The following is a 57,671-nucleotide window of genomic DNA, read 5'->3' on the forward strand; positions in this document are numbered from 1 at the left end:
TGGGTCGTGGTGCGCGGCACCGCCGAGGTGACGCGCAACGAGGAGATCCTGCTGCTGCAGGAGAACGAGTCGGTCTACCTGCCGCTCGGCTGCGTCCACCGCCTCGCCAACCCGGGCAAGATCCCGCTCGAGATCATCGAGGTGCAGGTCGGCAGCTACACCGGCGAGGACGACATCGTGCGCATCACGGACGTGTACGGGCGGTAGGCCGGCCCCCACACGATCATCGGATCTGAATCGAAACGCGCCCGCGCATGTTGCGGGCGCGTTTTCGTCCGCCGCGGCGATGGCCGGCTTCACGGGCGGCGCCAGCTTCTCGGATCCGGCGGGCCTCGAACCACCGCCGCGCTGGGTTCCGCTGCGCAGTTCGCCCATTTTTGGGGTCCCCTCATCCCGTTGGGTAAGGCGGCGCGGGCCGGGCGTGGGCCCACAATGGTCCCCAGCGCCGCACCGAGGACAACACCGTGAACCCTGCCCCCCTTTCGGCCTCCAAGCGCAACTGGGGCATCCAGGCGCTCCGCGGAGTCGCGGCCACCATGGTGCTGGCCCACCATGCCATGGAGGAGTCGCTGGCGATCCCCTCCTTCGCGGGGGCGCCGGACTGGGCCGTGCGCTGGGGGGCGGCCGGGGTCGACGTGTTCTTCGTGATCAGCGGGCTCGTGGTCTTCCTCGCCGCCTTCGAAGGCGGGGCCGGCCGGGAGCGCGGGCGGACGCCCTCGGCCTTCATGCGCGACCGGATCCAGCGCATCTACCCGCTGTATTGGGCCTGCCTCGCGCTCGTCCTGGCGCTCTGGGCGAGCGGCCTGGGCTTTTCCAGCCTGACGGTGGATCCCGGCAAGTTGCTCGCAGCGGTTTTCCTGCTTCCTCACCATGAGCAGGTGGTCGGCGTCGCCTGGACCCTGGTGTACGAGATGTACTTCTACGTCCTGATCGCGTTCGCGCTGTGCATCCGCCTCAACCAGGAGCAAACCGCCCTGTTTACGGCGGGCATGATCCTGGCCAACTGGGGAGCGGCCCGTCTGGCCGGCGGCCACGGCGCCGTGGCCTCCTTCCTGGGCGATCCGATCGTCTTCGAGTTCTGCTACGGGATCGGATTGGCCTGCCTGGTGGGCCGGGACGCCATCCGGGTTCGGCGGCCTGTCGCGCTCGCGGCGGTCGGGGGCGTCCTGCTGCTGCTGGCCTCCGCCTTCGCGCCGAGCGAGACCACGGCCGGGCTCGCGCCTTCGGCTCGTTTCGCAGCCTGGGGAATCCCCGCCGTGCTGGTCGTGGTCGGTTTCTCGCAGATGGCGATCCGCCCGGTCGGCTGGATCCGCGGCCTCGTGTTCCTGGGCGCCGCCTCCTACGCCCTCTACCTGACGCATGGGTTCGTGATGATCAGCTACGCCCGGCTGATCAAGCACGGCCACATGCCGCTGGGGGGCGTCGCGGGCGTCGTACTGGCTTGTTTGGCGGCGTTCGCGCTCGCGAGTCTGGCGCATATCTTCGTCGAGACGCCGCTCAGCCGTCTGGTGAAAGGGGCGCTGCGACGCCCCAAGCCGATGGCGGCCGGCGCCAGCGATCAACTGGCGCCTGAGCCCAGCGCCCCACTGCAGACGCTGTAGGGCTAGGAGACCCAGTCGCCCTTGCGCATCAGCGGCTCGGTGGAGCCGTCTGCCCTGACGCCGTCCACGTCCACCTCGCCGGAGCCGATCATCCAGTCGATATGGATCAGGCTCTCGTTGGCGCCGCGGGCGGCGAGCTGGTCCTTCGGCATGTCCACCCCGCCGCGAATGCACTTGCTGTAGGATTGTCCGAGCGCGATGTGGCTGGCTGCGTTCTCGTCGAACAGCGTGTTGTAGAACAGCAGGCCGCTCTGGGAGATGGGCGACGAGAACGGCACAAGGGCCACCTCGCCGAGCCGGCGCGCGCCCTCGTCCGTGTCGAGCACCTTGAGGAGGACCTCCTGGCCCGTGCGGGCCTTGGCGTCCACGATGGCGCCGCCCTGGAACCTGACCTCGATGTCCTCGATCAGGGTGCCGTTGTAGGACAGCGGCTTGGTGCTGCGCACGAACCCGTCCACGCGCGCCTTGTGGGGCGTGGTGAAGACCTCTTCCGTCGGGATGTTGGCGTTGCAGACAAGGCCGTTCTTGGCCGTCGTGGCGCCGCCGTTCCACTCATGGTCGTCGGCGAGGCCGACGGTGACGTCCGTGCCGGGGCCGGTGAAGCGCAGGGCCGCGTAGCGGGCGTCGTTGAGCAGGCGGGTGCGGCGCTGCAGGTCGGCGTTGTGGGCCTGCCAGGCGGCGACCGGGTCCGGTCCGTCGACGCGCGAGGCGGCGAAGATTGCGTGCCACAGGCGCGCGACAGCGATGTCCTCGGGATCCTCGGGGAACATCACCTTGGCCCAGGACGGGCTGGCGTAGCTGACGATCGTCCAGTTGGTGGCGAAGCCGGCGATCATCTCGAGGGCCGGCATGTAGGCCTTGGAGCGGGCTCGGTTGGCGCGCGACACCTTCTCGGGGTCCTGCCCGGCCAGCAGCGAGGGGTTCTCGCCCGCGATGGCGAGACGCGCTGCGCCGTTCCGGAAGGCGGCGGCCATGCCGTCGTAGAGCCAGCCCGTGGCCTTGTCGAAGGCTCCATCGGGGGCGAAGCGGTAGCGCGCCAGCGTGCTCTCCTCGTCCGCGAACAGCGTCGTCACGAGGGAGGCGCCGGCCTTGTAGGCGTGCTCGGTGATGCGGCGGACCAGCGGCAGCGCGTCCACGGGGGCGGTCATCACGAGTTCCTGGCCGGGGGCCAGGCCAAGGCCCACCTTCACGGCGATCTCGCCCAGGCGGTCGAGCTTGACCTCGTGCGGCAGCGCGACGGGGGGAACGGCGTGGCTTGTCATGGCGTGCTCCGGTTGGAGAATGGGGGCGTCGGCGACAGCATTGGCGATCCCGGGCGCAGGCTCAACCCCGTTCGGTCACCCATCGTCCCGGGGCTTGCGCCCCAGAACCCCCCGCTGTGGATCGTAGCCCTGCACGGCCAAGGCGAAGGCGGCGGCGCCGACCAGCAGGGTGACGGCGGCCGAGAGAGGCTGGACCTGGCCATAGAGCGCGAAGCGGATCGTCTCCACCACATGGGTGAAAGGGTTCAGCCGCGCGGCGAGCGCGATCCAGTCCGAGCCGCTCTCGCGCACCTTCCAGAGCGGGTAGAGGGCGGTGGAGAAGAAGAAGGCCGGGAAGATCACGAAGTTCATGGTGCCGGCGAAATTCTCCAGCCTCCGCACGTAGACCGAGAGCAACAGCCCCACCGCGGCCAGCGTAAAGGCGCCGAGCGCCAGAGCCGGCAGCACGGTCAGGGCGCCCCACGGCGGCAGGTCCACGCCGAACAGGAAGGCCACGAGCAGGAAGGCGTAGGCCTGGGCGACGCCGAGCAAGGCCCCGGCGACAAGCTTGCACAGGAGCACGTACCAGCGCGGCAGCGGCGCGGTGAGCAGCAGGCGGAGGGCTCCGACCTCGCGGTCGAACACGAGCGCCAGCGAGGACTGCATGCCTTGGAACAGCAGCACCATGCCGATGAGTCCCGGCGCCATGTAGACGTCGTACGTGACGTAGTTCTCGTAGGGCGGCGTGATCGAGACCCCGAGCACGTTCTGGAAGCCGGCGGAGAACACCACCAGCCAGAGCGTCGGGCGGACCACGGCCGAGATCAGCCGCCCCGTCTGACGCAGGAAGCGCGTAACCTCGCGGCCCGCGATGGCGCGCATCGCCGTCCAGGCGTGCGCCGCGGTTCCGACGGGGGCCATCAGGCAGCCCTCCCGGCCGGCTCGCGGCCGGTCAGGGCGAGAAACGCGTCCTCCAGCGCGGCGCCGCCGTGGCGCGCCACGATGTCCGCCGGGGGGCCGTCGTCCAGGACGCGGCCCTTGTGGAGGACCACGACGCGGTCGGCGCCCTCGACCTCCGATACGATGTGGGTGGCCCAGAGCACGCAAAGGCCCCGCTCGCGGGTAAGACGGGCCACGTGCTCGACGATGTCCCGCCGGCTCGCCGGGTCCAGCCCCTGGGTGGGCTCGTCCAGCAGGACCACCGCGGGCTCGGTCATGAGGGCGCGGGCCATTTCGATCTTACGGCGGTTGCCGCCCGAGAGGGTGCGGGCGCGCTGACTGCGGGCGCCCTCCTGGCCGAAAAGCGCCAGGGCCTCGGCGATCGCGTCCCGGGCGCGGCGGCCCGCCAAGCCATGGAGTCCGGCGTGGTAGGCGAGGTTCTGCTCCACCGTCAGGTCGAGGTCGAGGGAGGGCTGCTGGAAGACGATGCCCATCGCGGCGAGCGCCCGGGTCGGTTGCCGGGCGAGGTCGTGACCGAGCACCTGCACGGATCCGGAATCCGCCACGAACAACCCGGTCAGGATCTGGAACAGCGTGCTCTTGCCGGCGCCGTTGGGGCCCAGGAGGGCGGTGAACTGGCCTGGACTCAGGGCGAGGGACACGCCGTCCAGCGCCCGGACCTTGCCGTAGCTTTTGGAGAGCGCGTCGATGACGACGGCGGGAGCGGCTTGGGAAGCGGTGGGCGGCATGGCGCGCTCGGCTGGCGGCGGGCCGGCACTCTCGCGCGGTCGAGCGCGCAGGGCAACAGGACGGCGCCGGCCGTCCTTGCGAGGAGCGCAGCGACGAAGCAATCCTGGATCGCTTCGCTGCGCTCGCGACGACGGCAAGGGCTGGCCCTCCCCCGCTGCGCGCGAGAGGCTTCGCGGCGGACCCGCGGCTCAATCGCGCAAGGCGGCGCGCCAGTATTCCCGGCTTCTGGCGTTGACGGGATCACGAGCGGCGCGGCAGCGGTCTTCGACGAAGCTCAGGAATCGTTTCGCCTCGTCGTCTCCCGCCAGCAACTTCAGGCTCGTCACGATGCGGGTGATGCGCAGGTGATTGTGGTCGAAGCCGGTGAGCCAATGATCGTTCAGGCCATAGAAGCGACGCATGCGCTGGGCGCCGGCGCGGAGATTCGCCTGCGCGGCCGGGTCGTCCCGGATGGCGAGGATCTCCGACGCGTCGAGCACGGGCGACTGGGGCTGGGCCATGCTGCGGGTCGGCAGGGGAAAGAGCCACTGGATGTAATCGTGCACGGCCTCGAGCGCGCGATCGTCCATGGCGAGCACGTCCGAGACGGATCGTCCGCTGGCGTCGCGACCGGAGCCGGACAGGAATGCGTGAATGGGGTGCGGCATCGGGCGCTCCCTCGTTGTCCTCCACGTCACAACGCGCGCGCCTCGACGGGGTGGCGCCCTGGGCGCTCCGCCTCTAGTTTCCTGCGTTCACCGGAACCCAAGCATGGCCACGCGTCAACCTTCCCCCGATCACGCCCATACCGACCATGACCATGATCATGATCACGGCCACAGCCATCATGACCACGGCCTTTCGCCTGGGCACAGTCACGGGCATGGCCACCACCACGCGCCCAAGGATTTCGGCAAGGCGTTCGCAATCGGGACGGCCCTGAACGCCGGCTTCGTGGTGGTGGAAATCGGCTACGGCCTCGCCTCCCATTCCCTGGCGCTGATCGCGGACGGATTGCATAACCTTTCCGACGTGGGGGGCCTGCTGATCGCCTGGTGGGCGATGCTGCTGACCCGTCGGAAGCCGACCCGATCGCGCACCTACGGCTACCGCCGCGCCTCCATCCTGGCGGCGCTGGGCAACGCCGCCTTCCTGCTGATCGCCGTGGGGGCCATCGCGTACGAGGCGCTCATGCGTTTCTGGGTGCCAGCCCCGGTCGCGACCACGACCGTGATGGTGGTCTCGGCGATCGGCATCCTGGTCAACGGGGGGACGGCGCTCCTCTTCATGGGGGGCGCTCACGACATCAACATCCGCGGCGCCTTCCTCCACATGGCGGCGGACGCCGGCGTCTCCCTGGGCGTCGTCGTCAGCGCGTTCCTGGTGGGCGTCACCGGCTGGCTATGGATCGACCCGGCCGTGGGCCTCGCCATCTCGGCCGTGATCCTTTTCAGCAGCTGGGATCTCGGCCGGCAGGCCGTCAACATGGCGATGGACGCCATTCCCCAGGGTGTGGACCGCGGCAAGGTGGAGCGCTACCTGGGCGGCCTTCCGGGCGTTTCGGAAGTGCACGACGTGCACATCTGGGCCATGAGCACGACCGAGAACGCCATGACGGCGCACCTGGTGCGCCCTGGCGCAGGCCTGGACGATGGACTGCTGGCGACGGCGGCGTCGCAATTGCGCGAGCGCTTCGGCATCCAGCATGTCACCCTGCAGATCGAGTCCGGCGATCCGGCGCACCCCTGCCCCTTCGCCCCCGAGGACGTGATCTAGGATTTCCGAACGGGGAGAATCCTTTGCGCTCGGTTCCGCATGTGGAGGCTGAAGAGGTCCACCGGCTTCTCCCGTTCGAGACGCTGGTTCCGGGGCTGCTGGCGGCGCACCGGACGGCCCTGCCCGTGGCCGAGCGGCTGCTGATGAGCCAGCCCGGCCAACATGGGGAGACGGACCATTTCCTCCTGTGGCCGGCGTGGAAGCCCGGACGGGCGCTGGGCATCAAGCTCGTGACCGTGTTCCCGGGCAACGCCCACGCAGGAAAGCCGGCGATCGGCGGCCTTTACGTGCTGTTCGACGGCCAGGACGGCCAGCCGTTGTGCGTGATCGACGGCGCCGCCCTCACGTTCCGCAAGACCGCGGCGGATTCGGCAGCCGGCGCGTCCTTGCTCGCCCGGCCGGACGCGCGGCGCCTCGCCATGCTGGGCGCCGGCGGCCAGGCGATCTGGCAGGTGCGGGCCATGGCGGCGGTCCGGCCCATCACGCATGTCGCGGTCTGGAACAGGACCCTGTCGAAAGCGCGGGCGCTGGCCGACGCGCTCCGGCGGGAGGGATTGGATGCGACCGCGACGGAGCATGAGGAGGGCGCCGTGGCGGACGCGGACATCGTGTGCTGTGCGGCGGCGTCCCGCGTCCCGGTGCTGCGCGGGGCGTGGCTGCGGCCGGGGACGCATGTGGACCTGGTGGGGTCCTATACGCCCGAGATGCGGGAGGCGGACGACGAAGCCGTGCGCCGGGCGCGCGTTTTCGTGGACACGCGACGCTTCACCCTGGCCGAGGCCGGCGACATCGCCCAGCCGATCGCGGCGGGCGTGGTCGGGCCCGAGCATGTCCTCGGGGACCTGTTCCAGCTCGCCCATGGCGTCGTCCAGGGCCGCACCGGGCCGGACGACGTCACCCTCTACAAGAACGCAGGCGGCGGGCACCTCGACCTGATCTGCGCCGAGTTGCTCCATCGCCGCCTGCGACCGGGAGCCTGAGGCGCCTCAGGCGCGCCGGCGCTCGTGCATGCGGCGAACCGTGCCCATCCACGGATCGTCCTGGCCCTCCTGGTCGCGCCGGCGGTTATAGGCGGGGTCGCGCTCCTGCTCGGTGAGATGACGGGAGTGAACCGCCACGGTGCGGATGCCGCGGTCCTCGCGATCGTCATCCCCGTAGCCATAGCCGGAGGCCGACGCGCCGGGTTCGTCGTCCCTGAAGAACCGGGCATTGCGGCCGTAGTCCTCGCCGTAGTTGTCGTAGCCCTCCTCGCCGCCGCGCGGCTCGGGCCGCGGCCGACCTTCGCCAGGCACCGACCCCGCCGTGCCGAAGGAGGCGCGCACGTCATCCTCGTCCCGCTCGCGGAAGCGGCGGTCCCAGCGCGCGCCGCGCTCCCAGAGGTCGAGGTCGGCGCCGTTGTCCCCGCGGGTGCGGAACTCGTCGCGCTGCTCGCGGTCGCGCCGCGGGGCGTCGCGCTCCCAGCGCTGGATTCGCCGGGCGAGCTCGCGGCGCTCGCTGTCCGTGAGGGGCGTGCCGCGGTGGTCGCCGCGGGCGCGGGACCTGGACGGGACGCCGGAGCGGTCCGGGCGCGCGGGCGTGGAGATCCGGCCCAGGGCCTCCTCCGCGCCGGGCGCGCGATCCTCGACGAGGTCGCCCAAGGCCACCATGCCGATGAGCCGCCGGCTGCGATCGAGCACCGGCACGCGGCGGACCTGCAGGTCCTCCATGACGTCCACCACGTGGGAGACGTCCTCGTCCTCGAAGCAGCAGTGCGGCTCTTCGGTCATCACCTCGAAGACGGGCGTGACGTTGGGATCGCGTCCGACCGCGATGGCGCGGACCACGATGTCGCGATCGGTGAGCAGGCCAACCACCTGGCCGCCATGGAGCACCGGCAGTGAGCCGACATTGAGGTCGTCCATGAGGCGGGCGGCTTCGCGCAGGCTGCGCTCCGGCGCGATGGCGACCGGGTCGCGGGTCATCACCTCTGAAATGCGCATGGCGATCCTCCTTGGCCTGAAACACGCGGGTCAACGCGGCCGGGCCGGGGTGGTTCGCGGCTCCATGGACTCATCGCGAGCACGGCGAAGAGATCGAGGGGAGCGAGCCTGCCGCCTCTGGATCGCTTCGTCGCTGCGGTCCCCGCATAGCCGGTCGGGTCAGCCGGCGCTCGCCAGGGCCACGTATTGGGCGGCGGGCGCGCCGAGGATGATCAGGCAGGGGCCGCTGGGCGGGTCGGTCGCGATGGCGGCGGGCAGGTCGGCGATGGAGCAGGCGCGCACGGCCTGCTGCTCCGTGGTGGCGCGCTCGACGAGCAGCGCCGGGAAACTCGGGGGCAGGCCCTCGGCGAGCAGGCGCTCGACCAGGGCGGGCGCGGTTCGCACGCCCATGTAGACGACAGTGGCGGCGCGGGGGTCGGCCAGGGCCTTCCAGTCGAGGTCCTGGGGCAGGGAGCCGTCCTGGCTGTGGGCCGTGACGAACTGGAGGCGCCGGGCGGCGCTGCGCTCCGTGAGCGAGACGCCCATGGCGGCGGCGGCCCCGAAGGCCGCCGTGATGCCGGGCACGACCTCGGTGGGGACGCCGGCGGCGTGGCAGGCTTCGAGCTCCTCTGTCAGGCGGCCGAAAACGGCCGGGTCGCCGCCCTTGAGGCGGACCACCCGCTTGCCGGCGAGGCCCAGGCGCACGATCAGGTCGGTGATCTCGTCCTGCTTGCAGGAGGGGCGGTGGCCGCGCTTGCCGACGCCGATGCGCTCGGCCTCGCGCCGCGCGAGATCCAGAATACGCGGGTCGACGAGATCGTCGAACAGGACGACGTCGGCGGATTGGAGGGCCCGGACGGCCTTCAGGGTCAACAACTCGGGGTCGCCCGGGCCGGCGCCGACGAACACGGCGGAGCCCACGGGCGACTGGCCCTCCTGCTCGATGCGCTCCAAGGCGGCGAGCAGATCGTCGCGGTCGGCATCCGTGGGAACGGCGTCCGGCTTCGCCAGGGCGCGGTCGGTGAAACGCTCCCAGAAGCCGCGTCGCATGCGGAAGGGCAGTTCGCGCTCCTGCACGAAGGGGCGCCAGGCCTTCGCGGCCTCCGCCCAGGCCTTCAGGCCGTTGGGCAGCAACGCCTCGATGCGGGCGCGGATGGCCTGGCCGAACACCGGCGCGGCGCCGTCCGTGGAAATGCCGATCACCAGGGGCGAGCGGTTGACGATGGAGCCGAACTGGAAGTCGCAGAAGGCCGGCTTGTCCACGATATTGACCGGCACGCGGGCGGCCTGGGCGGCCCGGCGGAAGGCCTCCGCCTCGGCGTCACCCTCCACGTCGGCGATCGCGAGGGCGGCGCCACGCAGATCCTCGGGCGACCAGGGGCGGCCCGAGAGCTCCACCTTGCCCGGATGATCGCGGTCGGCGACGTCCTGCATGGCGTCCCCGATGACGTCGGCATGGACCTCCACGTGGGCGCCGGCGGCCGCCAGCAGCTCGGCCTTCCAGGCCGCGCCGTCGCCGCCGCCGGCCAAGACAATGCGCCGTCCCTCGAGCTTATGGAACAGCGGCAGCGCCGCCAGCGGGCCGATGCGGGCGGGGGACGTCAGGGTCGGCCGGCGCGGACGCGCGGTCATGGGCTTACTCTCCGGCAAGCGTTCGCGGCGGCTCTCCTCCGCCACGAGGCGCTTCGATCTCGTATGCAGGAGCCACAATTCGTCCAAGGCTTCAAGGCCGCCGCCCCGGGCCCGACATGCGGCTGACCGGCGGCGACATCGTCTGTCCTGGTCCTCTCGATGATCGCCTGCCCGGCCGGCTTCAGGCGGCGGCAGGCGGGCCAGAAACATTCATTTGCGATTTGACGGGGATAGCACCGCTTTTTCGCCGCGATCCCATAGTCTTGGACCACGGTCCCCGTCCAATGTCCGGGGGCGATTCCGCCCCTGCCCTTCCTGGGGCGGCCCGGCCTCTCGACCAAGGACCCGCTTGCAGTCTTCCCGCAAACGCAACCCCGCCCTCCGGCCCGCCCTCGCGGCGGGGCTGCTGGCGTGCGCGCTCGCCGGGTGCCTGCCGATCGAGAAGCCCGACGCGAAGCTGGACGTCCCGGCGCAGTACAAGGCGGAGAAAGGGCGTCCGGGCGGGGCGCCGTCCTGGGTCGCCTGGTGGCGCGCCTTCCGTTCGCCCGAACTCACGCGCCTCATGGAGGCGGTGGAGACGGACAACTTCGATATCGGCGCGGCCGTGTACCGCATTCAGCAGGCGGACGCGCAGGCGCGCATCGCGGGAGCGGCGCTGCTGCCGACCCTGGACGCCTCGGGCGCCGTGACGCGCAGCCACACGGGGGCTGGATCACCCGGCGGCTCCGGTTCGGGCGGCATCGACCGCACCGCGCTGAATGTGGGCCTGAACGCCAGCTACGAGATCGACTTCTGGGGCAAGAACCGCGCTGCGCTGATCGCGGCGGAGCACAGCGCCAACGCCAGCCGCTTCGACCGGGACACGGTCGCGCTCTCCACGCTCGCCAGCACGGCGACCACCTATTTCGCCATGCTGGGCGCCCAGGACCGGCTCCGGATCGCCCGCGACAACCTCGCCAGCGCCACGCGCGTGCTGGACCTCATCAAGCAGCGTGTGGCGGTCGGGACCGGCACGTCGCTGGACCAGGCCCAGCAGGAGACCGTGGTGGCGCAGCTGAGGGCCGCGATCCCGCCGCTCGATCAGCAGATCGACCAGGACAAGGCCACCCTCGGCGTGCTCCTCGGGCGCGCGCCGGAGCGTGTGACCATCGTGGGCGGGGGGACCGGGCGCGTGGCGCTGCCGCGGATCAATCCGGGGCTGCCTTCCGAGCTTCTGGCGCGGCGGCCGGACATCCAGTCCGCCGAGGAGCAGCTGTCGGCCGCCAGCGCGGATGTGACGGTGGCCCGGGCGCAGTTCTTCCCCTCGATCCAATTGACGGGCCAGGGCGGCTTCGAGAGCACGGCGCTGTCTCGCCTGTTCGGGCCGGGCGCGGGCTTCTTCTCGCTGGCGGCCGGGATCACTCAGCCGATCTTCCAGGGCGGCCGTCTCCAGGGCCAGCTCGAGCAGGCGAAAGGCCGCGAGGGCGAGTTGCTGGAGACCTACCGCAAGTCCGTAGTCTCCGCCTTCGCGGACGTCGAGCGGGCGCTGGTCGCCGTGCGCCAGCTGGCGCGGCAGGAGGCGCTGCAGGCGCAGGCGGTCGAAAGTTCGCGCAAGGCGTACCAGATATCGGAGCAGCGGCTGCGGGAGGGCACTGTCGACATCGTGACCGTGCTGAACACCCAAACGAGCCTGTTCCAGAGCCAGGATGCGCTGGCCCAGGTGAGGCTGGCGAGGCTGCAGGCCCTCGTGTCGCTGTTCCAGGCGCTCGGAGGCGGGTGGGACGTCGCGCCGGGACGCACGTAGGAGGGAGCGGCCCCGCGCAGCGCGGCGGCTCCCGGGAGTGAAGGGAATGAGCAGGGGGTGGCGGGTCGCGGTCCCGCTGACGATGATCGCCATTGTGGCCGCGCTGGTGGGCCCCATTGCGGTCGACCACTTCTGGCCGGGGTCGGAGAGCCAGGGCGTGCGCGAGCGCGGCCCGGGCGGGCCGGGCGGCGGCCGTCGCCGCGGCGGCGGGCCCGACGCGCCCGGCGGTCCGCCCGTGGCCGTGATGGCCGTGGAAGCCAAGCTGGCGGACGTGCCGGTCTACCTGGAGTCCGTGGGCACGGCGCGGCCGCTGAACACCGTGACGGTGCGGCCGCAGGTGGACGGGCAGCTGGTCCAGATCCTGTTCCGGGAGGGGCAGGACGTGCGCAAGGGCGACGTGCTGGCCCGCATCGACCCGACCACCTACCAGGCGCAATTCGACCAGGCGGTGGCCAAGAAGGCGCAGGACCAGGCGCAGCTGGAGAACGCCCGGCGCGACCTGGAGCGCTATGTGCGCCTCGCCGAGACCAACGCCGTCACCAAGCAGCAGGCGGACACCCAGCGCGCCACCGTGGCGCAGCTGGAGGCGCAGCTGAAGTCGGACCAGGCCGCCATCGACAGCGCGAAGGCGACGCTGGGGTACACGTCCATCACCTCCCCGATCGACGGGCGCACCGGCATCCGCAACGTGGACGAAGGCAACATCGTCAAGCAATCGGACGCGACCGGCCTCGTGACGATCTCCCAGATCCAACCCATCGCGACGCTGTTCAGCGTGCCGCAGCAGCAGCTCGCGCGCATCATCAAGGCGCACGCCGCCTCGCCGCTGCGGGTCGACGCGATGGACCCGGAGGGCAAGGGCGCGATCGACAGCGGAACGCTGCAGGTCGTCGACAACCAGGTGGACGTCACCACCGGCACCGTGCGGCTGAAGGCGGAGTTCCCCAACAAGGAGCTGCGGCTGTGGCCGGGAGCCTTCGTCAATGTCCGCCTGCTCGTCGAGACGCTGAAGCAGGTCGTCACGACGCCGACCGCAGCCATCCAGCGCGGGCCGAAGGGGACGTTCGTGTATGTGGTGAAGTCCGATGACACCGTGACGGTGCGGGACGTCTCGGTGGGCCAGCAGGACGACGTAGAGACGGTGGTCGCCTCCGGCCTGCAGCCAGGGGAGCGCGTGGTGACCACCGGCTTCGCCCGGCTTGCCGAAGGCGCGCGTGTCGCCGTGTCGGCGCCCCAGGGCCAGGGCGCAGCGCCGTCCGAGATCCACCAGGACGTGCGCGGGCGGGTTCCGCGCGGCGGCGCCGGCTCTGGCGAGGGCCGCAGGCGGCGCGAGGGCGGCGGGCCGCAGGCCGACGGGCAACCCGGGGCGGGCGGGCCTCCGGCCGGAGCGGCGCCGACAGGCGGGCGTCGGCGCGAGGCCAGCGGACAGCAGCAGCCGGCCCCATGAGCATCTCGGCGCCCTTCATCCGCCGTCCGATCGCGACATCCCTCCTCGGGATCGCGGTGCTGATCGGCGGCGTCCTGGGCTACCTGAACCTGCCGGTCTCCTCGCTGCCGCAGGTGGATTTTCCGACCATCCAGATCACCACCCAGGTCCCTGGCGCGAACCCGGAGACGGTGGCCGCGCTGGTGACGGCGCCGCTGGAGCGGCAGATGGGGCAGATCCCGTCGATGGCGAGCATGACCTCGTCATCCGCCTTCGGGATCAGCCAGGTCACGCTGCAGTTCAACCTGGACCGCGACATCGACGCGGCCGCCCAGGACGTGCAGGCCGCGATCAACGCGGCCGCCTCAACCTTGCCGAAGTCCCTGCCCTACCCGCCCACCTACGCCAAGGTGAACCCGGCGGACGCGCCGATCCTGACGCTGACCCTGAGTTCGCCCACCTATGCGATCCGCCAGCTCAGCGACATGGCGGACACGCTGCTGTCGCAGCGGCTCAGCGAGATCACGGGCGTCGGGCACGTGTCCGTGCAGGGCGGCGTGCGCCCGGCGATCCGCATTCAGGCGGACCTGCAGCGGCTCGCCGCCTACTCCATCGGGATGGAGGACCTGCGGACCGCGATCGTCAACGCGAACGTGGCGGGGCCAAAGGGCTCGCTCGACGGCGCGCACCAGTCCTACACCATCGCGGCCAATGACCAGGTGACCAGCGCGGACGCCTACCGCGACGTGGTGGTCGCCTACCGCAACGGCGCCCCCGTGCTGCTCCGCGACGTGGCCGACGTTGTGGACGGGCTGGAGAACGTGAAGGTGGCCGGCTGGGCGGACGGGCAGCCGGCGATCGTCATCGACATCCAGCGCCAGCCCGGCGCCAACGTGGTCGAGACCGTCCGGCGGGTGCAGCAGCAGCTGCCGCGCCTGCAGCGCTCCCTGCCGGCGGACGTGAAGCTCGCCGTGCTGCACGACCGCACCGGGACGATCCGCGCGTCCATCAAGGACGTTCAGTTCACCTTGGCTCTGAGCGTGGCGCTGGTGGTGCTCGTCGTCCTGCTGTTCCTGCGGACAATCCGGGCGACGGTCATCGCCGGGGTGGCGCTGCCGCTGTCGCTGGTCGCCACCTTCGGAGCCATGTGGTTCATGGGCTTCAGCCTCGACAACCTGTCCCTGATGGCCCTGACCATCGGGACGGGTTTCGTGGTCGACGACGCGATCGTAATGATCGAGAACATCGTCCGGCACATCGAGCGGGGCGAGAAGCCGTTCGCGGCGGCGCTGGAGGGCGCGCGCGAGATCGGCTTCACGGTCGTGTCGCTGACGCTGTCCCTGGTCGCGGTGTTCATTCCGCTGCTGTTCATGACCGGCATCGTCGGTCGCATGTTCCGCGAATTCGCGCTGACGCTGACGCTCGCCGTGGTGATCTCGGCCGTGGTGTCCCTGACGCTGACGCCGATGATGTGCGCCCGCCTCTTGCGGGCGGGCGACGAAGGCCTGGCCGAGCGGCGACCCGGCCTGATCGTGCGGGCGTTCGCCGGCGTCTTCGACGGAGTTGCGAGGGGCTACGGGCGCAGCCTGCACTGGGCGCTGCGGCGGTCCGGGCTGATGCTGCTGATCACGGCCGTGACGCTGGGGCTGACCGTCTGGCTCTATGTCTCAATGCCGAAGGGCTTCCTGCCGCCGCAGGACACGGGACTCATCACGGCCGTGGCCCAGGGTGAGCCGACCGCCTCCTTCGCGGCCATCCTGCGGGCCCAGACCGCCGCCGCGGAGGCAATCCGGCGCGACCCGGATGTAGCCGGGGTCGCGGCCGTCGCGGGCGTGGGGCCCACGAATCTGACGCCGAACACCGGGCGGCTCACCATCACTCTAAAGCCGCGAGACCAGCGCTCCGCCGGGGCGGAGCAGGTGATCGCCCGGCTGAAGGAGCGCGTCGCCGGCATCCCGGACGCGCGGGTGTCGTTCCAGCTGGTGCAGGACGTGCAGATCACCACCCGGACCAGCCGCGGGGCCTACCAGTACACGCTGACCGGCGCGGATGCAGGGGAGGTCACCGGCTGGGCGGCGAGGCTCGCCGAGCGGCTGCGAGGCGAGCCCGCCCTTCGGGACGTCGCCACGGAGGGTGGCGAAGGCGGCGGGCAGCTTTTCGTGGACGTCGACCGGGACGCCGCCGCGCGCCTCGGCGTCTCCATGCAGACGATCAACGACACGCTGAACAGCGCCTTCGGACAGCGGCAGATCTCGACCATCTACGCGCAGGCGAACCAGTACCGCGTGATCCTGGAGGCCCAGCCGCGCTATCAGGCGGACAGTCGCTCCATCGAGCGGCTCTATCTGTCCACGAGCGCGGGCGCGCAGGTCCCGCTCTCGGCAGTGGCGACCGTGAAGCCGCGCACGGCGCCGCTCGTGGTGCAGCACGAGGAGCAGTTCCCAGCCGAGACGATCAGCTTCGACCTGGCCCCCGGCGCCGCGCTCAGCGCCGCCGTGGCGGCGGTGGCGCGGGCGGAGGCCGACATCGGCATGCCCGCCTCGGTCACGGGGCGATACGCGGGCGAGGCGGCCGAGTTCAGCCGCTCGCTCGCCGGGCAGCCCTGGCTGATCCTGGCCGCGGTGGTGACGATCTACATCGTGCTGGGCGTGCTCTACGAGAGCGCCATCCACCCGATCACGATCCTGTCGACCCTGCCCTCCGCCGGCGTCGGCGCGCTGCTGGCGCTGATGCTGACTGGGCAGGACCTTTCCATCGTGGCGCTCATCGGCATCGTGCTCCTGATGGGCATCGTGAAGAAGAACGCGATCATGATGATCGACTTCGCGCTGGAGGCCGAGCGCACGGAGGGTCTGTCGCCGCGCGACGCCATCGTGAAGGCGTGCCTCCTGCGCTTCCGGCCCATCATGATGACCACGCTCGCCGCGCTGTTCGGCGCCCTGCCGCTGGCCGTGGAGAGCGGCGTCGGGTCGGAGCTGCGCAACCCTCTCGGGATCAGCATCGTGGGCGGCCTGCTGCTGAGCCAGTTGATCACGCTCTACACGACGCCGGTCATCTATCTCGGCCTGGAGCGCCTGCGCCTGCGCCTGGGCGGCGCGGCCATCGCCACCGGCGAGGCGAAGCCCGCGGCGGCCGGGGAGGCTCGGCCGTGAGCTCGCACCCTCAATCGTCGTTGCGAGGAGCGCAGCGACGAAGCATTCCAGGACGCATCGGCGCGCGCCGCCCCTGGATTGCTTCGCCTGCGGCTCGCAAGGACGGGGGAGAGCTTCGCGGAGCCCCTTCATGAGCGGGTTCAGCATCTCGGAGCCCTTCATTCGGCGGCCGGTGGGCACGACCCTGCTGGCCATCGGGCTGCTGCTGATGGGGCTGGCGGCGTACCAGTTCCTACCCGTGGCGAGCCTGCCGACGGTGGACCTGCCGACCATCCGCATCTCGTCAAGCCGCCCGGGGGCGGACCCGCAGACGATGGCGGCCACGGTGGCGGCGCCACTGGAGCGGCGGCTGGGCGAGATCGCGGGGGTCACGGAGATCACGTCGCGCAGCTCGCTGGGCATGGCGAACATCACCGTGCAGTTCGACGCCAGCCGCAACGTGGACGGCGCCGCGCGCGACGTCCAGGCGGCGCTGAACGCGGCGGCCACAGACCTCCCGGGCGACCTGCCGACGCTGCCGACCTTCCGCAAGATGAACCCGGCGGCCGCGCCAGTGCTCATCCTGGCGCTCACTTCCGACACCGTCGCGCCCAGCGCGATTTACGATGCGGCTGACAGCGTCATCGCCCAGCGCATCGCGCAGGTGAGCGGAGTCGGCGACGTCAGCGTGGCCGGCGCTGAGCAGCCAGCCATCCGGGTGAAGATCGATCCGAGCCGGCTCGCCGCCATGGGGGTTTCCATGGAGGCGGTGCGGACCGTGATCACGGCCGCGAACGCCCTGGCGCCGATCGGCTCCATTGACGGCGACCAGCGCCTGTTCGCCATCGCCACCAACGCCCAGCTGCGCACGGCGGAGGACGTGGGCAAGCTGCTGGTGAGGAGCAGCAACGGCGTCAGCGTCAAGCTCGCGGATGTCGCCACGGTGGAGCCTGGAACGCGCAACCGGCGCTCGGCGGCAAGCTACAACGGCAAGCCTGCCGTGCTGATCACCATCACCAAGCAGGCGGACGCGAACGTCATCGCCATCGTGGACCAGATCAAGGCGCTCCTGCCGGAGCTGGGCCGCTGGATCCCGGCGGGGATCACGGTGAACACCCTGTCCGACCGCACGGTCACCATACGGGCCAGCGTGGACGACATGCAGTGGACGCTGGCGGCCACGGTCGGGCTGGTGATGCTGGTGGTGTTCCTGTTCCTGCGGCGGCTCACGCCGACGCTGGCGGCCGGCGTGACCGTCCCCCTGGCGCTCGCAGGCGCGACCGCGGCCATGTGGGCGGCGGGCTTCTCGCTCGACAACATCTCGCTGATGGCGCTGGCGGTGTCGGTGGGCTTTGTCGTGGACGACGCCATCGTGATGATCGAGAACGTGGACCGGAACCGGGCGGCCGGAATGGGCGCCATGCAGGCGGCCATCGAGGGGGCGCGGCAGATCGGCTTCACGGTGGTCGCCATCAGCCTGTCGCTGCTGGCGGCGTTCTCGCCCATGTTCCTGATGGGCGGCGTGATGGGGAAGTTCTTCGGCGAGTTCGCGCTCACGCTGGCCTTCACCATCGTGGTGTCCACGCTGGTGTCCCTCACGGTGACGCCCATGATCTGCGCGCGGACGCCGGCGGGGGACGGCCGGCAGCGGCTGCTCGACCGTGTCGTGGAGGGAGCGCTCGCCGGGCTGGTGCGCTTCTATGACGCCAGCCTGTCGGTGGTGCTGCGCCAGAAGACGCTGGCGGTGCTGATCCTGCTCGCCACCGTGGCGGCCTCCGTGCACCTGTTCGTGAAAACGCCCAAGGGCTTCTTTCCGCAGGACGACACCGGCCTGCTGTTCGGCTTCACCGAGGCCTCAACCGATATCTCCTTCCCCGCCATGCTGGCCTTGCAGGAACGGGTGGCCGCGATTGTGGAAGAAGATCCCGCCATCGCGGGCGTGGGCTCCACCGTTGGGTCCAGCGGCTGGTCGGGCTCGGTGAACCAGGGGCAGATGTATGTCAGCATGAAGCCGCTGGACGCGCGCGGCGGGGTGGCGACCAACCTCGTCATCGACCGGCTGCGCCGGAAGCTCGCGGCCGTGCCGGGCATCCGTGTTTTCCTGTTCCAGAGCCAGGACGTGCGGGTCGGCGGGCGACAGGGCAACTCGCCCAACCAGTTCACGCTTTGGGACCCGGACTACGCCGAGCTGGTGCAATGGGCCCCCAAGGTGCTGGAAGCGATTCAAGCGATCCCCGGGCTCGTGGATGTGTCCTCCGACCGGCAGCCGAACGGGCTGCAGGCCAGCGTGGTCATCGACCGCGCGGCCGCGTCGCGGCTCGGGGTCCGCATCCAGGATATCGACGACGCGCTCAACAACGGCTTCGCGCAGCGCCAGATCTCGACCATCTACACGGCCCGGAACCAGTACCGGATCGTCATGGACGTCGACGAGCGCTTCCAGCGCGACCCCAGCGACCTGGCGAACATCTATGTGAGCGGCGCAGGCGGCGTTCAGCTGCCCCTGTCGTCCGTCGCCAAGGTGGAGCGCACGCTCGCGCCGCTGGTGGTGAACCACCAGGGCCAGTTTCCTTCGGCGACCATCACGTACGACATGGCGCCCGGCGTGCTCGCCGCCGAGGCGCAGCGGCGCATCCTCCAGGCGGTCGCGGCCATGCACCTGCCCGACGGCCTGCACGCCGAGTTCGCGGGCGACGCGAAGGCCTTCGCGCAGAGCGCCGGTTCGCAGCCCATGCTGGTGCTGATCGCCCTGGTGACGGTCTACCTGGTACTCGGCATCCTGTACGAGGACCTGGCGCACCCGCTCACGATCCTGTCCACCCTACCCTCCGCGGCGCTCGGTGCGCTGCTGGCCCTCAAGAGCACCGGGATGGAGCTGTCGATCATCGCCTTTATCGGCGTGATCCTCCTCATCGGCATCGTGAAGAAGAACGGGATCATGCTGGTTGATTTCGCGCTGGACGCGGAGCGTCGGCGCGGGATGGCGCCGCTGGAGGCCATCCACGAGGCCTGCCTCGAGCGCTTCCGGCCGATCCTGATGACCACGCTCGCCGCCCTGCTCGGGGCCGTGCCGCTGATCGTCGCGACCGGGCCCGGCTCGGAGTTGCGCAGGCCGCTCGGCGTCACCATCGCGGGCGGGCTGATCGTGTCGCAGTTGCTGACGCTCTACACGACGCCGGTGATCTACCTGCTCATGGACAAGATCCACCGGCGGCGGCGGACGCCTGCGCGCGTCCGACTGGCCGAAGAACCCACGCCGCGACCGGAGGGCGCGGCGGTGTAACGAAAAAGCGCCGGCACGAGGCCGGCGCAGGGTTCGCGCCGCTCATGGAGCGGGCGCGGTCTCGGAGGGAAGTCGAGAAGGAGATACGCATCTCCTGCGTGCATTGAACCACGATGCATCGATCGAGCGTGTGAACACGTTCACACCGGCGCCAGCTTGACCGCCGCGCGGCGCGCGCCACACACTCTGGGGTGGCGGGGGCCTGTAAGATCGATCCATTTGCGAGGGCTTCCATGCTCAAGACCATCAAGACGATCGGGTTCGCGTTGACCCTCGCGCTGGGAGCCGCCTCCGCGGCCCGGGCCGATGTCGTCGTCTCCTCCAAGCTCGACACCGAGGCGACGCTGCTCGGCAACGTCATCCGCATCGTGCTGGAGGCGAACGGCATCAAGACGCAGGACCGGCTGACGCTGGGCGGCACGCCCGTGGTGCGCAAGGCGATCACGTCCGGGGAGATCGACATCTACCCGGAGTACACCGGCAACGCGGCCTTCTTCTTCAACAAGGCCGACGACCCTGCCTGGAAGGACATGGCGAAGGGCTACGAGCTCGCCAAGAAGCTCGACTATGACGCCAACAAAATCGTGTGGCTCACGCCCGCCCCGGCCAACAACACCTGGGCGATCGCGGTGCGCAAGGACGTGGCCCAGAAGGCCAACCTGAAGACCATGAGCGACTTCGGCAAGTGGGTTGCGGGCGGCGGACAGGTGAAGCTCGCCGGCTCCGCCGAATTCGTGAACTCGGCGGCCGCCCTGCCCTCGTTCCAGAAGACCTACGGCTTCGCCATGAAGCCCGAGCAGTTGCTCGTCCTGTCGGGCGGCGACACCGCGGCGACCATCAAGGCGGCGGCGGACCAGACCAACGGCGTCAACGCCGCCATGGTGTACGGCACGGATGGCGGCATCGCGGCCTCGGGCCTCGTGGTCATGGAGGACGACAAGAACGACCAGCCGGTCTATGCGCCCGCGCCCATCATCCGCGAGGCGGTGCTGAAGGAGAACCCGAAGATCGCGGACGTGCTGAAGCCCGTCTTCGCGAGCTTCTCGCGGGAGACGCTGCAGCAGCTCAACGCGCGCATCCAGCTGGGCGGCGAGCCTGCCAAGGCCGTGGCCGAGGACTACCTGAAGTCCAAGGGCCTGCTGAAGTAAGGCGGTCCGCGTGAGCGCGGCGACGCCCCATGCGCCACGGGCCGGGCTGGGCGGGGGCTCCGTGGTCGCCATGCTGCGCGGCATCGATCGGCTCGGCGCCCTGCTCTGCCTCATCGGGGCGGGCGGGCTGCTCGCCCTGCCCTTCCTGACGTTCAAGGCGAACCGCATCGCGGCCGGCGCGCCGAAGTCCGTTGTGGAGAGCCTGGGAGCGCCCGGCGCCGGCGCTTTCCTGGGCGCGCTCGCGCTCGTGGCCGGCCTGGCGCTCTTCGACCGACGGCCCGCCGTCCGGCTCGTGGGCGCGCTGGGCGGACTCGCGGCTCTGATCCTGGCCGTCGGGTTCGGAGCCGCCGCCTTGTCCCCGCCTGGCGACAGCTTCGCGCGCGTGTCCCCGGGCGCGGCCGTCTGGCTCCTGCTGCTGGCGTTGGCCATGCTTGCGGCGGACGCCCTGGCGCGGCTGCGTCTTTCCCCGCCCACCCGCGTGCTCGCGCTGGGTACGGCGGCGCTCGGCGCGGCTCTCGTGCTCCGGTCCGGGCTCCTGGATCCCTTGTCCATCCTGCGCGAACACGCGACGCGGGCGGACGTGTTCGGGCGCGAGTTGCGGCAGCACCTCTGGCTGGCCGGCGGCTCGGTCGCGGCCGCGATAGCGGTCGGGGCCCCGCTTGGCGCGCTCTGTCACCTGAACCGGAAGCTGCGCGGGGTAGCCTTGCCCGTGCTCAACATGGTGCAGACGATCCCCAGCATCGCTCTGTTCGGGCTCCTGATGGGCCCGCTGGCGTGGCTGGGCCGCACCGTTCCGCTCGCGGGCGACCTCGGCATCCGGGGCATCGGGGCCGCGCCGGCGTTGCTGGCCCTCACCCTCTATGCGCTGCTGCCCGTGACAGCCAATACGGCCCTGGGCCTCGCCCGGGCGCCGGCGGAGGCCGTCGACGCCGCCGCCGGGATGGGCATGACCCGCGGCCAGATCCTGTGGGGGGTGGAAATCCCGCTTGCGCTGCCCGTCATCGTGGCCGGGGTCCGGGTGGTGCTCGTGCAGAACATCGGCCTCGCCACCGTGGCGGCGCTCATCGGAGGCGGCGGGCTCGGGACCTTCGTCTTCCAGGGGGTCGGCCAGACCGCCATCGACCTCGTGCTGCTCGGGGCGGCCCCGACCGTCGCGCTCGCCTTCTGCGCCGCCGTGCTGCTGGACGCCGCTGTCGACGCGCTCGGCGGGAGGCGCGCATGATCGTCATCGAGGGCGCCACGAAGCGCTATGGCGAGGCGACGGTCGTGGACGACGTGTCCATGGCCGTCGAGAGCGGGTCGATGACGGTCGTGGTCGGCCAGTCCGGCTCGGGCAAGTCGACCCTGCTGCGCATGATCAATCGACTGGTGGAGCCCTCTTCCGGGCGCGTGACGATCGACGGGGTGGACGTCTCCACGGTTCCCGGGCCGCAGTTGCGACGCGGCATTGGCTACGTCATCCAGGGGCACGGGCTGTTCCCGCATCGGACCGTGGCGCAGAACATCGCCACGGTGCCGCGGCTCCTGGGCTGGCCCAGGGACAAGACCCGCGCCCGCGTGGAAGAGTTGCTGGCCCTGCTGCAGCTCGACCCGAAGCAGTTCGCCTCCAAGTACCCACACGAGCTCTCAGGCGGCGAGCAGCAGCGGGTGGGCGTGGCGCGCGCCCTGGCGGCCGGACCCAAGATCCTGCTCATGGACGAGCCTTTCGGCGCGCTCGACCCCATTATCCGGCTGAAGGCGCAGGACGACCTCAAGGCCCTCCAGCGCCGGCTGGGCGCCACCGTCCTGCTGGTGACCCACGACATGGACGAGGCCTTCCGCCTCGGCGACCGCATCGCGGTGCTGAACGAGGGCCGGCTGCAGCAATGCGGAACGCCAGCGGAGCTCCTGCTGCGCCCGGCCACCCCCTATGTGCAGCAATTGGTGGGATCCTCGGACCGTTCTTACCGGCTGCTGGCGTTGACGACCGCCGCCGAGGCCGTCGAGGCCGGGCCGGCGGAGGGGCTGCCGGGGATCGATGGCGGCGCAACGCTGCGCGAGGCCCTGGCGGAGATCGTGTGGCGTGACGCCCCCGCCCTCGCCGTGTTAGCCGAAGACGGGAAGCCCCTGGGCCGGCTCTCGCTCCAGGCCATCCTGGCGCGGGGGCGCCCGCAATGACCGGGGCGCTCGCCTTGAGGCTCGCGGCGCTGGCCCTGCTGCTCGCCTTCCTCTTCGATCCAGCCGCTTTCGCGCCGGTTTTCGCGCCCCTTGCCCAGCACGGGGCGCCGGCCATCTACAGCCAAGCCTCCCTGCTCGACCTCACCGTGTCGCACCTGCGGATTGTGGCGCTGGCCACGGCGGCGAGCGCGGTCCTGGCGATCACGCTGGGCATCCTGGTGACCCGACGAGCCGGGGCCGAGTTCCTGCCCCTCTCCCGGGCGATCGTGAACATCGGCCAGACTTTTCCGCCCGTTGCGGTGCTGGCCGTCGCGGCGCCGCTGGTCGGATTCGGCGAGGCGCCGACCTTCATCGCGCTGTTCGTGTATGGGCTCCTGCCGATTTTCGAAAACACCCTCAGCGGCTTGCAGCAGGTTTCTCCCGCCGTCATGGAAGCCGCGCGGGGCGCCGGCATGGGGCCATGGCGGCGACTCTGGGAGGTGGAGCTGCCCCTCGCCTCGCCCCAGATCTTCGAAGGCGTCCGTCTCTCGACCGTGATCGCCATCGGCACGGCGACTATCGGCTCCACGGTGGCGGCCAAGGGCCTGGGCGAGGTCATCATCGCCGGGCTGCTGTCGGACAACACGGCCTTCGTGGCCCAGGGCGGGCTCGTGGTCGGCGTCATGGCCGTGCTGATCTACGACGCCATGGGGGCGGCGGAGCGCCTCCTGTTGCGGCGGCTCGGCGTGCTTGCCGACTGACCGTCAGGCAGTCGGGACCTCCTGGCAGACGTCCACCCAGTCGGCGCCCGTGATGGCGGCCATCCGTTCGGGCGCGATCCGCACGGCGGCGTGGATGTCGCCGGCGGCCGGGAGCACCTCGTCGAAGGCCCTGAGCGACACATCGCAGTATACGGGCAGCGGGGTCGCCAGGCCGAACGGACAGACGCCGCCCACCGGATGGCCGGTGAGCGCATGGGCCTCCTCGGCGGAGAGCATGGAGGCCTTGCCGCCGAAGACCGCCTTGACCTTCTGGTTGCTGAGCCGTGCGTCGCCCCGGGCCACGACCAGGAAGACGCGCTCGCCGACCCGCAAGGTAAGCGTCTTGGCGATGCGCCCGGGCTCCACGCCGTGGGCAGCCGCGGCGAGCGGCACCGTGGCGGTGCTCTCGTCGAGCTCGATGATGGACAGGTCTGGGGCCTTCTCGGCCAGAAAGGCGCGGACGGAAGCGAGGCTCATGGGGATTGCATCGTAGGGTCGGGCCCGGCCTGAATAGCGCGCCCCCGCCGGACCGCGCAAGGAACCCCGCCGGCGATGCAAGGGTTGACCGGAACCACGACCGCGGCGCGGATCAGGGTTCCTTCCTGCGCCTCCCACGCGAGCACGCCATGGCCGTCGACATCGCCACCCGCGTCTTCAACCACAGCTTCCGCATCGACCCGATCGTGCGCACGCTTCTCGACACCGATTTCTACAAGCTGCTGATGGCGCAGCTGATCTGGAAGAAGCACTACGAGACGCGGGCCACCTTTTCGCTCATCAATCGCTCCAGGCATGTGCGGCTGGCCGACATGATCGACCAGCGGGAGCTCACGGAGCAGCTCGACCACGTGCGAACGCTGCGCTTCGCCAAGAACGAGCTGATCTGGCTGGCTGGCAACACGTTCTACGGCGTGAAGCAGATCTTCCAGCCGGAGTTCCTGGACTGGCTGGCCGAGTTCCGGCTGCCCGACTACGAGCTCACCACCCGTGACGGGCAGTTCGAACTGCGTTTCGAGGGCCCCTGGCGCGAGACCTCGCTGTGGGAGGTCCCTGCCCTCTCCATCCTGAACGAGCTGCGCTCCCGGGCGGCCATGCGTCGGATGAATCGCTTCGAGCTCGACGTGCTCTACGCCCGGGCGAAGGCGAAGCTCTGGGACAAGGTGGAGCGCCTGCGCGTGCTGCAGCAGGAAGGTCCGCTGATCCTGGCTGATTTCGGGACACGCCGGCGCCACGGCTTCCTGTGGCAGCGCTGGTGCGTGGAAGCCCTGCAGGAGGGCATCGGCGCAAGCCTGATCGGCACCTCCAACGTGAAGCACGCCATGGACCTGGGCCTGGAAGCCATCGGCACCAACGCCCATGAATTGCCCATGGTGTACGCCGCGCTGGCGCCCGACGACGCAGCGCTGGCGGCCGCGCCTTACCGCGTCCTGGAAGACTGGGCGCAGATGTATGGCGGCAACCTGCTGGTCTTCCTGCCCGACGCCTTCGGCACCCCCGCGTTCCTGGCGAACGCCCCGGACTGGATGGCCTCGTGGAAAGGAGCCCGGCCGGACTCCATGCCGCCCATCGAAGGCTCCGAGCTGATCCTGGACTGGTGGCGCCGCCACGGCCAGGACACGCGCGAAAAGCTCATCATCCTGTCGGACGGGATGACGATCGACTCCATCGAGCGCTCGGTCCGGCGTTTGCGCGCGGAGGTCACGGTCTCGATCGGCTGGGGCACCGATCTCACAAACGACTTCGCGGGCTGCGTGCCGAAAGGCAGCGACACGGACCTGCGCGCGCTGCAGCTTGTCTGCAAGGTCACGGAGACCAACGGCCGGCCCGCCGTGAAGCTGTCCGACAACCCCGAAAAGGCGAGCGGCCCGCCCGCCGAGATCGCGCGCTACCGTCGGGTGTTCGCGGCGCCGAAAGGCGCGCCGACGCTCACGGCGCCGGCGTAAGCGCGTCGTCGATCTCGCTGGCCCGCCGAGCCGCGGGCCGATCGCTGACGCGGGCCCAGAAGCGTTCGAACGCCGGGCGCTTCTCGATCGTGCCGAACAGCATGCCCCAGCCAAGATGAGAGCCGACATAGAGGTCGGCGGCGGTGAAATGGTCGCCGGCCAGATAGTCGCCCTGCGACAACGCCCCTTCCAGCGCGTTCAGCACGACCTCGTAGCTGCCGTAGCCCAGCATGCGCTCGCGCCCCTCGGGCGCCTCCCAGCCCATGACCCTGTTGACCGCCGCCGCCTCCAGCGGCCCCGCGGCGAAGAACATCCATCGATAGTAAGGCCCGCGAAGCGGATCGCCGGGCGGCGGAGCGAGCCGCGCCTCGGGAAAGGCGTCGGCGAGATAGGCGCAAATCGCGGCCGCCTCGGTCACCACCGTCCGGCCGTGCCGGATCGCGGGCACCTTGCCCATGGGGTTCACGGCCAGGTACTCGGGCGCCTTCATCCCCTCGCCGTATTCCAGGATCTCGGTCCGGTAGGGCTGCCCCACCTCCTCCAGCATCCACCGCGCGATCCGCCCGCGCGACTGCGGGTGGGTGTAGAGCACGAGTTCTTCAGCCATGGGTGGTTCCTCCCTGAGCCCGGCGAGCCTAGAGGAGACAGCGCTCCGTTCAACCTCGAGCGGAGCGTCTTTCCATCGCGCCGCGACGCCCCGCATCCCTGTTGCGCTGGGCCCACCACCCCACTATGGTCCGCGCCGACCGAAGCGCAGGCTGCGAGTCATTGGGGCGTCGCCAAGTGGTAAGGCAGCGGATTTTGATTCCGCCATGCGGAGGTTCGAATCCTCCCGCCCCAGCCAGCACCTGAAGACCATTGTTTGCAAAGGGTTTTCTGCCCTAATACACTCGGCAGATACACCCGCCAATACACCCACCGAAAAACGCATAGATGGACCACTGAACCAATCAGCGATCCACCTACGGCGGTGTTCCTATCTGCGATGAAGCCGATGGCGGCGATGGGGAACGGACTTCCTCAGCGCGAGACCCTGGGCGGTCACTTCGATCCGAAGCCCAGCCGCCTCACCGATGTTGGTTTCTATGACCTCCCATGGTCGTTCAGCAAAAACAGCCCGGACCTTGGTTGACGGAGATTGACGTTCGTTCAGCAGCACCCGACAGGCGGCATAAAAGCCATGGGGAGAGGCCGGGCAGGTTCGTCCAGCCTAAACCCACTCGGCCGTCCACCGCGGGCCGCCATCAAGGGCCGCGTCTACCGAACGCGCGACGAAGCGCGGGCCGACGTGTTCGACTACATCGAGCGGTTCTACAATGCGGTTCGCAGGCACTCGACGATCGGCTATCTCAGCCCGGTCGAGTTTAAGAAGAATGTGGGACTAGCCTAACTCGGTGTCCACGAAACCGGCAGCAGCTCATCATCGCACGGTCTTGAGCGAGGAGAAGAAGCTCTCCATCGCCGCGTTTTCCCAGACATTCCCTGATCGGCTCATCGAGCAGTCCACGCCATTGTCGGCCATCAGCCGTTGGAACTGCTCGCTCGCGTATTGGCTGCCTGGTCCGAGTGATGCAGTAGGGGATCCGGCTTACCTCGGCGCCAGATCGCCATGACCAGGGCGTCGGTCACGAGCTGCGCCGTCATCTCGGCCTTCATCGACCAGCCGACGACACGGCGTGAGAACAGGTCGATGACTGCGGCCACGTAGAGCCAGCCCTCGGCCGTCCAGACGTAGGCGAAACCGCGATCCAACGCTGGTTCGGGCGCGCCGCGTGGAACTCGCGGTCAAGCTTGTTGGGGGCGATCGTGGAGCGCTGTCCGTCATCCTTAGGGAGAGCGCGGCGGCGGGGCCTTGCCCGAAGCGCCTGAGCCCGCATCAGACGCTCGATGCGATGAAGGCCGCAGTCGATGCCCTCCGCCAGCACGTCACGCCAGACGCGACGGGCGCCGTAGGTGCGATCCGAACGAAGCTGGCCCGCACTTTGGCGCCGACCTCTTCGTCGCTTCGGGAGCGTTCACTCGGCCGCCGGGTAAGCCAGGCATGGAAGCCCGACCGTGACACGTCCAGCGCTTCGCACAGCCACGCCACCGGCCAGACCCCCCGGAGCTTTGCAATGAACGCGAACCTCATGTCACGTCCTTCGCGAAGTAGGCTGCGGCCTTTTTTAGGATGTCACGCTCCGCCTTCAGCTTGGCGACCTCCCGGCGAAGGCGCTCGATCTCGAGCTGTTCCGGCTTCATTTGCCCGTGCCCGGGAAAAGCCTGCACGGGATCGGAGGAGAACTCCTTCACCCACTTGCGGAGCACGTTCTCATGCACGTCCAGGTCACGCGCAGCCTGCGCCACGCTGACCCCGCGCTCCTTGATCAGCCGCACGGACTCGATTTCGAATTCCCGTCCAAACCTGCGTCGTCCCATCGCCCACCTCCGGCTTCATGAAACACCCAATCTCGGTGTCCACGAAACCGGCAGCAGCTCACACGGCTCGAGTGATCCTGTCTGGGAAGGCGAGAGCGGGGCTTGCTATGGCCAGCGCCAACGCCATGACGATTGTCTTCATGAACATGTTCATAGCGCGCTACCCCCTAGGCTAAGCTGCCGCTTGGCGAGGATTGACGCAAGGCGGATCGAAGCGACGTCGGCGGACTGATCGGCCGCTTGTCTCGGCCTTGATAACCAAGCTCTGACGAAGCTTACGACCGGAGGGGACCCATATCTCCGGGCCGCTCGTGGCGGCGTGGCACGGGTGGCTCCTTCGATGAGAGGCGCGCCTCGGCGCGCCGGCCCCGGCCCGAGCGCTGCAAGGGGTGGGAACCGGCCTGCGCCACCCTTAGTCGCGGCGCGTTCCGGGGCGGACGGCCAGGAGAACGAAGCGCCTCTCGGTCAGCTTCCCCAATCTGCCCGCACTCCGATTCAACCAAAAGTTGGCGTCATCGCACACCATCACCTAACATTTGGAAGCACGAATTTGACTTTTTTCCGTTGTTTGAAATAACGTTCTTTATAAGATTTTAACGAAGGGGGGATCGGTGCTCAAGAACGAGACGCGCTTTTCGCCGCTTTGCAGGGCGGGATTTCGGAAACGCTCCCCGGGCGGCCCCCTTGCCGCAGCGGAGCGGCAACGCCGGCGCACCCCAGTCGCAAAGACTGACGCAGGCTCCACGCCACCCGCCAGCTGACGCCTGACACCATCACGATTTCGCGTCGGCGTTGGCCGTTTCCGGCCTGCCGACTTGAGGGCCTCGCGCCCGTTTCGAAGGACGGAAGACGAACATGGTCGCCACAGCCGCCGTCACAACTGCACCGAAGCCTGCCAGCACCACGAGTGATCCGAAGACTGTCAAGCCCTCGACCCCTGCGCCGGCGCCTGCGCCGACCCCGCCCGCCAAAACCGTTGAACTCAACAACCTGCCGCCCGGCGCGAAGGTCGAAATCATCGAGAACGGCAAGACCGTGAAGACGTTGGCGGTCAACGCCAAAGGAGTGCTGCCCGCGATCGCGTTGACGAAGGCGAAGACCAAGATCGTCGTGAGCTTTTCCGGCGGGTCTTTGACCGTTGATGTCGACAAGGACGCCAAGGGCAATCCGGTCCTCAGGGCGTCGCTCTATGACGAGGCGACCAAGACAACCAAGCCCATCGACACGCTCGACCTCAATCTGGATGACTCCAAGCCGGCGGCTCAGCGCGAAGGCAGGGGCTACCCGATCCAGAAACTCCAGTTCAAGACGTTCCTAGTCGGCGCGTCGAAGCTCGCTTTGAGGATGCCCGACGCCGTGGCGTATCCGCCGCATGCGCTCATCCTGAGAGGCTTCACACCCGGGCAGGCCATGACCGTCGAGGTCGACGGCAAGGAGGCCTACGTCGAATACGACGCGACCACGAAGCGGTACATCGTGCGACCGAACCGCGACGGGAAGGCGAGTCCAATCAAGAGCCTGACGGCTGACTCTGATGGTCAGATCACCATCGTGGGCGGCGTCGGGATGAAGATCAGGCTGAACGGCCAAGCAAATGGGAAGTTCTTCAGAGTCGAAATTCCCTCGCTCGGCAACCTCGATAAGGACGATTTGCCTGCGCATTTCTTGGTTGGCAAGTCGCCGGATTTCAAACCCCAGGACTCGTATGGGGTGATCCAAGCCGTCGGCGCCAAGGGAACGGTGAGCCAGTCCGGGAATGCCCAGTACTACCGCGGAGGACCCGACGCGGACAAGAAACTGTACATGTCGCAACTGGCCCTGCTGGTCCCGAAGGAGGTCGCGAAAAAGAGCGTAACGCCGGCAAGCCGGCCCAAGCCCACACAATCAAGCACACCTTCCGTGAAGCCCGCCAGCGATGTGACGCTGGCCAAACCCTACGTATTCGAAGTCAATGATCTGGCCAGTGGTCAGGAGTTTACACTGACCCTGGGCGGCAAGGCTTTCTCGCTTGAGGGGAAGAACGGCGTTTACAAAGTCACGAGCCTGAGCACGGGAAGCACGTCAGCCAAAGTGGTCGCCAGCGCGAGCGGTAGCCTGAGCATCACCGGCGCCGAGGGCATGCCGCTCAAGCTCACGGGCGCCACCACGAAGGTCAATACCATCACGATCGAGACGCAGCACCTCGGAGCAAGAAACGCCGAAGGTCTGCTCGACGTGAGCCTGACATTCGGTACCTCGGGCACGCAAACGGTCAAAAGCGCGACATCATCGCAAGCCGACGCGAAAAACCACACGGTGGCGACGTCCTGGTTCGAGACGGATCCGAAGGCCCCGCAAAAAGGCGCCCTCAGGATGAAGAAGGGGATTTGGGCGACGACCCCTGTCAAGCCCACTCCCAAGCCCGCCGCCCCGGGACTTGCCCAGGCCTTCGTGCTCAACGGGCAGAACCCGCACCAGAATCTCACGCTGTCGCTGGGCGGGCAGAGCTTCACCATCGCCCTGGAGAATCCCAAAGTTCCCGGCGTCTACAAGGTCACGCCCGTGGCGGGCACAGGCGGCGTGACGACCGCCACCGTGACGGCGTCGTCCGCGGGGCAGACCATCCTGAAGGGCGTCAAGGGGATGCCCGTCCACCTCACGGGCACGGTCGCCCAGAGTGGCGAACTGAAGATCGATATCGCCAAACTGGGCGACGCCGCCGCAGGACAGCCGACCGTGAGGCTCGCCGGCACGACGAACGGGGCGACGGTGTGGTCCGGAACCGGCACCCTGCAAATGCCGGAGCTGGCCATTCGTCTGACCAAGCCTAGCGCCCCCCCGAAGATCACGCCGGCCGCAGGCGCGGCAGGGACGCGTGAGATCGAGCTGAACCACCTGCCGCCGAACAAGGACATCTCGATCGAGATCGACGGCGTCCCCTACTACAAGTCCATCGGCCCTGACGGAAAGCCCGTCCCGCACCGGACGAACTCATACGGTTCTGTCACTTTCGCCGCCCCGCTCGGCAAACCTGTTCTCGTCACCATGAAGGATGTCACGGCTTACGGCGGACCCGTGGCAATCACAGGAAAGCAGCTCAACATCGAGTTCACCAACAAGTTTCGAGGCGGAAGAGCCATCGTCTGGGTCTCGGATCAAGACGCACCTGAGTCGCACAAGACTCAGTATCCCACCTCGGGAGCGAGCAGCGGACTTCCGCTTCCCGGCGCCGCACAGGAATACGATACGGCCACTAAGCTCGCCTTGCGCATGCCGAGCGAGATCGCGGGCCCAAGCGCGACGACCGTGACGGCGTCGCAGACCAAGTCGGCGGCAACAGGCAGCAAAGGCGCGCCCCATTTGGTGCAGGTCCGCGGCTTGCCCCCCGGCACTCCCGTGACGGTTACGATCACGCCGTGGTCCGAGGTGGGTAAAGCGCTACCGAAAGTTGTCACGAAGAAGGTCAGCGTGGACCCGGTCGGCCATCTGCTTGTCGACGCGCATGTTGGCGATAAAGTCCTAATCGAGGGATTCCAGCCAGCAGAGTATTCCATTCTCATTCGATCCGTCGGAGGACAACACACGCTAGGTGAATCTAACAGCTATTCCGGCGATGGCGTACCAATCGTTACTTTGAAGAACATTACATACGGCGCAAAGAAGGCGGAAGAACGCGAAGGCGGCGTCAACATCAAGGGGCTATCCCGGGTCTATTACGGCGCCACGTCCATCAGGGGCCCAGTACCAGAGACGGCGTTCCACGTCCCAAAGGAGATTTTTGACGACAAGGACCATCCTGATACGGATCAGGGCGCCCCGATGGACACTGCGCCGGTGTCCAGCGCCTTCGTGGTTCCCGCCGGATATCAATTGGTAGAGATCAACGACCTGCCGCCAAACGCGCCCTTTTTGGTCACCGCCACCGACGACCGAGGCAATTCAGTGCCGGTTGTGGCGGCGGGCGCCAAAAACAAATCTCTCAAAACCGACGCAGTAGGCCAGCTCGTTTTTGCTTGCCCCATTGGCAGCACGGTCAGTGTCACGGGGAAATCTGTCTCCTCGAGCCTTACAATCTCCATCAGCAAACTGGGAACCCCAGGTGAGAAACGGAGCGTTACGCTTGGAACAAACCAGCAGTATCCGGAGAGCTCGAAAGCTTATCCCACGCCGGTTCCGGGCCAATTCCAAAGCTATCATGGCAGCGAAGGCGCTTTGAAAACGCCGAAAACCGCGATCCGCATGCCGGCAGGATTCGGGTACACACCGCATGGGCTTTTACTCACGGGCTTGGGGGCGGGCGGCGTGGTCCAATTCACGCAAGGGGGCAGAACACATTCCGCCAAGGCGGACGACAAGGGACAACTGAGCCTCACCCTGCGGGCCGGAGATGACGTCGTCATCTCTTATACCCAGCCCAAAGGTGGTTCGGTCCGCCTAACGATCTCGAAGCTCGGCGTGGCCGGGGAAAAGCTGGCATCGCCTGTCGCACAGAGGCTCTCACGCATCACGGCTGATCAGAGCGGCTACGGTTACGCGGTCACCAAGTTGGAGGTTCCCAGCTCCGCGAGCACGACGTTCCAGCCATACCTGTTCCAGGGCTACAGAGACGCAAGCGGGTATTTTCACCTTCCGAGCAAATTGCCAGCGCCTGCGAACACCATCGGTGTGGTGGGCGACAGCCTGTCGGACCAGCAGTTCTATTGGGATGATGCCGGCGGGAGCGCCCCGCCCCGTACTTGGGCGACCCAGCTCCGTGACCGGAGCTTGCCCCTCCTGGTGTCAGGCGTGCACGGAGCCAGCGTCACTGGAACGCAAAGGGACCCTCAGGAGCAGGCGAAGTATCTGAAGTACGGATGGGACGTCAAAACAAGACTTAAGAACATGATCGACACCGGCGTGAAGACAATCGTCCTCGCTGTCGGCGCCAATGACGCACGCTTCAACGTGGACCCAGCTAAATTCATCGCCGCTTACAAGCAGTTGATCGACATGGTGCCGCCCGACGTTAAGCTCGTCATCTGCGGCTTCAAGTTTCCATCGAACTACGGTGGCCCCAATCGTGACGCTATCGCTAGTGCTTACGAGGACATAGCCGCCTATATGTTCAAAAGAAAGAAGGCGCCTGGTAGTCCGCCGGACATCTTCGTTAAGAATCTGTTCGACGGCATGCTGGACGCCCAAGGCCATATCGCAGCTGCTTACCGGAAGGGCACAGACGCCATTCATCCAAGCGAAGCAGGCCAGGGCCATATGGCCGACATCATGTTCGATATCCTGGCTCCGGCGAGCGCAGCCAAAGGGCTTCGGGTATCGACCAGTGGCGCCGGAAACGGTGGCGCGGCTGCGATCACGGCCTCGCAATGGGCGACCATCACGCAGGCGCCTGGGGATGCCAAGTCTCCGCTCATGTCCAAAACCATGGCTCAGGCCATTCTGAGCAAGGTTGGCGATGTGCCCGTCGACCCGACGCCATCGACCAAAAGCCACGACAACTATATCGGCGCGCTCAGGCTTATAGCCCGTGCGGCCCTGGGCGAGCTAACCGACATAGAGAAGAAAACGCTCGGCAAAAGCACAGCAATGGCGACGGCCCTTCGCTGGGCCGGTCAGATCGACAAGCTCGCCCGGAAGCTCGATTACGGAGATGGCATCGCTATCATCCGCAAAAATCAAAGCTCCACCTACGATACGGCGGCTCGCCTCGAGACGACGAAAGCAAGAGGCATTGAGCGCGCCTGGCTCGTGTATCTCCATGAGCCGGGCCTCGTGGACAAGGTGCTTCAGTCTCCAACCACGTATAGTGAACTGGCTCCCGACCTCGCGGGAGTGCTGACCGACGCACAGGCGAAGACAATCATCGATGAGGCGACGGCAGCCCACAGGACGTTGAAGCTGGAGGCCAGCAACAACGAGGACCCGCTTTCCCACACATTGCTCCTTCTTGCCTATGTCCACACCAAAAAGGCCGTACCGGCGGCAGTCACGTCACTCGACAGCACCAGAATCTACCAAAACGCCCAGTCGATCGTTGTGCAAGCCAAAGCGATGGCGACCCAATTCGCCGCAGGCCAGACAGGCTTGCAGGTCCTCGGAATGTTGGCTCCCGCGTTCGGACAGGGCCTGAAGGCCAAGCTCGATCAAGAGTCGAGCACGCCGGTCTCGGATCTCTCGCTGTCGAAATCCAAGGTGGCTCTGGAGGGCGCGTTCGACATTCTGATGAAGGACCGACGGGCGTTCGCCATGATCTCCGCGATCACGAATCGAGCGCCTCTCGATGTGCGATATGACGGAGATTATCTGCCGGTCAAAATTCAGGAAGGGACGCTGACCGTCAGCCAGCTCATCGCGACGATTGACGCGAGCCCCGAGATTCTCCCTGGACAGCCCATCACAAAGGACGCCCTGAGAGCGATCGTGCGGGCCGTAGCCAGTTTGGCGCATGCGACAACCAATGTCGACGCCAAGCACATGGTCGTCGACTTCAAACTGACGAAGACGCTTCTGGACAAAGCCTTGCAGAACGGCAATCCCGGCGCGGCGGTCATCAAGGCGATGCTGGGGACATTCATGCCCAACCAGGAGCCGACCGTCTCGCAACTGCTGCAGCACTTCCTGTCCCCAATCACGATCAATCTCCAGCCGACTCAGGGCGTGGTAGCGAGCCCTTACGAAGGCGTTCTGCTGCCCTTCCATGCGCTACAGCAATTGCAGAAGGATTGGAGTCAGATCAAACATTCTGGCGACCGCGTCTCCAATGAGGAACTGTATTCCTTCATTGAATCGCGTAAAAGCACTTCCAACTACTACCAATTCCTTTCTGCAAACCCAATCTTTCAGAAGATGATTTTCTGGTCCAAGAAAAAAGACGCGTCAGGGACCCATCTGACAAAACTTCTAAATGCAATGGAGCAGCGTATTAATAAGGAATTGTACGGAACCTTCAAGGGCAAGACGCTGATGCCGCAAAGCACAACGCGCGATGGCGCCCTTGCGGTGTGGATCTACAGCCCATTCTTTTCGGTCCCTGGCCCTACAACGTCTGACAAGTGGATAGATACCTGGGACGATGACATCAAAGTCTACGAAACTCTCAGCAAGCAGAACATCGACGAATTCCTCGCGGGATCGACATCGCTCCCCATCGGGATGAAAGAGACGATGCTCGAGTTGGAGGACTTGGGCACGATGGTTGGCCAAGTCGCGGATACGGGGCTGCCGGGCAACAGGAGCGGCGACGGCAAATACACGGTCGGGAATATCCGATTGGCGCTGTACAGTCGCATCGTCGATTCATCGACTCTGCCGGCCGGGAAGAAGAAGTCCTCAACGGAGACGGACGGTTCGGGTCAGGGCGCATCGGAGACGCTCACGCCTGAGCAAACCAGGGCGGCCATGGCCAAGACGTTGCTTCCGCAGATACCGACCCCCTTGGCCACGGCTCTCTCCAATCTCTATCCCAAATTATGGGATGCCTTGGCCGACGAGTCTCTCAAGCAAGATGACGCGCGGGAATTGCAAGTTTTGAAGCAGGCGGTTCAGGGAGTCTTCCCTGATCCAACAACGCAGCACGACGATTGCGTTCATCTCGCGAGAGTCATGCGGAACCTTATGAGCGGCATCGGCATGGCAGAAGCAGGCAAATCGAAGGTTATCCGCGGGTTTGATCTCAAGGTCTTTACGAAGAAGGGTACTGGTGACGAGGCGGGTGAAATCGCGAAAAACGCTCTCGAAGGGATCCTGGGCCAGCAAAATTATTCGCAGTGGCTGATGCAGTCGATCATCCCCAAGATGCGGAGTGAAGTCGTCAAGGTGCCTGGCCTCGAGGACCAGATCATGACTTACGCTTCATCCCTGGTGAGCCTGGAGAGCGTGAAGGCGCTGAGAGATCACGTCGCCAAGACGAAACAGGGCCAGCCCGATATGGACCAGGTCAAGGAGGGCATCCTGGCGCAACTGGCCTCGCTTCTGCCCGGGCTGAGCCCGGAGAAGGTCGACGCTCTGATGACGGAACTGGCGACGAACATGACGCTGGCGACACAGCCGGATATCCAGAAGGACATTCAGACGCTGGTCGACCTCTATGGCAAGCTTCCAGAAGACGACGCAAGCTATCGCGCTGTGGGAAAGACCCTCCTTGAGCAGCTCGGAATCAAGCTCACGCCCAAATTTCCGATGGATAAGCTCGGCATTTTCGCTCAACGAGCCGTACGTGCTTTATCCTCAACGCTACGCTTCCAGAATACGATCCAGGACCGCGATGACGAAGTCATGAAGGCGGTACTTACCGCGCTCGATGACATCATGGGCAAGAATGATGGCAAGTGGATAGTACCGGAGTCAACGGAAGGAGCTTGCTATTTGAAAGCAGCAAACGGCGAGTGGGTCCGAGTAGACCAACTTCCTCTGGAAGACGCGAAGAAAGCCTACAAACAGCAGACAGGCTTGGAGTTCAAGGCCACCACCCAAAAGGAACTCGTTGCGGAAGTTACTAAAGCCTACAGGGGAGAATTTGGGACCACCATGAAAATGAAGGTCCGGCAAATGACCTTCGCATTCAAGGTGGGCGCCGTTCACATTACATCGTTTTTAGTTGGAACGGTCTTGACCGCTATCGCCATGCGCATGAATCCTGGCAAGCAGTGGGATGACAAGGTGAAGTACGGACTTGGCTTCGTTATCGCCGGCATGGGATTGGGGGTAGGCCTAACCAAAGCTGGCTTCAACCTGAGACTCTTAAGCGCAGCGTCATCAGATATCGTGAAAAGTCTAGCGGACCTCACAAAAGTAGAGAAAGACCTGAAGACATTTGGATCCTGGGGGGCGATTGGAACGCAGCTCGACAAGGTCGAATCCGTTTGCAGGATGATATCTGGCAGCCTGTATGTGGGATATGGGGCGGTCTCAATATACAGCGTCATGAGTGGAAAGTATTTCAATTACGATCTTCAGCTGGTGGACGGGCTCGTCAATTTCCTTGGTGGAGTCCTGCCCTTCTTCGAAGGCATGGCGCAATGGGGCAAATGGAAGGTCGCCGCCGTAGGCGTGGAAGCTCTGGGCACAACTTTTAAGTCGAGGGCATTCCAATTGGGAGCAAAGCTTTATTCAATGAAAATGCCTTTCACATTTAGCGGGATGGCGTTCGGTATGGGCGCCGCCATTACCTCTGCCGCTATCCTAGGATATGCCTTGGCTGCATATAGCAGCCAAGAGACGAAGAAGAATAAGGCGAAGGCATATTTCAAGAAAGTTATGAACGCACATCTTGGAAAGTACTGGGGTAATCTCGATTACTGGCAAGCGCAAGATCGGGAACAAATTGGCTATACTGTCTGAGCAGAGCAGGCACGCGTACTGCGCGCCTGCAGCCGTATGATCAGTCACGCGCCGCAAAAGCGTCTGGTGAGGGCGCGCGGCCGTGACGCACGGGTATGCTGCCATCACGGCTTTGCAGCGCCCCCCCACGACAAGCAAAGCTTTGGCGCTCAGGGAGAAACTCGCTTCGCCCCCGCCCGGGTTCACCGGGCGGGGCGTTTTCCGTTCGGCAAGACGCGCCGGGCTGAATGCCTCGGGCAGGTCGCTGCCCGCTGCCGAACAGCAGGCCGGGCACGTCATGCGCCTGCAGCAGGTTGGACTCTCAAGCAGGCGTTGCTCCCCGCCCATGCCAACAACACGCGCTCGCCTCTCTCGGCCGTTGCTTCCCGAGGCGGCCCAATCGCGCTCGATGCTTCTCCGGGGAGCGCTTCCCAGCCGCTCCGGCCCCGTTAGCCATGAATGCGAGCGTGACTTAACATTCGGTTATTTTTTTTATACCTCTTTTCAAGTCGGAGCGTTTACCGACTGTTAAGGAGGAAAGCATGGGTACAGCAGCTGTTGGAACGCCAGCCACGACCACCACTGGCGGTGGATCGAGCACTACCCCTTCCACTGGGGCTTCTGAAGTCGCACAGGCTCTGGCGCAAAAGCAGCAGTCAGATGAAAGCGACGCAAATCAGAAGCAAATGGGCCTCATAGCATCTGCCATCTCCATTAATGGCAAGATTACACAGGCTTTTTTGAGCGTCACGAGAGCTCAGTGATTTAGTCTACACTTGTCTCGCCGCACGCGGAGGTTGCGTATGATTGCAAGCTTACAATCTTTCATTCGCAACTCTGCCGGTCGAGACTTTGCATTCATCGCGGCGACGCTTGTCGTCGCCGCGATGATGGTCGTTCCTGTCCGGCCGGGAATGCTGGACGTCCTTATCGCCGTGAACATCCTTGCCGGGTTCGCCCTCGTCGTCTTCGTGGCCCTGGCGGCTCGCACCGGCGATCTGCTCACGTTTCCGGTCGTTCTCCTGGTGACGACCGTTTTCCGCCTCGCGCTCAGCGTCGCGACGTCGAGGGCGATCCTGACGAACGGCCAGGCCGGCGAGATCGTGCACGGCTTCGGCTCGCTGGTCATCCGCAACAACATCACGGCAGGCCTGGTCGTCTTCTTCGTGGTGGCGATCGTCCAGTTCATCGTGGTGACGAAAGGCGCGGAGCGCATCGCCGAGGTCGCGGCGCGTTTCGCGCTGGACGCCATGCCCGGGCGGCAGATGTCGATCGAGGCCGACGTCAAGGCGGGCGACATGAGCCGCCAGGACGCCAAGCTCGCGCGAGACGCCTTGCGCAAGGAAAACAATCTTCTCGGCGCCATGGATGGAGCCATGCGCTTCGTGAAGGGCGACAGCATCGCCACGATGGTGATGATCTTCGTGAACCTGCTCGGCGGGGCCATCATCGGCACGATGCAGAAGGGCCTCGGCTTCGGCGACGCCATCGGCCGCTACGCCATCCTGAGCGTCGGCGACGCGCTTGTCGCGCAGGTTCCGTCGCTGCTGTCGGCTGTGGCAGCCGGCATCCTGCTCTCGAGCGTCAGCAGCGCCGGCTCACAGGCGGTCGGCTCCTCGATCATCCAGGAGCTCGCGCGCGACAAACGCATGTTCGGGGCTCTCGGGGCCGCGGCCCTGGCTTTGACGCTGTTTCCAGGGTTCCCGGCGCCCGTGTCGCTCGGACTGGGCGCGCTCCTGCTGCTCCCCCTGATTGTCGCCGAGATCAAGCGCAAAGCCGCTGCAAAGGACACGTCGTCCGGCGAGGATGATTACGCTGCCACCACGAACCTCGGCGAGCCCCAGCAATTGCTCCACGCCACCGTGTACGATCCCTATGTGTTCGCCGGCCATCCGTCCGACCTGAACCGGTTGGAGCGTGATGGCCTCGCCAATCTCATGACCGAAACGATCACCAGAGTAGTCGCGGAAATTGGATTCCCCTGCCCCATTTTTGGCATTCGCGCGGACCCGGGTTTGCCCGCTGGAGAGATCCGCATCGAGATCGAAGGAGTGCACATTCGGACCGTCAAGCTGCCGTCGGAAGACGCCGCACCCTACGTCGCAAGCGAACTTGGCCGCGCGATCGCTGTCGAGTATCCGCGCCGACTTCATGCGGACGACGTGACGGATTGGGTCAAGAAAATGGAGCCGCGTTATCCGTCGCTGGCCGCCGAAGCCATGAAGCACGAGAAGGCGCAAGTCGCCGCGTTGATGCGCAAGCTTCTCCTTGGCGGCGTTTCTCTCGCATATGGTCGGCCTATCCTCGAGGAACTCGTGGCTACCCCCTCCCTGGAGGGGGACGACATGGCGCAGGTCGAAAGGCGCATTCGCCAGCGGCTTTCAACCCAGATCGCTACGAGGCAGTGCGATGCGACCGGCACTCTCCACGCTTTGCATCTCGACGAAGCCGCGATCGCGCTTCTGGAAGCTCAGGCGGAAGTCTCTCCCGCGGTCAGCGATATCATCGCGGCGGACGAAGAACTCCGTCGGCTTGCTGCGGATATTAGGGGGTGGCGCGCTGCGCACGCGGATCTCGAAAAGGTCTGCATGGTTGTTCCCGAAAACATCCGAGGTTTCGCGGCTACGCTTGTGCAGGACGCGGCCATTGATCTTCCAGTGTTGTCCACATTGGAGGCTGCCGCCGCGAAGTCGATGAAAGTCCATGCTAAATTGGGGCTCTCCGCCGGCGAACAATCAATCGGGCGATTCAATCACTGATCTTAAGCGAAATGTGGTGCGTCATGAGTAACGATATTTCAATTCTAGAGGCCCTGAAGCCCCTTTCGAGCGCCATCGACGCTGGTCTTAACGTGGACCTATCCACAGGAGACCTATTCCGGCGGTCGGCTCCATCGGCCAGCACAAACCAGGATGATCTTGGAGAGGCGGCGGTAAAGCGCGCAATGGCCCTGCAAGACGTGAACGTGGCCGCCAACAAGCTGACGATTGGCCTTAATACTGCGAGCGTTTTCATCACCGGCCTCAAGAAGGTGACCGAGGGCTTGCGGACGCTGCAATCAGGCGGCGGCGGCGGCTAAGCCTGCGTCGAAGCGATGGAGGGGAGCATGAAGAGTCTGTTCAAAGCAGTCACGCTGTCCGCCGCCTTGATGCTGGCGGGGTGCAGCGAAAAGGAACTCTACAGGAACCTGTCGCAACAGGAGGCCAACGAACTGGTCGCCGCCCTCAATGCCGCCGGCATCCAGGCGGAGCGCGAGGTTGCCGAGGGGGACCTCTACAAGGTGCTCGTTCCCGGCTCGTCCTTGCCGCAAGCAGCGGCGACCGCGACGGCTCTGGGGTTGCCGGCCAATCAGTACAAGTCCGTGGACGACCTGTTCCCCACCGGCAAGCTGGTCATGAGTCCGGCCGAGACGCGAGCTCGCCTGGCCTACGCGACAAGCCAAGAGCTCGGGCGCTCGATCTCGTCGCTCGACGGGGTCCTCCTCGCACGGGTGCATGTCGTCACCCCAGACCAGGATCTGCGCGGCCAGCCCATCGGAAAGCCGTCCGCCTCCGCCCTCATCAAGCACAGGGCGGGAGCGGACCAGGTGCTGCTCACGGCGCAGGCCAAGGCGATCATCGGCAAGGCTTTGGCCGGCCTCGCCAATGAAGACGTCGCCGTGGTGCTGGTCGAGGCGCAGCCGCTTGCGTCGTTGGGCCAAGGCGCCGCCCAGGCCCCGTCGGCCTTCGATTCCTCCCCGGAGCGCATCGGGTCCGGCATGCTGTTCGCCGCTTGCGCCGCCGGCCTCGCCTTCTCGGCGCTCCGCCTGAGACGTTCCGACAAGGACGCGAAGATCTGATGGTCCTTCCGCTCCCCATTCGAAAGGTCCAACGGCGCCGTGAAGCCTGGCGGCGATTGCAGGAGACGAAGCACGCTCCGGACGGCGGCGGGCTTGGCGTGCTCGCCCACTCGAAGGCGCCTGGGGACGCCCTCCGCATCTTCGCAGGGCGCCATGGCCTCGTGGATCCCGCGTCGCTCTCCGAGATGGCCGGCGAGATGCTGTTCGGGCCTCCCGCCGTCCGGCGGCAGTTGGCGACAGCCATCGGCCTCGGCGTTCTGGCCAAGGCGCTTCCGTTGTTTCTGACCCGGGAGGCGCGGACCGCGCTGGAGGGGGAATACGGCGCCTTCGCGCTGTCCTTTGCTCTCTCGCGGGCCTCGGACGCGCCGACATTTCGCGACGTGGGGCTGAGCCCGGCCCAGGCCCTCGCGACCGGCGAAGCATGCCTGGCCAAGTTCCTCCACGAGCGGGAGCCCAGCGCATTGGCATGGTTCGACCTCGTCTGCGCCAAGGGGGGCTCAGCTCTCCTGACTCCCTTGCGCCATGGCGCGCAAGTCGTTGAACTGGCGTGGCGCTCGTGGCGGGACCAGCAAGGCCCGGCGAGCATCCCCGCAGCGAGCGCGAGGGCCTGACATGGGCGTTATCCGAAAGGCCAATGTCGCGCTCCTGGACGAGGCGTCGCATCGGAAACAGCGGGAGGAAGAAGCGGCCGCGGCAGTGAACGCCTCCCTCGAAGAGGAGCGCGAGCGGGCGCGCCGCGAGGGATTCGAGTCAGGCCTGGCCGACTGTCGCGAGCTGTTTCTCAGCGAGTTGCAGGGACTGGCTTTTGAGATCGAATCGGCCAGCAACGGCCTCAGAGACACAGTTCTTCAGCTCGTGACGCAGGCTCTGCGCAAGATCGTTGGGTCGCCCCCTCCTGAGCTGGTGAACTCGGCAGTTGAAGCCGCGGTTCGAGAGCTAGGGCATGGAGAGCGGACGGCGATCACTGTTTCAAAGGAGCGGCATTCCGCCGTACAGGCTGCGTTCGCCGGCCGGGATGATGTCGTCGTCCAAGTCGATGATTGGCTGTCCGGCGACGACATGATCCTGAGCACGCCCTTCGGGCGCCACTTCGTTGGACTCAGCCAACAGATCGAGCGGGTGATCGAGCAGATCGGCGGTCCGGCGCGACATGGCGAGGCCTCGTGAGCACGCAACACACACAACAGCTCGATCAGGTACGCCGGGGCATCGATTCAGCCAGGGCCGAACTCGCGAGCAAGATCGGAGCCGCGTCGCCATACCGGAGCATGGGCGCGATCCGGCAGATCCGCTCGAACATGATCTTCGCGGATGTCGGGCACGCCACCATCGGAGGGCTGTGCAGCATCGTCCGCCCGAACGGCGCCCGGCTGGGACTGGCGGAAGTGATCGGCTTCGCGGATGGCGTCAGCTGCCTGGTTCCGCTCGAGGAATTGCCGCAGCTTGCCAGCGATTGCGGCGTGATCCGCCTGGAAGAGGTCGCGACGGCTGAGACAGGCGCCTCGATCATGGGCTGCGTCGTGAATTTCCGCGGGCAAATCACGCAGCGGCTCGCCGGCGGCTCCTTCGGTTTCAGCCGTCGCGCACCGCTCCGCGCCGCACCGCCGCCGCCCGATCAGCGCCGAGCGATCACGGATCCCTTTCCAACCGGCGTGACGGCCATCGATACGATGCTGACCTGCGGGATCGGCCAAAGGATGGCCATCATGGGCGCTGCGGGAGCCGGAAAGTCGAGCCTGGTCGCGCAAATCGTGCAAGGGTCGAAGGAGGCTGACGTCATCGTGGTCGGCCTGATCGGCGAGCGCGGGCGGGAGGTCGGCCAATTCGCGTCGCAATTGCAACGCCTGGGCGCAGCGGAGCGGTCCATCATCGTGGCTTCGACGTCGGACAGGCCGGCCGTTGAGCGCCTCAACTCGGCGCTCGCGGCGATCACAATCGCGGAGGCGCAGCGGGACGAGGGCAAGCGCGTCCTCCTGATCATCGACAGCCTGACACGCGTCGCGCGCGCCATCCGCGAGCTGGGGTTGGCGATGGGCGAGCCCCCGGCCAGACGGGGCTTTCCCCCGTCGGTCTTCTCGGAGTTGCCCAAGATGATCGAGCGGTGCGGTTCTGCCGCCTACGGGTCCATCACGGCCTTCTTCACCGTTCTGGCCGAGGGAGACATCGAGACCGATCCGATCGTCGAGGAGGTTCAATCCCTGGTTGACGGCCATATTTATCTCAGCCCGGAGGTGGCGCGCAGCGGCCGCTACCCTGCCATCGACTTCCTCAAGAGCCAGTCGCGTCTGATGCCTGAATTCGTCAGCCCGGAGCACCTGTCGCTGGCTCGGCAGATCCGGGCGCGCCTGGCGGCCTATCAAAAATTCGAACTCTTGATCCGGGTGGGCGAATATCAGCCGGGCGCAGATCAGGAGATCGATGCTGCGATCCAGACATTCCGGGCGGTGCAGGCCTCGTTCTCTCAAGACCTCGCCGAGGCACATGACTTTGGAGCCAGCGTCGCCCTGGCCGAGAGCGTGCTCGCATGAGCGCCAATCGCCAGGAGCGGGCGGCCATCGCCATGTTGCATACGCTCTGGCAAAACCGCTCGACCATTGCGGAGCAACGCCGAAGTCAGGACAGCGCGGCCCAGCGCGCATGGCAGGAGCGCACGGACAGTTGCAGGGCGGTGCTGGCCCAATTCCGCGAGGGCTTTCGGAGCGCGCCCGACCGCCTGAGCTCCACCGCCCGTGAACGGATCCAACGAAGTTTGCTCGCCCACCTCGACACTGTGACGGAGGCGGAGGCCTCGCTTAGCGCCGCGGAACAGCGGCTGAGGGCCTCGATCGACGTCATGGCGCACGCGGGACGCCGAGAAGCCATTTGGGCTCATTGCAAGCAGGAAGCGCGACGCGTGGACCTGGCAAGGGGAGATGACTAAAATTATCAAAAATCATTTTCTTGCCCTATAGGCGCAATCGAGAGAGGGGTTGCGCCACGTGGAGAAGCTGCTGGTCGAGAAGGTGTCCGACTCGGAGCGCCGACGGGCAGCGTCCCTGCATAAGAGGTGGGACACCCGCGGTCTGCCCCTTCCGGACGGAACAGGGCTCATTCAGGTTCGTCCGGCTGTGCTGGACGGCGCAGCAGGGCTCGCGCCCCCTCTTCTCCAGTTGTCTGGCCAGTGGGGAGCGGCTCCCTTCTCGGCCTGGGTGTCGCGAGCCACATGGCTCGCCCTTCTGAAAGCCGCGGACCCCTTCATCTCGGTGTCCGATTTGAGCCGGGAGCACTGGCCGTCAATCGCCAACTGGCTTCTGGCGAGCGCTTTTGCTGACCAGTCCGTCTGGATTCAAGAAGCCGTCGAGGAGAAGGCTTACCGGCCGGACTCTTCGGCGTTCGGGTTCGAGCTCCCGGATCTCGGCGCCGTGGTCGCCATCGAGACCCAGGGTTCGCTATCGCAGGCATTGTACGAGCTGTTGCGGGGGTGGCCCCATCAGGAGGCCCGCGAAACGGCGTACGACCTGCCTATGCAGGTCCGATGCGCCGTCGGCTACGCGCTGGTCGGTCTGGCCGAGCTCCGCGCTCTGGAAACGGGCGACGTCATCGAGATGGACGGACCGCCTGAGGAGCACGACGAGGCGACGCTGCTGCTCGGATCGACGCATGTGTGCGCCGCCATCGCTTCAGCGCATGACTGGACCGCGACGGAGAGGCCAAAGCCGGCCGCCGCCGCAAGGATAGGACGCATCATGCTTGGCGAACCGATCGACGACCCAGAAACCCTTGACGGATCGACCGACACCATTCCGATCCGCCTCATCTTCGAAGTGGGCCGGACCACCGCCCCTTGCGGCGATCTCGCCAGGATCGGGCCAGGCTACATCTTCGAGGTCGCCGGCGATCCAACCCTGGTCGACATCATGGCGGAGGGTCGGCGCATCGGCAGCGGCCGCATTGTCGACCTCGAGGGGCGGCGCGGCATTCGCGTGCTGAGCCTGTTCAAATGAGTTCGCGGGCATGAACTCGGTCCAACAACTTCTTCCGCTGGCAGGGGTGGTCGCCCTGCTCGGATTTTTGCCGTTTGTAGCGGTCGTCGCGACCAGCTTCACCAAGATCTCCGTGATCCTGCTGATCGTGCGAAACGCGCTCGGCATCCAGCAAACGCCGCCGAACATCGTCATCTACACCATGGCGATCGTTCTCTCGGGACTGGTCATGGGGCCTGTCATCGAAGCGACGGTCGACAGGGTGGCGACGTCGCGCTTCAGGGCCGAAAGCTTTCAGGACACGCTGCTGATCATTCGGGATGCGTCCGAGCCGCTCAAGCAGTTCATGTCGCGGTTGTCGACGGAGAGTTCGCGGCAGCTGGTGACGGCGGCAGCCGCGGCCGGAACGAAGGCCACGCCCGACAAGTCGGGACTGATGGTCCTCATGGCCGCCTTTCTGCTGGATGAGCTGACGCGCGCTTTTCAGGTCGGGCTGCTGCTCTACATGCCGTTTCTCGCCGTCGACATCATCGTGAGCGCAGTGCTGGTCACGGCGGGGCTGCAGATGATGTCGGCGACGGTCGTGTCCACCCCTCTCAAGATCCTGTTGTTCGTCGTCATCGAGGGTTGGACGCGCCTGTTCCAGAACCTGGTGGCGTCGTACGGCTGACGATGTCCGGCGATGCGCTCTACCAGCTGATCTATGAATGCGCGCTGGCCGTCGCCGTCGCCGGCGCGCCGTTGCTTGCGGCTGCAACGGTGGCAGGGCTGCTGATTTCAGTCTTCCAGGCCGCCACGCAAATCCAGGACCAGTCGCTGACGCTGGTCGTCAAGATCGTCGTCATGGGCGGCCTTCTGTTCATGGCCTTCGCGACGCTGCTCGGCCCACTTGTGGAATTCAGCCGGGCGGCCTTCGAATTCGCGAAGCTCAAGCCATGAGCGGCGACGCGATCGGCGCGATCAGTCTTGTCCTGGTTGCAGCCGCCAGGCCTGCTGGCTTCATCGCGGTTTTCCCTCTGTTCGGATGGCTCAACATTCCGCCCATCGTGCGGGCCGTGATCGCGTTCGGGCTGGGATTGCCCATGGCCGCGCGCTTAGGGTCAGGCTCCCCGGACGAGGCGGTCGGCGTCCTCCGACTGTTCCTTCTCGCCACCAAGGAGCTTGCGATCGGCGCCTTCGTGGCTGTGATCCTGGCGCTCCCCTTGTGGGCCGTCCAAGGCGCCGGCGACCTGATCGACAACGACCGCGGGGCCAGCGCGCAAAACCAGTTCGACCCGATCAACGCTCTCGAGATCACCGTCTCCGGCCAGTTCTTTCTTATGACCGCGCTTCTATGGCTGGTCGCATCGGACGGCTTCCACCTCGTTATCGAGTCCTTGTACGGCACCTATGATGTGTGGCCGTTGCTGAGCTTCGCTCCGAGCATCCGCCCGCCGGGCGGGAGCGCTCTTGGCGCCGTTCTGCTCACGCTGACCAAGTCTGCAGCCGTCCTCTGCGCCCCGCTCTTTCTCGTCATGACGCTGGTCGGCCTCGGCGCCGAACTCGCAGGCCGAGGACAGTCCCAGTTCCACGTACGGGACAGCACTCCAGCGCTCAAAAACCTGGCGTTTCTGCTGCTGCTCCCGCCTTACGTGATGTTCCTGGCCTCCTTCCTGAAATTCGAGTTCGCCGACAGCCTGAAGCTGGCTCGCGCCATCTTGGGTTTGTAGCGATGTCTCAGGAAAAGGAACTTCCCCCGACAGCCCAGCACCTGCGGCAACTGGCGCGAAAGGGACGCTTCCCGACTGCGCCCGAATTTCGGACGGGCGTGCAATTCGTGACGGCTCTCCTGGCCGTCGCGGTCCTTGCACCGCCAGCCATCCACAAGATGGCGGCGGTCAGCCAGCACCTGATCGACAGAGCGTCGGATCGCGAGCCTCTTCTCTTCGATCATGGGTTTTTCGCTCCTTTGAGCGCGGCGGCGGTCTTTTTCCTCACCTTGGGGATGATCGCCGCGTGCATCCTGGTGCTCACCGCGGTCATGGAAACCGGTGTGTTCGGCTTTTTCGCCGAGAACGTCCGGCTGGACTTTCAGCGGATCAATCCCGTCTCCGGCCTGAAGAACATCTTTGGCTTGCCGGCCCTGAAGCGTATCGTTTTCAACATCGCAGAAGCGGTCTTGATCTCGTTCGCGACTGCCTATGTCCTCCTTTCGAATCTGCGCTCGCTGCTTGATGCGCCTTCCTGCGGGATATCCTGCGTCGGAGGCCTGGCAGTCTACCTGCTGGGAATGCTCCTGGCCCTGGTCGCGGTCATCTACCTTGTTTTCGGCGCGTTGGACCTGAAGATTTCCCGTGTCGTCTTCCGGCACGAGAACAAGATGTCCCACAGTGACGTCAAACGCGAGCGCAAGGACACTGACGGGTCTCCGGAGATCAAGGCTGCAATGGCCGATGCGCGGTACGAGCTGATGTCCTCGGCCCCCATGCGTCGCGAGCGGGTCCAGGAGCAACGGCAGGAGCAGCAGGACGCCTCGATCGTTCTCCTGTCCGACAAAGAAGCGGTCGCGTTGCGCTATCAGACTGGAGGCGACTCCGCCCCTGTGTTGATCTGGAGAGGACCTCCCTCGAGGGTGGCCTCGCTCCTGGCCACGGCGCCCACAACGAAGGTCGCGAGAAACCCGGAGGTCGTCGACCACCTGGCGTCGACGCCGATCGGTTCCGAAATCCCCCCGGCGCTCTATCCAGCCGTATCGCGCGCGATGGAGGAAGCGGGGCTCACCCTCTGAGCGACAAGAATGCCCCAACTCTCCTGCATTATTTTGATATTAATCAACATTTGACCTTATTCGGACGTGGATATGGCGGCGCTGCAAGGGGACACGGGATGCCTGCCTGCTCGGGAGTAGAACGCCAGGCGCTCGCCATCCTGATTCTGTTCGGCGTCATGGGCGGCGCCGTTTCAGCGATCGGGGGCGAGACGCAATCGAACTCCGCAAATCGCGTTGGCGGTTCGCTCAGCGCTGCGACCGGGCCAGCATCGCCAGAAGCGGCCAGCGCGCTTAACAAGGTGGTTTCGCTCAAGGTCGTGGAAGCCCCATTGCAGGACGTCGTCAACTTTCTGGCCGGCGAGGCCGGATTGCAGATCACGTGGCGGGCTCGCACGGATGCTGTCGTTCAAAACTGGCGCAATCGGGGGCCGATTTCCGAAAGCCTGTCTGCCCTGGCGCGTGCGCATTCACTCTTCGTGGCGTTCGACGGGACGCGATTGGAGGTTCATAGCACCCGCGACCTGGACCGCGCTGTGCTGAACCCCGCGCCGGGCGGAGCGCAGTTCGCCGAAGTCGTCCGGTCAGCGTTCCCCTGGACCTCCGAACCCCTTGTGCGGTTCAACGCGGCAGAGGGAAGCGCGCTGCTCAGCGGCCCCGCGGAGATCCTGCGGCTCATCAAGTTCTATGGGCGTGACGAGCCGATGTCGCCCGTCCACATCATCCGCTATGGCCGGGCCGATCCTCAGTCCTACGCGCTGGAGGGGCTCCGGTCTGCATCCGATGAGCGTTCCAGAGGTTTCCTGTGGCCCTGAACGAGGATCATTTGGCCCCCGAAACGGCGGTGTCGGTGGTGCTGGTCGCGCCGGAGTCAGATGGCGCGCGCCTTGAGCTCGGGAGAGGCTCGCACCTGATTGGATCGGGGCTGGATTGCGACATTTTTCTTGGCGTTTGCCAGGAAAAGCGCCTCGCGCAAATCGACGTGGACGACGCTGTGACGGTTGTGCCGCTCGCCGAAGGCGTGGTGATCAATGGCGCGGAGGCGGCGCCGGGCGAGAAGGCTGAGGTTGCGAGCGGCGCTCTGCGGCTGATCGGCGGCGGCGTGACGATCGAGGTCATCGACGGAAGACGCCAGCACACCTCTCGGGCGACCACGGCGGGGACTGAGCCAAGAGCCTCACGTCAACCGGGCCGCATGGGATGGCTCGCGTTTGGCGGCGTGTGCGCCATCGGCGTCATCATCCTCGGATGGAACATGATGAGGACGTCCGTCCCAACGGGAACGTCGTTCGTCAAGCCTCAGGCTGGCTCCGTCGCGCCATCGTCACCGGAAACCGGAATCGAGGCCCTGAACAAGCGTTTGAAGGGCATCGGGACCGAACTCGGCGCAACTCTTTCCGGCAGCCGCATCATTATCGGCGGCCGAGGCTCTCCTCAGGACCTGGCTCTCGCCAAGCAGATGGTTCAGGACCTCGCGAAGCGGCATGACCTGGCGGTTTCGGTCCAGGCCCGGATCCAGCAGGACGCCCGCGTCGACCTGGCCTTCGCCAGCATGGAGCCGAGCCCGTCCGTCACTCTACGCGACGGCAAACGGTACGGCCTTGGCTCCCTTCTCCCGGGCGGGTGGCGCCTGGATGGCATCGAGGACAGCAGGATCCGGCTCAGCAAGGACGGCCAGACGGAGATCCTCGACTATTGACCGAACACGACAATCGCGAACGGAAGCCTCAAGAGCTTGCCGTCCGCGATCGTGCAGAAAGCCCGCCGTTCGGCTGGCTGGGTTTCAGATCTTCTTCGTCAGCGGCGCGTCCGTGGCCTCGGACAGCTTCGATTGAGCCGTCGCCAGATCGCCGTTTTTCAGAGCGTCGAGGGCGTCCGACAGCAGCGACTTGACGTCCTTGGCGCCTCCCTTCCGATCCAAATCCTTGATCGCCTGCATCAGCTTCTGGATGAGGTCAGTGATTTGCTTCGTCTCGGAGGAGTCTGTGTCATTGCCATCGGCCAGCAGCTTTTGCAGCTGGTCGACCATGGACTTCAAGTTCTGGTCAGTCGAGGCTGTTTGAGACTTGCCCTTGCCCCCGTCCTGAGAGGACTGCTGAAGCTGGGACATCAAGAGTTGCAGCACCTGAAGCAGCAGTTGCTGAATCGTGGAATTGCGCCCCGAGGTCGATGACGTTTCGCTCCCGTAGCTGCCCTGCGAGCCATGCCCGCCGCCGATCCTGCCAACGCCTCCCATATCCATTGTCGTTTCTCCTCAGACAAGTGATGACGTTAATCGTCTCTTAATTGATGATGCATTCCACAAGGGAATCAACGCATGAGAAGTTGTAATGGCGAGCGCAATTGAATTTACGCGCGAACATGTCGCCTGTCGGTTTTGGGGAGCATCGTGAAAGCTGGGGATCGCGCGACCGCATGACTTGGACGGCGCCAGTTGTCGGCGAGCAGGAGAGGCGTTCGGCCGAGCGGAACGCTTTGTTAAACAAATTTCAACAAACTTGATAAATGTTAAGTTTCAACAACGCTGAAACGGGCGTCCGAGGGAGCGCGCGGCCGGATTGGCTTTACGGCTGGGATCGGCATGAAGCTGTCGAGACACAATGAGTACGACGCCGCTGAAGCGCAGGACTGGTCCGAAGACGTCTCACCTGGGGCCGGCGCGACATTGAAGGAGTGGCTCGGCTCCGTCGTCACCGATTGGCGCGCAGCACCTCGAGGACGGGACGCCGCGGGACATGCCTCTCGTGGTTGGCGCGAATGGCGCGACAAGAGGGGGGATGAGGCGATGCCAAACACAAACCAAGACCGTGCTGCGCCGTTCTCCGACCGGATCGCGGAACTCGAGAGCCGGCTGGCCTCCCTGACCGCTGCGCCTCCCCGGGCGCCCGCTCCGCCGCCCGGGCACGATCTTCCGCGCGCTCGCCTGGAGCGAAACGACCTGGCCTCGACAATCGGCCGAACGCTCCAGGAGATGGAGGCTCGATCGTTCGCAACGGAGAGGAAAGCCGCCGCGGCGCTGGAAAATGTGGTCAGCGTTCTCGAGGCCACGGAAACGCGGTGGCGCAGCGAAGCCAAGTCGCTGTTGCGGGCTCAGGAGCAGACGGCCACGGCGTTGCGGGACGCGATCGGCCTGATCTCGGATCGGCTCGACGGCATCGATCGGTCGATCCGCGATTCTCAACAGCTTGGGCGCGATCAGAGGGCTGAACTTCTGGCCCGGGACCATGAGCGCGCGGCTCTCGAGCGGTTCTCGTCCATGGCTGCGGCCGAATCGGCGCCGGACCAGTTCAACGGGGCGGGAGCCTTTTGGCCCGTCGATCGGCGCAAGTCGGAGGAGCTTCATCCGGGCGCTCGCAGCGGCCTCGAGCCAATCTTGATCGCCAAGATGGACCAACTGCTCCGCGCCATGAGCGCGCATCACCCTCGCGAAGCGCCCCCGGAGGCGCCTCGCGCGAGGCGGCAAGCGTCCGAGATCGCACAAACCCGTGCCCGGGGCGCGGAGCGAGATGTCCACATGCACGAGTTGCTCGACGTCCTCCATGGCGAGCTAACAGGTCTGATCCGCCGGCTCGACGGTCTGCGGCCGTCCGGAGATGAATTCGACACGCCGGACGCTCCCGACCTCAGGGATCGTTGGGAGCGGGTGTTCATTTCCCCCGAGGACCGGATCGGAGAGATCCAGCGGCAATTCGCGGCGCTGGCGAAGGACATTGACGACGCAGCAGACGTTTCTCGACGGCTCACGCCTGCGCGCGCCTCGGCTGAGGCGGGCCGAACTGCGGACACGACCCGTCTCGAGCGCGAGCCGGCGCGCATGGGGCCCGCCGGGCGTCGCGGCGCTGTCTGATCGGCCGACGCGGGCGGCCCTGGGCGGCCCGCGCCTGGGGTTCGATCACCCCGTGTTGCGCAACCCGGCGGCCACACCGTTGATGGAGATGAGGATGCCGCGCCGCGCCTCCTCCTGGACCTCGCCGGCCCGCCAGCGCCGCAGGAGCTCCACCTGCAGGTGGTTCAAGGGCGCGATATAGGCCGAGCGATGGGCGATGGAGCGGGCCAGGGCGGGGTTGTCCGCCAGCCGGGCCCGGTGGCCGGCGATGGCTTCGAGGGCTCCTTCCACCCGGTCCCACTCGGCCTCGATGGCGGCGAAGATCGCATCCGCTGCGGCGCGATCGGGCGCGAGCTCCACATAGCGGCGCGCGACGGCCCGATCGGCCTTGGCGAGAACCATGTCCATGTTGGACAGCAGCGTGCGGAAGAACGGCCATTCCGCATGCATCCGGCGCAGCAGATCGAGGCGCTCGGCGCCGCCGCCGCGCAGGTAGTCCTCCACCGCGGCCCCAAAGCCGTACCAGCCCGGCAGGGCGACGCGGCTCTGCCCCCAGGAGAAGCTCCAAGGGATGGCCCGCAGATCCTCGATGCGGCCCGAGGCGCGGCGCGAGGCTGGGCGGGAGCCTATGTTGAGCTCGGCGATCTCGCGGATCGGCGTGGCCGCGAAGAAGAACTCGACGAAGCCGGGCGTCTCGTAGACCAGAGCGCGATAAGCCCGCATGGCCGCATCCGAGAGTAGCGAAGCCGCTTGGAGGAACTCGGGAGGCGCGTCGGCTTCCTTCTCGAACAGAGTGGCCTCCAGGGCGGCGGCCATGAGCGTCTCGAGATTGTGGCGGCCGATTTCCGGCGCGCCGTACTTGGCGTTGATGACCTCGCCCTGCTCGGTGAGGCGGATCTGCCCCTTCACTGCTCCTGGAGGCTGGGCCAGGATGGCGTCGTAGCTTGGGCCGCCGCCGCGCCCCACCGAGCCGCCGCGGCCATGGAACAGGCGCAGCGTGACGCCCGGCTTGTTTTCGAACAGGCGGGTCAGCGCGGTGGCGGCGCGGTAGATCTCCCAGTTGGACGTGAAGTAGCCGCCGTCCTTGTTGCTGTCGGAATAGCCGAGCATCACTTCCTGCTCCGCGCCGGAGCGCCGCACCAGGGCCTCGACCCCGGGCGCGTCGTAGAAGTCGCGCATGATCCGCTCCGCCGACCGGAGGTCTTCGATCGTCTCGAAGAGGGGCACGACCACCAGCGCCAAGGAGGCGTCGCCGCCCTCCCCGGCCGCGAAAGCGCCGGCCATGAGGCCGCACTCCTTTTGCAGCAGCAGGACCTCGAGCAGGTCGCTCACCTCTTCGGTGTGGCTGACGATGGCGTGACGGATGACATCCGGGCCGAACGCCTGCCGGAGCGTTCGGGCCCGCTCGAAGACGGCGATCTCGCTTTCGGTGTCCTCGCTGTAGCGATGGCCCCGCACCCGGAGGGAGCGGGGATCCCGGAGCATGGAGAGCAGCAGGCGCTGCTTGGCCGCCTCGTCGAGACCCGCGTAGTCGGGCTCGATGCGCGCCGCGGCGAGCAACTCAGCCAGCGTGCTTTCGTGGCGGTCCGAACTCTGCCGCAAGTCGGTGGTCGCCAGGTGAAAGCCGAAGACATCGACGGCGCGGATCAGCGGATCCAGGCGGGGGCGGGCCAGGGCCGCGCCATGGTGGGCCCGCAGGGACTCGCGGATCGTCCCCAGATCCGCCGCGAAGGCGGCGTGGTCGGGATAAGGCTCCGCGGCCCCGGGCGCCCCGGCGAAGGCCGCGCTGTCGCCGCCCGCGAGAACGCGAAGCGTCGCGCGCAGACGCGCGCCCATGCCGGCGAGCGCCCGGCGGTAGGGCTCGTCGCGGCGGTGCGGGCTCTCGTCCCCGGACCGCTCGGCGAGTTCACGGAGCTCGGGCGAACACGGCGCCAGGAGGGAGGACGTCGACAGCTCCTGCCCCAGGCTCTGCAGTTCGGCGAGATAATGCCGCAGGGCGACCTCGGCATGGCGGCGCACGGCGAACTCCAGCGTGTCGGCGTCCACGTTGGGATTGCCGTCGCGGTCCCCGCCGATCCAGTTGCCCATGCGGAAGAAGGAGCGGACCGGATGGCCGAGCTGCTCGTCCAGCTCGGCGTAGAGCCGGGGAATCTCGGCGAGGAAAGTCGAGCGGTAATAGGTCAGGGCGTTTTCGATCTCGTCCCGCACGGTCAGCTTGGCCATGCGCAGGATACGGCTTTGCCAGAGCTGGACGATCCGCGCGCGCAGGGCGCGCTCGTTTTCGGCGCGCTCGCGCGGGCTGGCCAGGCGGTCGCGCGCGGCGAGCAGGTCCGCGACCGCGCGCGCCGCGTCCAGCGTGGTCTTGCGCTGCACCTCCGTGGGGTGCGCGGTGAGAACCGGGCACACGAGCGCACGGCGGAGCGCGCGCTCGAGCGCCTGGGGGGCAACGCCCGCGTCGCGCATGCGCTTGAACGTCCACGCCAGCGCGCCCGGCTGCGGGCCCTCGCCCGCGCGTGTGTCACGCGCGCGCACGGAATGCCGGTCCTCCGCCAGGTTCGCGAGGTGGGAGAAGTAGCTGAAGGCCCGGATGACGGAGACGGTCTCCCGGGGGCTCAGCCGGTGGAGGAGGGCCTCCAGGTCCTGGGCGGCCCGGTCGTCGCTGCGGCGCTGGCCCGCGATGGACAGCCGCCGGATCGCCTCGACCACCTCGAAGGCCGCCTCGCCATCCTGCTCCCGCAGGGTTTCGCCGAGTATCTGCCCCAGCAGGCGCGTGTCTTCGGCGAGTTGCGCGTCAAAGGCCTGCTGGACCCCGGCGGGCTCCTGCGGCTCAAAGCCAATGGTCATGTTTTTCGGTCTCGCTTTTCCACCCGTCAGGACAGGGGCAGTTTCTTGCATTCGATAGCGGCCTTGGCGGCCTTCATGTCGGCCGCCGCGGAGGGGCCCTTCAGAACCGCGACGGCCACGGCCAGGGCATCGACGATGGCGAGTTGCCCAAGACGCGACGACATCGGGGAGTACACGTTGGGGTCGTCATCGAAATCCAGGTGGATCACGGGACTGCACAGCGCGGCGGCCGGAGAGCCCCGCGGCATGACGCCGATCGCCGGGACGTGACGCTCCCGCAGCAGATGCAGCGTCGGCACCAACTCGCGGGTGGCCCCCGAACGGGAAATGCAGACCACCGCGTCCCGTGGGCCGAGCAAGGCTGCGGCCATGATGTGGACATGCGAGTCCGCGTAGGAAATGCACGGAATCCCCAGCCGGAAAAACTTGTGCTGCGCGTCCGCAGCGACGAGTCCCGAATTGCCGTGCCCGTAGAACTCGATGCGCCTTGCGTCAGCAAGCACCGTCGCCGCCTGCGCCAGGGCATGGTCGTCCAGTTCGGACTTCAGCTTCACCAAGGCCGCGATGCTGCGATCCAGGACCTTGGAGGCGACTGCGCCCGGCTTGTCTCCCGGCCCGACATCTGCATGAACGAAGTCGAAACTCGACGTCGTTTGCCTCGCCAGCTCGATTCGAAAGTCCTTGAAGCCAGAGAATCCTAGGATCTGGCAAAACCGAGCGACAGTCGGCTCGCTCACCCCCGCCCCTTTCGCGGTCGCGGTGATCGTCATGTTCGGGATGGTGTGCATGTTCATCGCGATGAAGCGATGAAGACGCTGCGAAGCCGGACTGAGCTCGCCGGACACCTGTTCCATCCTCTGCTTCAGACTGGGGGTCATCAACCTCCCCTCCCCGTCCATCACGCACAACCCTGCGGTGCGTCTGCAAATTGATTAAAGCTAAGGTAACTGTTGACATGATTGTTATTCTTTTTGTAAATTTTCGCAATACGGGACAAGGGGAGGAGATGGATGAAGGAGCCGCACCCGGCGCTGGTGAGCGTGACGGCCGCGATCGAGGAGCGGAGTCGCGAAACGCGGCGGAACTTCGTCCGGCTGCGCGACCGCGCTCGCCCGCGCGGCGTCGCGCGCAGTTGCGCATCCTGCAGCAATCTCGCTCACGTGACGGCCGCCATGGGCCCGGCGGAGAAGGTCCTCCTGACAGGGGATTCGGCGCCGAACATCGGCGTCGTCACCGCCTACAACGACATGCTGTCCGCTCATCAGCCCTTCGCGGGCTACCCGGACATGATCAGGCGCGCAGCCGGCCGCGCCGGCGCGACGGCTCAGGTCGCAGGCGGCGTTCCCGCGATGTGCGACGGGATCACCCAGGGGCAGCCCGGCATGGAGCTGTCCCTGTTCTCCCGTGACGTGATCGCCCTATCGACCGCCGTTGCGCTGAGTCACGGCGTCTTCGACGCCGTCGTCTGCCTGGGGGTCTGCGACAAGATCGGGCCGGGGCTGCTGATCGGCGCTCTCCAGTTTCCACATCTGCCGGTCGTGTTCTCGCCGGCAGGCCCGATGCCGACCGGGCTGTCCAATGAAGAGAAGGCCAAGCTGAGGCAGCTGCACGCCGAGGGCAAGGCGGACAGGGCCGCCCTGCTCGCCTCAGAGATGCGTTCGTATCATGCGCCTGGCACCTGCACCTTCTATGGCACGGCCAACAGCAACCAGGTTCTGATCGAGGCGATGGGTCTGCATGTGCCTGGCGCCGCTTTTGCGCAGCCGGGCGGCGAGCTCCGGTCCCGCCTGCTTGATGCTTCCGTCGACGAGGTCGCAGGGGCCGCGCGGGCCCCGGAAGGGCGGCGCATCGGCGACATCGTGTGCGCCAAGTCGATCGTCAACGCCATCGTGGCGCTGCTGGCGACGGGCGGGTCGACAAACCACACCATTCACTGGATCGCAGTGGCGGCGGCCGCCGGAATTCAGCTGACCTGGGACGATATCGACGCCCTTTCCAAGATCGTGCCGCTCATGGCGCGGATCTACCCGAACGGATCGGCGGACATCAACGCGTTCGAGGCCTCGGGCGGGGTCGGATTCCTGATCGGCCAACTCATCGACGCAGGCCTGCTGCACGAAGACGTCCACACGATTTCCGGCTTCGGGCTGCGGCGATACGCGGTCGAGGCCGGCCTGGAAGAAGGTCGCCTCGTCTATAGCCCCTCGCCAGGGACCAGCCGGAACAGGGCGGTCCTCCGGGACGCCGCCGACCCGTTCGAGCCTGAAAGCGGCCTGCGCGTCCTGGGCGGCAATCTCGGCCGCGCGGTCGCCAAGACGTCCGCCGTGAAGGACGAGCACCGGGTGGTGCGCGCGCCGGCCCGCGTGTTCGACTCCCAGGAGGCCTTCCTGTCCGCCTTCGAGGCGGGCTCCATCACGGCCGACGCGGTGGTGGTGATCCGGTTCCAGGGCCCGAAAGCCAATGGCATGCCCGAGTTGCATCGACTGATGCCTGCGCTCGGCAGCTTGCTGGACCGGGGGCTCAAGGTCGCCCTGGTGACTGATGGGCGCCTCTCGGGCGCCTCCGGCAAGGTAGCGAGCGCCCTGCATGTCACGCCCGAGGCCGCGGAGGGCGGCGCGCTGGGCAGGATCTTCGACGGAGACATGATCTCTCTCGACCTGCGGGAGGGCCGCCTTGAGGCCGAGATCGCTCCGGAGGAGCTGGCCCGGCGCATTCCGGCCGTCCAGCCCGACCCGGACCAGGATGTGGGCCGCGCCCTCTTCGCGCCACTCCGCGCCCTGGCGCGTCCCGCCGACGCGGGCGCCGGCTTTACGGGGATGATTTGACCATGCATCCGGAACGTGCGCTCGAACAGCTCGGGCAATGCCGCATCGTGCCCGTCGTAACCGTCCCCACCACGGAAGCGGGCGTCGAGCTCGGCCGGCGCAGTTTCGCCATGGGCTTGCGCGCGATCGAGGTCACGTTGCGCACCGACGCGGCGGCGGCGACCATCTCGGCCCTGCGCGAAGCCTGCCCCGAACTGCTTGTCGGCGCGGGTAGCGTGCTGACCGAGGCCGACCTGCGCGCAGCCCGGGACGCGGGCGCGCAATTCACGGTGTCGCCCGGCCTGGACTGGAGCGTCCTGAAGGCTGCGGCCGAGGCTGGCGTTCTGCATGTGCCCGGCGTCGCAACTCCCAGCGAGATGCTGGGCGCCCAGGCGGCAGGAGCGCAGCTCCTGAAGCTTTTCCCGGCCGAAACGCTGAACGGGCGGTCACTCCTG

General features: G+C 66.8%; 43 protein-coding genes, 1 tRNA gene and 2 pseudogenes (1 of these 46 running past the window's edge). 34 read left to right on the forward strand and 12 right to left on the reverse strand.

What is annotated here, in order from left to right:
* Both SLNSH_RS14510 and SLNSH_RS14515 read left to right on the forward strand, forming a co-directional pair.
* The coding region (locus SLNSH_RS14510) for a cupin domain-containing protein (RefSeq protein ID WP_146140271.1) at positions 1 to 207 on the forward strand (207 nt) is incomplete at its 5' end.
* 257 nt (positions 208 to 464) lie between these two features.
* Positions 465 to 1,601 carry an acyltransferase family protein gene (locus SLNSH_RS14515; protein ID WP_106337732.1) on the forward strand — a complete coding sequence of 379 codons (1,137 nt, stop codon included), beginning with the start codon at positions 465 to 467 and terminating at the stop codon, positions 1,599 to 1,601.
* Between the two features lie 2 nt (positions 1,602 to 1,603).
* On the opposite strand, the gene SLNSH_RS14520 is transcribed toward SLNSH_RS14515, so the two are convergent.
* The 4 genes from SLNSH_RS14520 to SLNSH_RS14535 all read right to left on the reverse strand — a co-directional run bounded on the left by SLNSH_RS14520 (position 1,604) and on the right by SLNSH_RS14535 (position 5,178).
* Complete coding sequence (locus tag SLNSH_RS14520; RefSeq protein ID WP_106337733.1) at positions 1,604 to 2,863, reverse strand: aminopeptidase; 1,260 nt, start codon at positions 2,861 to 2,863, stop codon at positions 1,604 to 1,606.
* A 75-nt stretch (positions 2,864 to 2,938) separates the two neighbouring features.
* A complete protein-coding gene (locus SLNSH_RS14525) occupies positions 2,939 to 3,763 on the reverse strand; it encodes an ABC transporter permease (protein ID WP_106337734.1) in 825 nt (274 codons plus the stop codon).
* Positions 3,763 to 4,530 carry an ABC transporter ATP-binding protein gene (locus tag SLNSH_RS14530; RefSeq protein ID WP_106337735.1) on the reverse strand — a complete coding sequence of 256 codons (768 nt, stop codon included), beginning with the start codon at positions 4,528 to 4,530 and terminating at the stop codon, positions 3,763 to 3,765. Before SLNSH_RS14530 ends, SLNSH_RS14525 begins: the two co-directional genes overlap by 1 nt.
* Positions 4,531 to 4,719: 189 nt before the next feature.
* Positions 4,720 to 5,178, reverse strand: a complete 459-nt coding sequence (locus SLNSH_RS14535; protein ID WP_106337736.1) for an opioid growth factor receptor-related protein — start codon at positions 5,176 to 5,178, stop codon at positions 4,720 to 4,722.
* A 103-nt stretch (positions 5,179 to 5,281) separates the two neighbouring features.
* Here SLNSH_RS14535 and SLNSH_RS14540 point away from each other — a divergent pair, with 103 nt between their 5' ends.
* Together SLNSH_RS14540 and lhpI are read left to right on the forward strand one after the other, a co-directional pair.
* Complete coding sequence (locus tag SLNSH_RS14540) at positions 5,282 to 6,286, forward strand: cation diffusion facilitator family transporter (protein ID WP_106337737.1); 1,005 nt, start codon at positions 5,282 to 5,284, stop codon at positions 6,284 to 6,286.
* Between the two features lie 23 nt (positions 6,287 to 6,309).
* Positions 6,310 to 7,266, forward strand: a complete 957-nt coding sequence (gene lhpI / locus SLNSH_RS14545) for a bifunctional Delta(1)-pyrroline-2-carboxylate/Delta(1)-piperideine-2-carboxylate reductase (protein ID WP_106337738.1) — start codon at positions 6,310 to 6,312, stop codon at positions 7,264 to 7,266.
* A 6-nt stretch (positions 7,267 to 7,272) separates the two neighbouring features.
* Here the strand turns inward: lhpI and SLNSH_RS14550 are convergent, their stop codons facing one another.
* Both SLNSH_RS14550 and cysG read right to left on the reverse strand, forming a co-directional pair.
* Positions 7,273 to 8,265 (reverse strand): CBS domain-containing protein, encoded by a 993-nt coding sequence (locus SLNSH_RS14550; protein WP_106337739.1) that lies wholly within the window; start codon positions 8,263 to 8,265, stop codon positions 7,273 to 7,275.
* A 159-nt stretch (positions 8,266 to 8,424) separates the two neighbouring features.
* Positions 8,425 to 9,876 carry a siroheme synthase CysG gene (cysG, locus tag SLNSH_RS14555; RefSeq protein ID WP_106337740.1) on the reverse strand — a complete coding sequence of 484 codons (1,452 nt, stop codon included), beginning with the start codon at positions 9,874 to 9,876 and terminating at the stop codon, positions 8,425 to 8,427.
* 349 nt (positions 9,877 to 10,225) lie between these two features.
* On the opposite strand from cysG, the gene SLNSH_RS14560 reads away from it, so the two are divergent.
* The 8 genes from SLNSH_RS14560 (at position 10,226) to SLNSH_RS14595 (ending at position 23,544) form a co-directional block, all read left to right on the forward strand.
* A complete protein-coding gene (locus SLNSH_RS14560; RefSeq protein WP_106337741.1) occupies positions 10,226 to 11,659 on the forward strand; it encodes an efflux transporter outer membrane subunit in 1,434 nt (477 codons plus the stop codon).
* A gap of 46 nt (positions 11,660 to 11,705) precedes the next feature.
* Positions 11,706 to 13,106 (forward strand): efflux RND transporter periplasmic adaptor subunit, encoded by a 1,401-nt coding sequence (locus SLNSH_RS14565; RefSeq protein WP_106337742.1) that lies wholly within the window; start codon positions 11,706 to 11,708, stop codon positions 13,104 to 13,106.
* Positions 13,103 to 16,237, forward strand: coding sequence for an efflux RND transporter permease subunit (locus SLNSH_RS14570; RefSeq protein ID WP_106337743.1), 3,135 nt, complete (start codon positions 13,103 to 13,105; stop codon positions 16,235 to 16,237). The genes SLNSH_RS14565 and SLNSH_RS14570 overlap by 4 nt, the downstream gene beginning before the upstream one ends.
* 130 nt (positions 16,238 to 16,367) lie before the next feature.
* Positions 16,368 to 19,499, forward strand: coding sequence for an efflux RND transporter permease subunit (locus tag SLNSH_RS14575; protein ID WP_106337744.1), 3,132 nt, complete (start codon positions 16,368 to 16,370; stop codon positions 19,497 to 19,499).
* 233 nt (positions 19,500 to 19,732) lie between these two features.
* A complete protein-coding gene (gene osmF, locus SLNSH_RS14580; protein ID WP_106337745.1) occupies positions 19,733 to 20,647 on the forward strand; it encodes a glycine betaine ABC transporter substrate-binding protein OsmF in 915 nt (304 codons plus the stop codon).
* A 10-nt stretch (positions 20,648 to 20,657) separates the two neighbouring features.
* The gene (locus tag SLNSH_RS14585) at positions 20,658 to 21,869 is read left to right on the forward strand and encodes an ABC transporter permease (protein ID WP_245422355.1); all 1,212 of its coding nucleotides are present in this window, start codon (positions 20,658 to 20,660) and stop codon (positions 21,867 to 21,869) included.
* The gene (locus SLNSH_RS14590) at positions 21,866 to 22,804 is read left to right on the forward strand and encodes an ABC transporter ATP-binding protein (RefSeq protein WP_106337746.1); all 939 of its coding nucleotides are present in this window, start codon (positions 21,866 to 21,868) and stop codon (positions 22,802 to 22,804) included. The genes SLNSH_RS14585 and SLNSH_RS14590 overlap by 4 nt, the downstream gene beginning before the upstream one ends.
* A complete protein-coding gene (locus SLNSH_RS14595; protein WP_106337747.1) occupies positions 22,801 to 23,544 on the forward strand; it encodes an ABC transporter permease in 744 nt (247 codons plus the stop codon). The genes SLNSH_RS14590 and SLNSH_RS14595 overlap by 4 nt, the downstream gene beginning before the upstream one ends.
* A 3-nt stretch (positions 23,545 to 23,547) precedes the next feature.
* Here SLNSH_RS14595 and SLNSH_RS14600 read toward each other — a convergent pair whose 3' ends face one another.
* Positions 23,548 to 24,021 (reverse strand): YbaK/EbsC family protein, encoded by a 474-nt coding sequence (locus SLNSH_RS14600; RefSeq protein WP_106337748.1) that lies wholly within the window; start codon positions 24,019 to 24,021, stop codon positions 23,548 to 23,550.
* A gap of 149 nt (positions 24,022 to 24,170) precedes the next feature.
* On the opposite strand from SLNSH_RS14600, the gene SLNSH_RS14605 reads away from it, so the two are divergent.
* On the forward strand, positions 24,171 to 25,487 hold the full coding sequence (locus SLNSH_RS14605; RefSeq protein ID WP_106337749.1) for a nicotinate phosphoribosyltransferase: 1,317 nt from the start codon (positions 24,171 to 24,173) through the stop codon (positions 25,485 to 25,487).
* Here SLNSH_RS14605 and SLNSH_RS14610 read toward each other — a convergent pair.
* Positions 25,471 to 26,094 (reverse strand): glutathione S-transferase family protein, encoded by a 624-nt coding sequence (locus SLNSH_RS14610; protein ID WP_106337750.1) that lies wholly within the window; start codon positions 26,092 to 26,094, stop codon positions 25,471 to 25,473. The two genes, SLNSH_RS14605 and SLNSH_RS14610, sit on opposite strands and share 17 nt — an antisense overlap.
* Before the next feature lie 162 nt (positions 26,095 to 26,256).
* Between SLNSH_RS14610 and SLNSH_RS14615 the strand changes: the two genes are divergently transcribed.
* Positions 26,257 to 26,331, forward strand: a tRNA-Gln gene (locus SLNSH_RS14615).
* Between the two features lie 408 nt (positions 26,332 to 26,739).
* Positions 26,740 to 26,877, forward strand: a pseudogene (locus SLNSH_RS14620) (IS3 family transposase); the annotation flags it as partial.
* Positions 26,878 to 26,910: 33 nt separating this feature from the next.
* Here the strand turns inward: SLNSH_RS14620 and SLNSH_RS14625 are convergent.
* A pseudogene (locus tag SLNSH_RS14625) lies at positions 26,911 to 27,905 on the reverse strand (IS3 family transposase); the annotation flags it as partial.
* An 855-nt stretch (positions 27,906 to 28,760) separates the two neighbouring features.
* Between SLNSH_RS14625 and SLNSH_RS14630 the strand changes: the two are divergent.
* The 16 genes from SLNSH_RS14630 to SLNSH_RS14695 all read left to right on the forward strand — a co-directional run bounded on the left by SLNSH_RS14630 (position 28,761) and on the right by SLNSH_RS14695 (position 49,441).
* Positions 28,761 to 37,217 (forward strand): SGNH/GDSL hydrolase family protein, encoded by an 8,457-nt coding sequence (locus tag SLNSH_RS14630; protein ID WP_106337751.1) that lies wholly within the window; start codon positions 28,761 to 28,763, stop codon positions 37,215 to 37,217.
* A 521-nt stretch (positions 37,218 to 37,738) separates the two neighbouring features.
* Positions 37,739 to 37,960 (forward strand): hypothetical protein, encoded by a 222-nt coding sequence (locus SLNSH_RS24610; protein WP_146140272.1) that lies wholly within the window; start codon positions 37,739 to 37,741, stop codon positions 37,958 to 37,960.
* A gap of 12 nt (positions 37,961 to 37,972) precedes the next feature.
* Positions 37,973 to 39,955, forward strand: coding sequence for an FHIPEP family type III secretion protein (locus tag SLNSH_RS14635; protein WP_146140273.1), 1,983 nt, complete (start codon positions 37,973 to 37,975; stop codon positions 39,953 to 39,955).
* Positions 39,956 to 39,978: 23 nt separating this feature from the next.
* A complete protein-coding gene (locus tag SLNSH_RS24615; RefSeq protein WP_146140274.1) occupies positions 39,979 to 40,275 on the forward strand; it encodes a hypothetical protein in 297 nt (98 codons plus the stop codon).
* A 27-nt stretch (positions 40,276 to 40,302) separates the two neighbouring features.
* Positions 40,303 to 41,034: a type III secretion system inner membrane ring lipoprotein SctJ gene (sctJ, locus tag SLNSH_RS14640; protein WP_158266764.1), complete on the forward strand. Its 732-nt coding sequence runs from the start codon at positions 40,303 to 40,305 to the stop codon at positions 41,032 to 41,034.
* A complete protein-coding gene (locus SLNSH_RS14645) occupies positions 41,034 to 41,645 on the forward strand; it encodes a hypothetical protein (protein ID WP_146140275.1) in 612 nt (203 codons plus the stop codon). The genes sctJ and SLNSH_RS14645 overlap by 1 nt, the downstream gene beginning before the upstream one ends.
* Before the next feature lies 1 nt (position 41,646).
* Complete coding sequence (locus SLNSH_RS25390) at positions 41,647 to 42,201, forward strand: hypothetical protein (RefSeq protein ID WP_106337755.1); 555 nt, start codon at positions 41,647 to 41,649, stop codon at positions 42,199 to 42,201.
* A complete protein-coding gene (locus SLNSH_RS14655; protein WP_280954476.1) occupies positions 42,198 to 43,562 on the forward strand; it encodes a FliI/YscN family ATPase in 1,365 nt (454 codons plus the stop codon). Before SLNSH_RS25390 ends, SLNSH_RS14655 begins: the two co-directional genes overlap by 4 nt.
* Entirely contained in the window at positions 43,559 to 43,954 is a 396-nt protein-coding gene (locus SLNSH_RS14660; protein WP_106337757.1) for a hypothetical protein, read from the forward strand. Before SLNSH_RS14655 ends, SLNSH_RS14660 begins: the two co-directional genes overlap by 4 nt.
* 58 nt (positions 43,955 to 44,012) lie before the next feature.
* Positions 44,013 to 45,017, forward strand: a complete 1,005-nt coding sequence (sctQ, locus tag SLNSH_RS14665; protein ID WP_158266765.1) for a type III secretion system cytoplasmic ring protein SctQ — start codon at positions 44,013 to 44,015, stop codon at positions 45,015 to 45,017.
* 10 nt (positions 45,018 to 45,027) lie between these two features.
* A complete protein-coding gene (locus SLNSH_RS14670) occupies positions 45,028 to 45,666 on the forward strand; it encodes an EscR/YscR/HrcR family type III secretion system export apparatus protein (protein ID WP_106337759.1) in 639 nt (212 codons plus the stop codon).
* A gap of 2 nt (positions 45,667 to 45,668) precedes the next feature.
* Positions 45,669 to 45,935, forward strand: coding sequence for a flagellar biosynthetic protein FliQ (locus tag SLNSH_RS14675; RefSeq protein ID WP_106337760.1), 267 nt, complete (start codon positions 45,669 to 45,671; stop codon positions 45,933 to 45,935).
* Positions 45,932 to 46,705, forward strand: coding sequence for an EscT/YscT/HrcT family type III secretion system export apparatus protein (locus tag SLNSH_RS14680; RefSeq protein WP_106337761.1), 774 nt, complete (start codon positions 45,932 to 45,934; stop codon positions 46,703 to 46,705). Before SLNSH_RS14675 ends, SLNSH_RS14680 begins: the two co-directional genes overlap by 4 nt.
* 2 nt (positions 46,706 to 46,707) lie before the next feature.
* On the forward strand, positions 46,708 to 47,763 hold the full coding sequence (locus tag SLNSH_RS14685; protein ID WP_106337762.1) for an EscU/YscU/HrcU family type III secretion system export apparatus switch protein: 1,056 nt from the start codon (positions 46,708 to 46,710) through the stop codon (positions 47,761 to 47,763).
* A gap of 98 nt (positions 47,764 to 47,861) precedes the next feature.
* The gene (locus SLNSH_RS14690) at positions 47,862 to 48,557 is read left to right on the forward strand and encodes a hypothetical protein (RefSeq protein ID WP_106337763.1); all 696 of its coding nucleotides are present in this window, start codon (positions 47,862 to 47,864) and stop codon (positions 48,555 to 48,557) included.
* A gap of 11 nt (positions 48,558 to 48,568) precedes the next feature.
* Complete coding sequence (locus SLNSH_RS14695; protein WP_146140277.1) at positions 48,569 to 49,441, forward strand: SctD/MshK family protein; 873 nt, start codon at positions 48,569 to 48,571, stop codon at positions 49,439 to 49,441.
* A gap of 84 nt (positions 49,442 to 49,525) precedes the next feature.
* On the opposite strand, the gene SLNSH_RS14700 is transcribed toward SLNSH_RS14695, so the two are convergent.
* Positions 49,526 to 49,984, reverse strand: coding sequence for a hypothetical protein (locus tag SLNSH_RS14700; protein WP_106337765.1), 459 nt, complete (start codon positions 49,982 to 49,984; stop codon positions 49,526 to 49,528).
* A 783-nt stretch (positions 49,985 to 50,767) separates the two neighbouring features.
* Here SLNSH_RS14700 and SLNSH_RS14705 point away from each other — a divergent pair.
* On the forward strand, positions 50,768 to 51,589 hold the full coding sequence (locus SLNSH_RS14705; protein WP_146140278.1) for a hypothetical protein: 822 nt from the start codon (positions 50,768 to 50,770) through the stop codon (positions 51,587 to 51,589).
* 45 nt (positions 51,590 to 51,634) lie between these two features.
* Here SLNSH_RS14705 and ppc read toward each other — a convergent pair whose 3' ends face one another.
* Together ppc and SLNSH_RS14715 are read right to left on the reverse strand one after the other, a co-directional pair.
* On the reverse strand, positions 51,635 to 54,412 hold the full coding sequence (ppc, locus tag SLNSH_RS14710) for a phosphoenolpyruvate carboxylase (RefSeq protein ID WP_106337767.1): 2,778 nt from the start codon (positions 54,410 to 54,412) through the stop codon (positions 51,635 to 51,637).
* 26 nt (positions 54,413 to 54,438) lie between these two features.
* The gene (locus tag SLNSH_RS14715) at positions 54,439 to 55,311 is read right to left on the reverse strand and encodes a MurR/RpiR family transcriptional regulator (protein ID WP_106337768.1); all 873 of its coding nucleotides are present in this window, start codon (positions 55,309 to 55,311) and stop codon (positions 54,439 to 54,441) included.
* A 111-nt stretch (positions 55,312 to 55,422) separates the two neighbouring features.
* On the opposite strand from SLNSH_RS14715, the gene edd reads away from it, so the two are divergent.
* On the forward strand, positions 55,423 to 57,237 hold the full coding sequence (gene edd / locus SLNSH_RS14720; RefSeq protein ID WP_106337769.1) for a phosphogluconate dehydratase: 1,815 nt from the start codon (positions 55,423 to 55,425) through the stop codon (positions 57,235 to 57,237).
* A 2-nt stretch (positions 57,238 to 57,239) separates the two neighbouring features.
* Positions 57,240 to 57,671, forward strand: partial view of a bifunctional 4-hydroxy-2-oxoglutarate aldolase/2-dehydro-3-deoxy-phosphogluconate aldolase gene (locus SLNSH_RS14725; protein WP_106337770.1) — the 5' portion only. Its footprint extends 207 nt past the window's final position; only the first 432 of its 639 coding nucleotides appear in the window; it begins with the start codon at positions 57,240 to 57,242; the stop codon falls past the right edge of the window.

The sequence above is a fragment of the Alsobacter soli genome (genome assembly GCF_003004785.1).
GTDB classification, from domain to species: Bacteria; Pseudomonadota; Alphaproteobacteria; order Rhizobiales; family Beijerinckiaceae; genus Alsobacter; species Alsobacter soli.

Bases quoted from the DNA above. Each gene is read 5' to 3' on its own strand.
- SLNSH_RS14590 (WP_106337746.1), top strand. From the start codon at position 21,866: ATGATCGTCATCGAGGGCGCCACGAAGCGCTATGGCGAGGCGACGGTC.
- SLNSH_RS14630 (WP_106337751.1), top strand. From the start codon at position 28,761: ATGGTCGCCACAGCCGCCGTCACAACTGCACCGAAGCCTGCCAGCACC.
- SLNSH_RS14715 (WP_106337768.1), bottom strand. From the start codon at position 55,311: ATGGACGGGGAGGGGAGGTTGATGACCCCCAGTCTGAAGCAGAGGATG.
- SLNSH_RS14685 (WP_106337762.1), top strand. From the start codon at position 46,708: ATGTCTCAGGAAAAGGAACTTCCCCCGACAGCCCAGCACCTGCGGCAA.
- edd (WP_106337769.1), top strand. From the start codon at position 55,423: ATGAAGGAGCCGCACCCGGCGCTGGTGAGCGTGACGGCCGCGATCGAG.
- SLNSH_RS14535 (WP_106337736.1), bottom strand. From the start codon at position 5,178: ATGCCGCACCCCATTCACGCATTCCTGTCCGGCTCCGGTCGCGACGCC.
- SLNSH_RS14575 (WP_106337744.1), top strand. From the start codon at position 16,368: ATGAGCGGGTTCAGCATCTCGGAGCCCTTCATTCGGCGGCCGGTGGGC.
- SLNSH_RS14570 (WP_106337743.1), top strand. From the start codon at position 13,103: ATGAGCATCTCGGCGCCCTTCATCCGCCGTCCGATCGCGACATCCCTC.
- SLNSH_RS14565 (WP_106337742.1), top strand. From the start codon at position 11,706: ATGAGCAGGGGGTGGCGGGTCGCGGTCCCGCTGACGATGATCGCCATT.
- SLNSH_RS14530 (WP_106337735.1), bottom strand. From the start codon at position 4,530: ATGCCGCCCACCGCTTCCCAAGCCGCTCCCGCCGTCGTCATCGACGCG.
- osmF (WP_106337745.1), top strand. From the start codon at position 19,733: ATGCTCAAGACCATCAAGACGATCGGGTTCGCGTTGACCCTCGCGCTG.
- SLNSH_RS14520 (WP_106337733.1), bottom strand. From the start codon at position 2,863: ATGACAAGCCACGCCGTTCCCCCCGTCGCGCTGCCGCACGAGGTCAAG.
- sctJ (WP_158266764.1), top strand. From the start codon at position 40,303: ATGAAGAGTCTGTTCAAAGCAGTCACGCTGTCCGCCGCCTTGATGCTG.
- SLNSH_RS24615 (WP_146140274.1), top strand. From the start codon at position 39,979: ATGAGTAACGATATTTCAATTCTAGAGGCCCTGAAGCCCCTTTCGAGC.
- SLNSH_RS14540 (WP_106337737.1), top strand. From the start codon at position 5,282: ATGGCCACGCGTCAACCTTCCCCCGATCACGCCCATACCGACCATGAC.
- SLNSH_RS14700 (WP_106337765.1), bottom strand. From the start codon at position 49,984: ATGGATATGGGAGGCGTTGGCAGGATCGGCGGCGGGCATGGCTCGCAG.
- SLNSH_RS14525 (WP_106337734.1), bottom strand. From the start codon at position 3,763: ATGGCCCCCGTCGGAACCGCGGCGCACGCCTGGACGGCGATGCGCGCC.
- SLNSH_RS14670 (WP_106337759.1), top strand. From the start codon at position 45,028: ATGAACTCGGTCCAACAACTTCTTCCGCTGGCAGGGGTGGTCGCCCTG.
- SLNSH_RS14605 (WP_106337749.1), top strand. From the start codon at position 24,171: ATGGCCGTCGACATCGCCACCCGCGTCTTCAACCACAGCTTCCGCATC.
- SLNSH_RS14675 (WP_106337760.1), top strand. From the start codon at position 45,669: ATGTCCGGCGATGCGCTCTACCAGCTGATCTATGAATGCGCGCTGGCC.
- SLNSH_RS24610 (WP_146140272.1), top strand. From the start codon at position 37,739: ATGGGTACAGCAGCTGTTGGAACGCCAGCCACGACCACCACTGGCGGT.
- cysG (WP_106337740.1), bottom strand. From the start codon at position 9,876: ATGACCGCGCGTCCGCGCCGGCCGACCCTGACGTCCCCCGCCCGCATC.
- SLNSH_RS14660 (WP_106337757.1), top strand. From the start codon at position 43,559: ATGAGCGCCAATCGCCAGGAGCGGGCGGCCATCGCCATGTTGCATACG.
- SLNSH_RS14595 (WP_106337747.1), top strand. From the start codon at position 22,801: ATGACCGGGGCGCTCGCCTTGAGGCTCGCGGCGCTGGCCCTGCTGCTC.
- SLNSH_RS14550 (WP_106337739.1), bottom strand. From the start codon at position 8,265: ATGCGCATTTCAGAGGTGATGACCCGCGACCCGGTCGCCATCGCGCCG.
- SLNSH_RS14645 (WP_146140275.1), top strand. From the start codon at position 41,034: ATGGTCCTTCCGCTCCCCATTCGAAAGGTCCAACGGCGCCGTGAAGCC.
- SLNSH_RS14680 (WP_106337761.1), top strand. From the start codon at position 45,932: ATGAGCGGCGACGCGATCGGCGCGATCAGTCTTGTCCTGGTTGCAGCC.
- ppc (WP_106337767.1), bottom strand. From the start codon at position 54,412: ATGACCATTGGCTTTGAGCCGCAGGAGCCCGCCGGGGTCCAGCAGGCC.
- SLNSH_RS14600 (WP_106337748.1), bottom strand. From the start codon at position 24,021: ATGAGCCTCGCTTCCGTCCGCGCCTTTCTGGCCGAGAAGGCCCCAGAC.
- SLNSH_RS14610 (WP_106337750.1), bottom strand. From the start codon at position 26,094: ATGGCTGAAGAACTCGTGCTCTACACCCACCCGCAGTCGCGCGGGCGG.
- SLNSH_RS14690 (WP_106337763.1), top strand. From the start codon at position 47,862: ATGCCTGCCTGCTCGGGAGTAGAACGCCAGGCGCTCGCCATCCTGATT.
- SLNSH_RS25390 (WP_106337755.1), top strand. From the start codon at position 41,647: ATGGGCGTTATCCGAAAGGCCAATGTCGCGCTCCTGGACGAGGCGTCG.